This is a genomic window from Companilactobacillus baiquanensis (assembly GCF_003946605.1).
GTDB classification, from domain to species: Bacteria; Bacillota; Bacilli; order Lactobacillales; family Lactobacillaceae; genus Companilactobacillus; species Companilactobacillus baiquanensis.
The window spans coordinates 1-55,722 of record NZ_RHOQ01000010.1 but is presented as its reverse complement, the minus strand read 5'-3'; the positions used below and the strand labels follow the sequence as shown (position 1 = coordinate 55,722).

52 protein-coding genes, 1 tRNA gene and 1 pseudogene are annotated in these 55,722 nt (G+C 34.9%); 8 read left to right on the top strand and 46 right to left on the bottom strand.

The window, feature by feature from the left end; all coding sequences use genetic code 11:
- Positions 1–222: pseudogene (locus EKM77_RS10460) on the top strand (NAD(P)-dependent alcohol dehydrogenase); the annotation flags it as partial.
- A 62-nt stretch (positions 223–284) separates the two neighbouring features.
- Here the strand turns inward: EKM77_RS10460 and EKM77_RS10455 are convergent.
- The 24 genes from EKM77_RS10455 to murB all read right to left on the bottom strand — a co-directional run bounded on the left by EKM77_RS10455 (position 285) and on the right by murB (position 30,235).
- Positions 285–1,628, bottom strand: coding sequence for a Na+/H+ antiporter NhaC family protein (locus EKM77_RS10455; RefSeq protein WP_125594009.1), 1,344 nt, complete (start codon positions 1,626–1,628; stop codon positions 285–287).
- 117 nt (positions 1,629–1,745) lie between these two features.
- Positions 1,746–3,080 carry an APC family permease gene (locus EKM77_RS10450; protein ID WP_125594008.1) on the bottom strand — a complete coding sequence of 445 codons (1,335 nt, stop codon included), beginning with the start codon at positions 3,078–3,080 and terminating at the stop codon, positions 1,746–1,748.
- Between the two features lie 59 nt (positions 3,081–3,139).
- Complete coding sequence (gene tdcB, locus EKM77_RS10445; RefSeq protein WP_125594007.1) at positions 3,140–4,168, bottom strand: bifunctional threonine ammonia-lyase/L-serine ammonia-lyase TdcB; 1,029 nt, start codon at positions 4,166–4,168, stop codon at positions 3,140–3,142.
- Between the two features lie 28 nt (positions 4,169–4,196).
- The gene (gene ald, locus EKM77_RS10440) at positions 4,197–5,315 is read right to left on the bottom strand and encodes an alanine dehydrogenase (protein WP_125594006.1); all 1,119 of its coding nucleotides are present in this window, start codon (positions 5,313–5,315) and stop codon (positions 4,197–4,199) included.
- A 492-nt stretch (positions 5,316–5,807) separates the two neighbouring features.
- Positions 5,808–7,568 (bottom strand): hypothetical protein, encoded by a 1,761-nt coding sequence (locus EKM77_RS10435; protein ID WP_125594005.1) that lies wholly within the window; start codon positions 7,566–7,568, stop codon positions 5,808–5,810.
- 88 nt (positions 7,569–7,656) lie between these two features.
- Positions 7,657–9,333, bottom strand: a complete 1,677-nt coding sequence (locus EKM77_RS10430; RefSeq protein WP_125594004.1) for an oleate hydratase — start codon at positions 9,331–9,333, stop codon at positions 7,657–7,659.
- Positions 9,334–9,515: 182 nt separating this feature from the next.
- On the bottom strand, positions 9,516–10,703 hold the full coding sequence (locus tag EKM77_RS10425; protein ID WP_125594003.1) for an acetate/propionate family kinase: 1,188 nt from the start codon (positions 10,701–10,703) through the stop codon (positions 9,516–9,518).
- A gap of 10 nt (positions 10,704–10,713) precedes the next feature.
- Positions 10,714–11,715, bottom strand: coding sequence for a class I SAM-dependent methyltransferase (locus EKM77_RS10420; RefSeq protein WP_125594002.1), 1,002 nt, complete (start codon positions 11,713–11,715; stop codon positions 10,714–10,716).
- A 251-nt stretch (positions 11,716–11,966) separates the two neighbouring features.
- Positions 11,967–12,407, bottom strand: coding sequence for a ComGF family competence protein (locus EKM77_RS10415; protein ID WP_125594001.1), 441 nt, complete (start codon positions 12,405–12,407; stop codon positions 11,967–11,969).
- Positions 12,397–12,678 carry a hypothetical protein gene (locus tag EKM77_RS10410; RefSeq protein ID WP_125594000.1) on the bottom strand — a complete coding sequence of 94 codons (282 nt, stop codon included), beginning with the start codon at positions 12,676–12,678 and terminating at the stop codon, positions 12,397–12,399. Before EKM77_RS10410 ends, EKM77_RS10415 begins: the two co-directional genes overlap by 11 nt.
- A complete protein-coding gene (locus EKM77_RS10405; protein WP_125593999.1) occupies positions 12,662–13,111 on the bottom strand; it encodes a type II secretion system protein in 450 nt (149 codons plus the stop codon). Before EKM77_RS10405 ends, EKM77_RS10410 begins: the two co-directional genes overlap by 17 nt.
- Complete coding sequence (locus tag EKM77_RS10400; protein ID WP_125593998.1) at positions 13,086–13,370, bottom strand: prepilin-type N-terminal cleavage/methylation domain-containing protein; 285 nt, start codon at positions 13,368–13,370, stop codon at positions 13,086–13,088. The genes EKM77_RS10405 and EKM77_RS10400 overlap by 26 nt, the downstream gene beginning before the upstream one ends.
- Positions 13,370–14,404, bottom strand: a complete 1,035-nt coding sequence (locus tag EKM77_RS10395) for a type II secretion system F family protein (RefSeq protein WP_125593997.1) — start codon at positions 14,402–14,404, stop codon at positions 13,370–13,372. The genes EKM77_RS10400 and EKM77_RS10395 overlap by 1 nt, the downstream gene beginning before the upstream one ends.
- The gene (comGA, locus tag EKM77_RS10390) at positions 14,346–15,314 is read right to left on the bottom strand and encodes a competence type IV pilus ATPase ComGA (protein WP_125593996.1); all 969 of its coding nucleotides are present in this window, start codon (positions 15,312–15,314) and stop codon (positions 14,346–14,348) included. Before comGA ends, EKM77_RS10395 begins: the two co-directional genes overlap by 59 nt.
- 78 nt (positions 15,315–15,392) lie before the next feature.
- Positions 15,393–16,124: a YebC/PmpR family DNA-binding transcriptional regulator gene (locus tag EKM77_RS10385; protein WP_125593995.1), complete on the bottom strand. Its 732-nt coding sequence runs from the start codon at positions 16,122–16,124 to the stop codon at positions 15,393–15,395.
- A 96-nt stretch (positions 16,125–16,220) separates the two neighbouring features.
- A complete protein-coding gene (locus EKM77_RS10380) occupies positions 16,221–19,457 on the bottom strand; it encodes a leucine-rich repeat protein (RefSeq protein WP_164507775.1) in 3,237 nt (1,078 codons plus the stop codon).
- An 81-nt stretch (positions 19,458–19,538) separates the two neighbouring features.
- Complete coding sequence (locus EKM77_RS10375; RefSeq protein ID WP_125594012.1) at positions 19,539–20,063, bottom strand: VanZ family protein; 525 nt, start codon at positions 20,061–20,063, stop codon at positions 19,539–19,541.
- Positions 20,059–21,660, bottom strand: a complete 1,602-nt coding sequence (locus tag EKM77_RS10370) for an APC family permease (RefSeq protein ID WP_125593993.1) — start codon at positions 21,658–21,660, stop codon at positions 20,059–20,061. The genes EKM77_RS10375 and EKM77_RS10370 overlap by 5 nt, the downstream gene beginning before the upstream one ends.
- A 69-nt stretch (positions 21,661–21,729) precedes the next feature.
- Entirely contained in the window at positions 21,730–23,541 is a 1,812-nt protein-coding gene (gene glmS, locus EKM77_RS10365; RefSeq protein WP_125593992.1) for a glutamine--fructose-6-phosphate transaminase (isomerizing), read from the bottom strand.
- 311 nt (positions 23,542–23,852) lie between these two features.
- Positions 23,853–25,205, bottom strand: coding sequence for a phosphoglucosamine mutase (gene glmM, locus EKM77_RS10360; protein ID WP_125593991.1), 1,353 nt, complete (start codon positions 25,203–25,205; stop codon positions 23,853–23,855).
- Positions 25,206–25,223: 18 nt separating this feature from the next.
- Positions 25,224–26,291 (bottom strand): CdaR family protein, encoded by a 1,068-nt coding sequence (locus tag EKM77_RS10355; protein ID WP_125593990.1) that lies wholly within the window; start codon positions 26,289–26,291, stop codon positions 25,224–25,226.
- Entirely contained in the window at positions 26,272–27,129 is an 858-nt protein-coding gene (gene cdaA / locus EKM77_RS10350) for a diadenylate cyclase CdaA (RefSeq protein WP_125593989.1), read from the bottom strand. Before cdaA ends, EKM77_RS10355 begins: the two co-directional genes overlap by 20 nt.
- A gap of 64 nt (positions 27,130–27,193) precedes the next feature.
- Positions 27,194–29,320 carry a cation:proton antiporter gene (locus tag EKM77_RS10345; RefSeq protein WP_225425223.1) on the bottom strand — a complete coding sequence of 709 codons (2,127 nt, stop codon included), beginning with the start codon at positions 29,318–29,320 and terminating at the stop codon, positions 27,194–27,196.
- A 12-nt stretch (positions 29,321–29,332) separates the two neighbouring features.
- The gene (gene murB / locus EKM77_RS10340; protein WP_263852901.1) at positions 29,333–30,235 is read right to left on the bottom strand and encodes a UDP-N-acetylmuramate dehydrogenase; all 903 of its coding nucleotides are present in this window, start codon (positions 30,233–30,235) and stop codon (positions 29,333–29,335) included.
- Positions 30,236–30,347: 112 nt separating this feature from the next.
- Here murB and EKM77_RS10335 point away from each other — a divergent pair, with 112 nt between their 5' ends.
- Together EKM77_RS10335 and EKM77_RS10330 are read left to right on the top strand one after the other, a co-directional pair.
- Positions 30,348–31,106 (top strand): exodeoxyribonuclease III, encoded by a 759-nt coding sequence (locus tag EKM77_RS10335; protein WP_125593987.1) that lies wholly within the window; start codon positions 30,348–30,350, stop codon positions 31,104–31,106.
- A 1-nt stretch (position 31,107) separates the two neighbouring features.
- Positions 31,108–31,641: a 3'-5' exonuclease gene (locus EKM77_RS10330; RefSeq protein WP_125593986.1), complete on the top strand. Its 534-nt coding sequence runs from the start codon at positions 31,108–31,110 to the stop codon at positions 31,639–31,641.
- On the opposite strand, the gene EKM77_RS10325 is transcribed toward EKM77_RS10330, so the two are convergent.
- Genes EKM77_RS10325 through EKM77_RS10310 form a run of 4 tightly spaced genes read right to left on the bottom strand, consistent with a single transcriptional unit; the run spans position 31,638 to position 34,240 of the window.
- Positions 31,638–32,099, bottom strand: a complete 462-nt coding sequence (locus EKM77_RS10325) for a GNAT family N-acetyltransferase (protein ID WP_125593985.1) — start codon at positions 32,097–32,099, stop codon at positions 31,638–31,640. The two genes, EKM77_RS10330 and EKM77_RS10325, sit on opposite strands and share 4 nt — an antisense overlap.
- Positions 32,096–32,557 (bottom strand): tRNA (adenosine(37)-N6)-threonylcarbamoyltransferase complex ATPase subunit type 1 TsaE, encoded by a 462-nt coding sequence (gene tsaE, locus EKM77_RS10320; RefSeq protein ID WP_125593984.1) that lies wholly within the window; start codon positions 32,555–32,557, stop codon positions 32,096–32,098. Before tsaE ends, EKM77_RS10325 begins: the two co-directional genes overlap by 4 nt.
- Positions 32,558–32,576: 19 nt before the next feature.
- Positions 32,577–33,545 carry a phosphate acetyltransferase gene (pta, locus tag EKM77_RS10315; RefSeq protein ID WP_125593983.1) on the bottom strand — a complete coding sequence of 323 codons (969 nt, stop codon included), beginning with the start codon at positions 33,543–33,545 and terminating at the stop codon, positions 32,577–32,579.
- Positions 33,545–34,240, bottom strand: a complete 696-nt coding sequence (locus EKM77_RS10310) for a uracil-DNA glycosylase (RefSeq protein ID WP_125593982.1) — start codon at positions 34,238–34,240, stop codon at positions 33,545–33,547. Before EKM77_RS10310 ends, pta begins: the two co-directional genes overlap by 1 nt.
- 84 nt (positions 34,241–34,324) lie before the next feature.
- On the opposite strand from EKM77_RS10310, the gene EKM77_RS10305 reads away from it, so the two are divergent.
- The gene (locus tag EKM77_RS10305) at positions 34,325–35,194 is read left to right on the top strand and encodes a Cof-type HAD-IIB family hydrolase (RefSeq protein ID WP_125593981.1); all 870 of its coding nucleotides are present in this window, start codon (positions 34,325–34,327) and stop codon (positions 35,192–35,194) included.
- A 13-nt stretch (positions 35,195–35,207) separates the two neighbouring features.
- Complete coding sequence (locus EKM77_RS10300; protein WP_125593980.1) at positions 35,208–35,750, top strand: LURP-one-related/scramblase family protein; 543 nt, start codon at positions 35,208–35,210, stop codon at positions 35,748–35,750.
- 138 nt (positions 35,751–35,888) lie between these two features.
- Here EKM77_RS10300 and EKM77_RS10295 read toward each other — a convergent pair whose 3' ends face one another.
- The 3 genes from EKM77_RS10295 to EKM77_RS10285 form a co-directional block, all read right to left on the bottom strand.
- On the bottom strand, positions 35,889–36,458 hold the full coding sequence (locus EKM77_RS10295) for a GNAT family N-acetyltransferase (protein WP_125593979.1): 570 nt from the start codon (positions 36,456–36,458) through the stop codon (positions 35,889–35,891).
- Between the two features lie 210 nt (positions 36,459–36,668).
- The gene (locus EKM77_RS10290; protein ID WP_164507774.1) at positions 36,669–37,163 is read right to left on the bottom strand and encodes a TetR family transcriptional regulator; all 495 of its coding nucleotides are present in this window, start codon (positions 37,161–37,163) and stop codon (positions 36,669–36,671) included.
- Between the two features lie 64 nt (positions 37,164–37,227).
- Entirely contained in the window at positions 37,228–38,583 is a 1,356-nt protein-coding gene (locus tag EKM77_RS10285) for an FAD-dependent oxidoreductase (RefSeq protein WP_125593977.1), read from the bottom strand.
- Positions 38,584–38,676: 93 nt separating this feature from the next.
- On the opposite strand from EKM77_RS10285, the gene EKM77_RS10280 reads away from it, so the two are divergent.
- A complete protein-coding gene (locus EKM77_RS10280; RefSeq protein ID WP_125593976.1) occupies positions 38,677–39,369 on the top strand; it encodes an EAL domain-containing protein in 693 nt (230 codons plus the stop codon).
- 43 nt (positions 39,370–39,412) lie between these two features.
- Here the strand turns inward: EKM77_RS10280 and EKM77_RS10275 are convergent, their stop codons facing one another.
- The 14 genes from EKM77_RS10275 to EKM77_RS10210 all read right to left on the bottom strand — a co-directional run bounded on the left by EKM77_RS10275 (position 39,413) and on the right by EKM77_RS10210 (position 53,275).
- A complete protein-coding gene (locus EKM77_RS10275; RefSeq protein ID WP_125593975.1) occupies positions 39,413–39,820 on the bottom strand; it encodes a DUF3021 domain-containing protein in 408 nt (135 codons plus the stop codon).
- Positions 39,821–39,830: 10 nt separating this feature from the next.
- Positions 39,831–40,283, bottom strand: coding sequence for a LytTR family DNA-binding domain-containing protein (locus EKM77_RS10270; protein WP_125593974.1), 453 nt, complete (start codon positions 40,281–40,283; stop codon positions 39,831–39,833).
- Between the two features lie 18 nt (positions 40,284–40,301).
- Positions 40,302–41,174 (bottom strand): ABC transporter permease, encoded by an 873-nt coding sequence (locus tag EKM77_RS10265; RefSeq protein ID WP_125593973.1) that lies wholly within the window; start codon positions 41,172–41,174, stop codon positions 40,302–40,304.
- Position 41,175: 1 nt separating this feature from the next.
- Positions 41,176–42,009 carry an ABC transporter ATP-binding protein gene (locus tag EKM77_RS10260; RefSeq protein WP_125593972.1) on the bottom strand — a complete coding sequence of 278 codons (834 nt, stop codon included), beginning with the start codon at positions 42,007–42,009 and terminating at the stop codon, positions 41,176–41,178.
- A 161-nt stretch (positions 42,010–42,170) separates the two neighbouring features.
- The gene (smpB, locus tag EKM77_RS10255; protein WP_125593971.1) at positions 42,171–42,641 is read right to left on the bottom strand and encodes an SsrA-binding protein SmpB; all 471 of its coding nucleotides are present in this window, start codon (positions 42,639–42,641) and stop codon (positions 42,171–42,173) included.
- A 6-nt stretch (positions 42,642–42,647) separates the two neighbouring features.
- The gene (rnr, locus tag EKM77_RS10250; protein ID WP_125593970.1) at positions 42,648–44,963 is read right to left on the bottom strand and encodes a ribonuclease R; all 2,316 of its coding nucleotides are present in this window, start codon (positions 44,961–44,963) and stop codon (positions 42,648–42,650) included.
- A gap of 8 nt (positions 44,964–44,971) precedes the next feature.
- A complete protein-coding gene (locus EKM77_RS10245) occupies positions 44,972–45,706 on the bottom strand; it encodes an alpha/beta hydrolase (protein ID WP_125593969.1) in 735 nt (244 codons plus the stop codon).
- Positions 45,707–45,766: 60 nt separating this feature from the next.
- Positions 45,767–46,003: a preprotein translocase subunit SecG gene (secG, locus tag EKM77_RS10240; protein WP_125593968.1), complete on the bottom strand. Its 237-nt coding sequence runs from the start codon at positions 46,001–46,003 to the stop codon at positions 45,767–45,769.
- A gap of 84 nt (positions 46,004–46,087) precedes the next feature.
- The gene (locus EKM77_RS10235; RefSeq protein WP_125593967.1) at positions 46,088–47,617 is read right to left on the bottom strand and encodes a ClC family H(+)/Cl(-) exchange transporter; all 1,530 of its coding nucleotides are present in this window, start codon (positions 47,615–47,617) and stop codon (positions 46,088–46,090) included.
- Positions 47,618–47,699: 82 nt separating this feature from the next.
- Positions 47,700–49,001, bottom strand: coding sequence for a phosphopyruvate hydratase (gene eno, locus EKM77_RS10230; RefSeq protein ID WP_125593966.1), 1,302 nt, complete (start codon positions 48,999–49,001; stop codon positions 47,700–47,702).
- A gap of 82 nt (positions 49,002–49,083) precedes the next feature.
- Entirely contained in the window at positions 49,084–49,836 is a 753-nt protein-coding gene (gene tpiA, locus EKM77_RS10225) for a triose-phosphate isomerase (protein WP_125593965.1), read from the bottom strand.
- A gap of 19 nt (positions 49,837–49,855) precedes the next feature.
- Positions 49,856–51,070: a phosphoglycerate kinase gene (locus tag EKM77_RS10220; RefSeq protein ID WP_125593964.1), complete on the bottom strand. Its 1,215-nt coding sequence runs from the start codon at positions 51,068–51,070 to the stop codon at positions 49,856–49,858.
- A gap of 106 nt (positions 51,071–51,176) precedes the next feature.
- Complete coding sequence (gap, locus tag EKM77_RS10215) at positions 51,177–52,193, bottom strand: type I glyceraldehyde-3-phosphate dehydrogenase (RefSeq protein WP_125593963.1); 1,017 nt, start codon at positions 52,191–52,193, stop codon at positions 51,177–51,179.
- A gap of 35 nt (positions 52,194–52,228) precedes the next feature.
- Positions 52,229–53,275 carry a sugar-binding transcriptional regulator gene (locus EKM77_RS10210; RefSeq protein WP_125593962.1) on the bottom strand — a complete coding sequence of 349 codons (1,047 nt, stop codon included), beginning with the start codon at positions 53,273–53,275 and terminating at the stop codon, positions 52,229–52,231.
- A gap of 218 nt (positions 53,276–53,493) precedes the next feature.
- Here EKM77_RS10210 and EKM77_RS10205 point away from each other — a divergent pair.
- Together EKM77_RS10205 and EKM77_RS10200 are read left to right on the top strand one after the other, a co-directional pair.
- Positions 53,494–53,565 (top strand) — tRNA-Arg (locus EKM77_RS10205).
- A 117-nt stretch (positions 53,566–53,682) separates the two neighbouring features.
- A complete protein-coding gene (locus EKM77_RS10200) occupies positions 53,683–54,720 on the top strand; it encodes an acyltransferase family protein (RefSeq protein ID WP_125594010.1) in 1,038 nt (345 codons plus the stop codon).
- A 77-nt stretch (positions 54,721–54,797) separates the two neighbouring features.
- Here EKM77_RS10200 and kduD read toward each other — a convergent pair whose 3' ends face one another.
- Positions 54,798–55,613 carry a 2-dehydro-3-deoxy-D-gluconate 5-dehydrogenase KduD gene (gene kduD / locus EKM77_RS10195; protein WP_125593961.1) on the bottom strand — a complete coding sequence of 272 codons (816 nt, stop codon included), beginning with the start codon at positions 55,611–55,613 and terminating at the stop codon, positions 54,798–54,800.
- Between the last annotated feature and the right edge of the window lie 109 nt (positions 55,614–55,722).

Below are 55,722 nucleotides of genomic sequence, written 5' to 3'. Positions count from 1 at the left end.
GTTGATGACAAGAAGATCGTCGGAGTAAACATGGGAGATTCAATTCCTCAAGTTGATATTCCACGTTTGATCGAATTCTTCAAGTTAGGTGTCTTCCCATTTGATTTGACAGAGAAGTTCTATGACTTTGACCAAATCAATGAAGCTGATGCAGATTCAGTTAGTGGTAAGACTATCAAACCTATCTTGATCATTGATAAAGATTACAAACCAGGTGAATAGTATAACCGTTTAAACAAAAATAGCTCAGTAATCCAAATTCGGATTACTGAGCTATTTTTATGCTATTTCACTTCTAATTCAAAATTATCATAACCAGTTTTAGGTGTAACTTTTACCTTTGGAAAACGTAAAAATACAAACAACACACTCATAATGATCATTAAGTAACAATACCAAACCCAAGGAACAATTGATATTGGAGATACCTTTGCCATCCCACCTGCGACTAATAACTGACCAGCATATGGGATCAATCCTTGAACATGTGTAGCAAACATTGATAATAACGTTGAAACTCTTGCTCTAGAGAGCTTAAATTTTCGTCCAATTTCAGTTGCTAGTGGACCAACTGTAACAATGGCGATCGTATTATTAGTTGTAGCGACACACAATAAAGTTACCAAGAGTCCGATCGAGAATTCAGCTCCACGTTTAGACTTAGTTCTTTTGCCAAGAGTATCCATTAACCATTGGATACCACCTAGATATTTCATAACTTCAACTAATCCGCCAACAAAAATAGAAATAATGGCAATATCTTCCATACTATACATCCCATTTTGAACATATTTCATTGACCCGATCAAACTAAAATCACCATTAATAACGCCGATCACAACACCTGAAATAACACCGATCATCATTACTGGCATGACATTAAGACCTACTAAAGATAAAACAATGACCAAAATATATGGTATCAAATTAATAAAATTCCAATCATACGAACCATTCAAAACCACATCTTTTATAGGATATAAAGCTAATAAAATTATATTGATAAGAATTGCTGGAATATAAGTAATAATATTTAATTTAAATTTTTCTCTTTGCTCAACACCTTGTGTCTGTACTGAAGCAATGGCAGTTGCTGAAATGAATGATAAATTATCACCAAACATAGCACTACCAACGACGATTCCTGCCATCATTGCTGGATCAACACCTGTTTTTATAGCCACATCAACTGCTACCGGCATTAAGGCTGTAATAGTTCCCATTGAAGTCCCCATGGCAAAGCTTAAAATACAACCGATCACAAAAATTCCCGGAAGAATCATATTAGAAGGTAAAATACTTAGTCCTAAATTAGTCACTGAAGAGACAGCGTGCATCTTTGAAGCAATACCTTGAAAAGCACCCGCTAAAATAAAAATTACTACCATCATAATAAGTGTTGGTTCTCCACCACCCTTACAAAAGGTCATAAATTTTTCTTCAAAAGACATTTTTTTAGTACCTTCAGGTGGCGACAGACTAAAGGATACTACTGACGCAATTATTATCCCTACCAATAGAGGCATACTGTCAAATTTACCTGAAAAGATCCCCGTTAAAGCATATAAAATCAAAAATATGATCAGCGGCAGTAACCCCTTTAAACTACCTTTTCGTTTATTGTTCATTTAACCCTCCGTTTATTAATAAATAAATCACAACGTAAAAAATATTAAACTAAGAATTCGGAATTAACAAGCCCATAAAAAAAGACCCAAAGTTGTTTTTCAACTTTGAGTCTAATTTTAGTTTTCAAGCTTTTTGTTTTGCTTTTCTTTGTATAGATAGAATGGAAAACCAACGGCTGTTAATGCGATACCTACTAAGGCTAAACCTGTTTGTGTAAATAAGGTATTAACGACGATAAATGTTCCTCCTAAAATAGCGATAATTGGAACGATCGGATAAAGTGGTGTCTTATAAGGACGGTTCATATCCGGTTCTCTCTTCCTTAAAATCATTGTAGCAAGGAAAGTCATTGTATAGAAAATCCAAATTACGAAGATAAGCATATCTGTCAAAGTATTGAATGCGCCTAAGAAAATCATGATACATGCAATTGCAACTTGTAAAATACCACAGTTAACAGGAACACCATTCTTTGATAGTTTCTTTAATTGTTTACTGAAAGGTAATGTATTTTCCAATGCCATAGCATAAGGAATACGCATACCAGTCATTGTATATCCATTGATAGTTCCGAATACGGATATCAAGATACCAATTGTTACTAACTTACCACCTAGTCCACCAAACAAAATGGCTGAAACATCAGATGCGGCATTATCATTTCCAAAGAATTGTCCTATTGGCATACTCTTCAAAAATACATAATTAATCAACATGTAGACGATCATGATACCAGCAAGTCCGAACAAGATTGCCTTTGGCAAATCTTTTCTAGGGTTCTTCATTTCACCGGCGATATTACCAACGTGTAGCCAACCATCATAAGCGAACATCGTAGCAAGCAGTCCATGTCCCAATGCGTTAGCAAAGCCTAAATCTTTACCTGCTGTCACTGGAAGTAAACTAACATTGACATCCGACTTAGAAAACAATCCAAAAATTATGATTAAAATGATAGGGATAAGCTTAAAAAAGGTTGTAAATGATTGAACATGACCACTTACCTTTGACCCTAACAAATTAGTTAAAGTAAGGAATAAAGCAATAGCGACACCTATCGGAATCAAGGTACTAGAACTTAAGCCAAACAAATTGATAACTTGTGTACTGAATATAATTGCTAAGGCAGCTATATTGGCAGGGAAATAAATAATTGTCTGTGCCCATCCTATTAAAAATCCGGGCTTCTTTCCGTATGTATATTCAATATAGCGCATCATACCACCAGTTTCAGGGATTGCGGCAGCTAGTTCAGCAGCAGTTAAACCAGCACAGATGGTTATAACACCGCCTAAGAACCAAGCTAATAGCGATAAGCTTACAGTCCCCGTTGCTTCAGCGACCACAGCAGCTTTAAAGAATACACCTGCACCAATAACCGTACCCATTACGGTGGATAAAGCAGCAACGAATCCAATATTTTTCTTTAGATTAGTTGTCTCTTTCTCCATTTCATACACCTCTGAGCTTTTATTAAGTTTTGAAGGTTCAATTAAAAGATAATTTTATCCTAGCCAATTCCTCCGTCAGCCTTAACTGGTGTGAAGAAATGATCAATAATACTTGATACACGAGCTAAGTCAACGTTACCACCTGATACCATAGCAACTGTCTTCTTACCTTTTAGCCATCTGTCATCGATCTTATGTGCTTCAAGAGCAGCAACTGGTAATGCACCAGCACCTTCAGCAACAACTTTAGTTCTTTGAAGAAGGTCTTTCATAGCAGTAGCAATTTCTTCTTCACTTACTAAAACAATTTCATCAACTAATTCACTAACGATAGGGAATGTAATGTCACCAGGTGTTGCAACATCAGTACCATCAGCCAATGTAAAGTCATCATGATGTCTTTCAATATGTCCAGCTTTGTATGAAGCATACATACCATGAACATTTTCTGATTGAACACCAACAATATGAATTGAAGGGTTAAATGATTTCAAAGCAACAGCCATACCTGAAATTAAACCGCCACCACCGACAGGAATAATAACTGTATCAACATCCCATAGATCATCAAGAATTTCTAGTCCAATTGTACCTTGTCCAGCAATAACATATTTGTCATTGAAAGGATCAACGATTGTCTTTCCTTCTTTTTCAGCTCTTTCATACATCCATTGATGAGCGTCATCAAAAGTTGCACCATGAATATCAACTTCGGCACCATATCCACGAGTAGCATCTCTCTTCATTTGTGGTGCTTCATCTGGCATAACAACAGTTGTATCGATGCCTAATAGATGACCAGTTAAAGCTACACCTTGAGCATGGTTACCAGCTGAGGCTGTGATAACACCACGTTTCTTTTCATCTTCTGTTAGGTGATTGATCTTATTATTAGCACCTCTAAATTTAAATGAACCAGTTAATTGCATATTTTCTAGTTTAAGAAAAATATCTCCACCAACAATGTTACGGCTAAGAAACATTGATTGAACTAATGGTGTCTTACGTGCATATTTTCCAACAATTGCTTTAGCTTCTTGAATATCATGAATATTTACTGCGGTATCAACATCTGTTCCTTTAATCATTTTAGTCACCTCATTATTTTATTAAAATCTAGTTAACTGAATCTGATAATTCTGAATATGGAAGATCAAGTGAATCTGCTAAACCTTTATTTGTAACTTTTCCTTCATAAACATTTACACCTGAAGCAAGTGCATCATCTGTCTTAATTGCTTCATCAATACCCTTATCAGCAATTTCTAGTAAGTAATCAATGTTACCTGCTGCTAATGCCATTGTTGCTGTACGTGGTACGGCACCTGGTTGATTAGGAACAGCATAATGAACAATTCCGTCTTTAATAAAGATTGGATCGTCAATTGTTGTTGGTTTGTCAATTGTTTCAACAGTACCACCTTGATCAATGGCAACATCGACAACAACACTACCTGGTTTCATTGATTTGATCATATATTCTTTAACCAACTTAGGTGGTCTTGATCCAGGAATAAGAATTGTAGAAATGAAGATATCTGCTTCTTTAATTTCTTTAGCCAAGTTTTCTTCATTTGATTTAACAACACGAAGATCTTGTCCTTTAAATTCATTTTCCAATTCTTTGATACGATCATCATTTAATTCAATGATAACTACTGAACAACCCATACCTAATGCAAGTTGAGCAGCATTTCTAGCGGCATTACCACCACCAAAGATAACTACACGTCCGGCATGGATACCAGGAACATTGATACCTGGTAATAGGATTCCTTCACCTTTATGTTGTGCTTCCAAGTAATAAGCACCCATAATTACTGAACGACGACCAGCGATAGCACTCATTGGTGCTAATAATTCAAGCTTGCCATCTTTAACAATTGTTTCTCCACCAATTGCTGTTGTTCCAGCTTTGATCATTGCTTCTACAGTTGGTTTTGAAGATGCAAGATGTTGAAAGCCCCAGATAATTTGACCCTTCTTGAAGTATTTGTATTCTTCTTCATCAGGCTCTTTAACTTTAATGATTAGATCTGCATCCCAGCCATCTTTATGACTTACTAGTTTTCCACCAGCTTCTACATACTCATCGTTAGTAAAACCAGCACCAGCACCGGCATTATTTTCAACAAGGACATCATTTCCAGCTTCAACCATTTTACGGACATTTTCAGGAGTTGCGGCTACACGACCTTCTCCCTCTTTTTGTTCTTTAATAACAGCTATTTGCATTTCAATTCCTCCTATGTGATGTTTTTAACAAATTCATCATATAATTTAAATTTGGTTTTTACAACCCCTCTGGTTCATTTTCTTTGCCTTACAATTCTCAAAAATTGTGAAACACTGATCATGGCGGGGATTGCTTTGATTAACGAATTTTAAACTTTTTTTGTTTTCATAATCTAGTTTCATAAATTTAAATATTTTGTACCAATATTATTAAACACTTATATAACCTTTGGAAACACTGTCATATCAACGTTTTAAATTAATGTTCATTATCATTAAACAGACATCTATTTATAGTTGATACGGTCCTAAATAGTAGACAAGTGTTCAGTAAAATCGAATCAAGTGAATAATTCACATTGTTTACATTAAATGCACAAGTGTTTAGAAACTATATTTTGACTATTATAAATGAACATATGATTACTGATAGAGAACATAAAGACCAAAAAAATAGAGCCTTAAAGGCCCCATTTATATTTTTTTCACTAATTAAATATTTTTATTAAGTATTTCTTTTTCAACCGTCACTGTTTTTCCATCTAAATATCCAGAAAAGCTGACTTCATCGCCATTTTGAATAAACATATTACGAGGATAATCTTTAGTTGAGCTATAAAAGACCTCATCTTTATCATTCATTAGAAATGCTACTTCATTATTATTTACTTTTACTACTCGATTAATGGTCCCACTAAATTTTTGTTTCTTGCCAGAATGTGTTGAACTAGCTGTACCCATACTGGAATTAAACAAATTGCGATACTTTTGTAGAGCTGATTTGGCATCAGTTCCAACAACAACTGTGTTTTGAGTTCCATTGCCGCTTGCTAAAAGATAAACATATGACATGAAAGCTCCATTATCATCGATCATGGATACAACCCAAGTTGGTTTGCCGTCAATTCGATAGAGGAGTGGCATATTAGCCTTCCATTGTGTCTGCTTCATTCTGTTTTCGGCCAGACTATCAGCTCGATTAGGTGTCATTGCATCTGATCCTTCACGATAGTAATAAGTCTTACCCGTTTTGGCATTAACGTACATGTATCCTAAGACTGAAGTTTGTTTTTTATTGTTACTAGTCATTGAAGAGAAATAGTAAATATTATTTTTGTAGGCTATTGGGGTAAATACATCTTCACGGCCCTCTGTTCCGACTTCTTCAACTGACTTCATAACACCAAGTCTTGAACCACCAAAGCCATGAGCATTCCACCAGCCATTTCGTTCAGTAGCGTAGGAATAGATTTTATCACTTGCAATATTTGGATCAAATGTAACATCTATCCATTTGGGTTCTTGACCTTGTTTATAAATATTTACTTTACCAGTAACCGAGTCTAAAACGGCTACATAAATCTTACGATAATTTTTTCTAGTTGAAAGCCCATATTGTTTATATAATGTTTGAACATAATATGGATGACCAGATTCGTTAATTTCTAATTGTGGTGCACTGCCTGAAATAACCAACCCACGACCAGTAATGGCAGAATAGATTCTTCTGGTTGCATCATGACCAAAATATGCAGAAGGTGTGTATCTCATACTCTTTTTGACAAATTTTGGCTTCGCTTTTTTAGAAGTTGCATCTACAATAAAATATCCTGGAACTTTTTTATAGTGATTATATCTAAAAAATGATCCATCAAAATCTAGTGGCGCAATATAAACTAATTTTCCATGATAAAACTGTACTCTAGCATGATTTAATGAATAAACATTTGAATCTGGTACGTTTGACAGTGAATTTTGCATTTGATTGCGTACGGTTTTATAAGAATTAACCACCGGAACTTCTTTACTCTTAGAATTTATCAAAGGCATCGGTGCATTCTTAGTAGTAGCATTCTCAGTGACGTCTGTTATTTTAGCTACCGATTTAGTAGTGGCATAACCTGATGCAATGATTACTAAAATCAATCCACCTAAAATCAATAATGATCCTACCGTCATAAATAGAAAGTTTTTTTCTATTTTCCTTATCTCACGTTTAGATATTGCCAAAATACTTCCATGCAATCCAGAAGCAATGGCCAATGAAATCAAATTGCCTTGTAAAATCATCTTCCAAGTTTGATCAGGACCTGAAAAATATATAATGAACAAACTTATTAAAAATAACGCCAATTGAATCGAAATATGTGTTGAAATCGCATTTTTACTATTATTCTTTATTAAAGCTATTATAAATGGCACAAATGAAAATGCCGTAAACTCAAGAGTAAGTAATAAAAATAATCCTAACATTGTTGTCCCCCTCGTAATAATTTAATAGTCTAAGTGTAACAAAAAGAAGGTGAATCTTTTATCGATCCACCTTCTTTGTTAATTTATATTATCTAAACATAGTTTTAGTTGCTCGAGCCATAACCTTTGGATCCTTCTCATAATGATGCATTTTTGTCATTTCTGATAATGGAATTCCTAAGAATGTATAAACAGCTCTTTGGGCGGCGCGGAACGAATATTGTTCCGTAAAGACCATATCAAATGGCATTTCACAAAATTGACTAATGAATGCCAAGTTTTTACTATGCTTTGGCACAACATCAGGTCTATCGCCGACTGCTCTTTGATTAAATAAAGCACTAGCATATGGTAAATGAACTGGAATTACATTAACAATGCTATCCATAATTTCTTGTTTATGATTTCTGACATTATCTTTGGCTGGATCAACGGCTGCTAAATGACCCAAAAATTCTTCTAGCATTTCTTCTCCAGTCATTTCAATGATTGGTTTTTGAACGTAATCACCATTTCTTCTTGGGTACATGAAGTAACCCCAAAATACTGATTCATTAGGTCTTTGAGCCTTAAAATGAGGTTGATGATGCACAACGATCGACATTAATGGTGTACTTTCGATCCATGTATTTAAAGCATTCCCTGGTTCTTGCTCTGTAATACGACAAATTTCATTTAATAAGAAGTGATTATTTGTCGTAACAGTAAAACTCATCCATTCACTTTGAGTACGATCATTGAAGAACTTATCAGGATTACCTAGTGAATAAAACTTTTCTGCGGCTTTTTTCCATAATGCTGCACTAGGAGCATATTCCATATTTTCTTTAACTGGAGTGTTGAAATCTCCCATTGATGAACTATCAGTAACTGAGCCATTAGTATCAAAGACTAAGTCATTCTCATCTACTTCTATTTCTCCAGATTTGTTCTCATTATCTACTTCTTCATATTTAATACCAGTAACAATTATTTCATCACGTAAAGGAGTATCCTTAAACTCTAAATCAACGACTTTACGATTGTTGATGAAAGTTACTCCTCTATCTTCAAGATATTTTCTCATTGGTAAAATAATACTTTCATATTGATTATATGGCGTTCTAGTAACACCTTCCAAAGTATTGATTCTACTAAATTCAAGAATCATCCGGTTCATATAACGGCGAAGTTCCATTGCCGAACTGGCACGTTTGAATGCAAAAGTTGTTTGCCACATTGACCAAAAATTAGTTGTAAAAAAATGTGGACTGCTAGCAAAATATTCTGCAATGCTGACATTATTGAGTTTTTCCTCATCTTTTTCTGGAGTCAGCATCAATTTAGAAAGTAAGAAACGATCTTTATTATTAAATTGCATATGTTTGTAGTCATTCTTATCACCATGAATCCGTGGTCCATTATGATCAATTAGACGTCCAACATCATGAGTTGGGTGAGCATGATCGAAATTCAAAATATCATCAGTTACGGTTTGTCCGGGATTATCTAATGAAGGAACTGATCTTAAAAGATCCCAAAGATTTTCGTATGTCTCTTCATTCAACATACGTCCACCTTTTGCTAAAAATCCTTTATTGTTAGACAATGCTTGATTACTATATTCATTTTCATAGGCTTTAACAGTATCACCATCATTAGCACCATGTTTTTCAAGGCCCATCATGGTTATTTGCTCGCCCTTAAATCCGCCATCACGTATTAAGTAGATTCCAGCAGCAAGATTACCAATTCCAGTACCGATCATATAAGCTTTTCGTGTCATAATATTGCCCTCCATTTCAAACTTTTACAAACTTAATATATTCCATTTACATAGCCAATGTAAAGGCTTACACTCACTAAATTTTAAAACATAAAAGTTCTAAAATTTAATTATGAAATTTTGACAAAAAACAATTATTAACAAAAAAATCGTACTTGCCTAAGCAAATACGATTTTTTAGTTTATTTTGTTAATCTAACGACATCACGAACGATCATTAATTCTTCATCGGTTGGAATTGCCAAAACAGTAACACTTGAATCATCTGTACTGATCTTACGTAATCCCTTACCATTTTCGTTAGCATCTTTATCAATTTTAATACCCATATATGCAAATTTTTCGGAAATAATTTGTCTGATCCATGGATTAGCAAAGCCCATTCCGGCAGTAAAGATTAGGACATCTGCGCCGCCAAGCAATGCCATATATGAACCGACATATTTAACGATACGATTTACAAAAATATCAATTGCTAATTGTGAACGTTTATTGTCTTCTTTAGTGGCAATTAAATCACGCATATCTGGAGAAACACCAGAAATACCAAGCAATCCAGATTTTTCATTTAAAATATCGATCATATCTTGTGGATTTGAAAGTTTTAATTTTTGCATTAAATAAGCCATTAGAGATGGATCGATATCACCTGAACGAGTACTCATTGTGATACCTGCTAGTGGTGTGAATCCCATTGATGTATCAACAGACTTTCCACCATCAATTGCATCAATTGAAGCTCCACTTCCTAAGTGAAGTGAGATCATCTTCAAGTCCTCAACTGGTTTACCAAGGAATTTAGCAGCGGCACCTGATACATATCTGTGACTTGTACCATGGGCACCGAATTTACGTACGCCATACTTTTCATAATATTCATAAGGAATACTATATAAATAATTTACTGGATCCATTGATTGATGGAATGAAGTATCAAATACTGCAACTTGAGGTACATCAGGCAATATTTTTTCAAATGCTTCCATACCAGCAGCTTGGCCAGGATTGTGCAATGGTGCAAATTCTGCCAATTTTTTAATTTGCTCGATAACTTCAGGAGTTACAACAGTTGAATCCTTGAAAGTAGAACCACCAGCAACAACACGATGTCCTACACCTGTGATCTCACTGTAATCAGAAATGATATTCATTTCGATCAATTTTTTCAACATCTTATTAACAGCAGTTATATGATCAGGAATATCGCCAGTTTCACTAAATTTTTCTCCGTTATATTTCACTTCAAAGACAGAGTCTGATAAACCTAAACGGTCAACCATACCTTTAGCAACAACATTTTCCTCTGGTAAATCATACAGCTTCCACTTCAGGGTTGAACTTCCTGAGTTAACTGCAATTATTTTGGACATATCTTTTCACCTAACCTTTAAAAGTTTTTTTGGCCCAATCCTGAACTTGATTTTTAAAGCCTTCAAATAGCTTTGGATCATTTGTATTCGGAATAGTACCCATTAAAACCTTAGCAGATTGTTGAGCTTTTGTACCATGTTTTTGTAATATTACTACAGCTTTTTGTGCTTCCTTTGAAGCAAATAAATTACCTGGCAAGTCTAGAACCGCCTGTAGATAGACGTTTGAGACCATCCATTGTGATAATTTTTTAGCTTGATCAGTTTGGAAAATTTGTGAAGGTACAACAAAAATTCCGATACCGTTTTCATTTAAATTGTTCATTGTTTGTTCTATTAATAGATGATGAGCATATGAATGCCCTTTATCGGCTCTAGTTTCAAATCTGGAAGCGTTTTCGTCGATTGGGTAATAACCAACTGGAAGATCGGCAATCGCCATGTCAACGTCTGTAAATTCCCATTCTGAAATTGCATCTTGATGATATGCTGATAAATTTAAATTCATAACTTCAGTGAATGCCTTGGCAAGTCCTAAAGAAATATCATCATTATCAATTCCAGCTAGATTGATTTTAAAATCGCCAGCCATTTTGAGTTGTTCTACAAATTCGATCAATAAATTACCAGTTCCAATTGTTGGGTCAACTAAATTGAATTCCTTTTTATTTTGAACATTCAAAATTTCATAAGCAATTAAACTAGTAATTAACCCAATCGTATCTGGTGTAACTAGTTTATTAACCTCTGTTTTATCCAACTTTTGTGCGCTAATTATATTGACAGTGATGGCCTGTTTCATTTCTGTCTGTGATAAATTGATTTCTTTCAATTCATCATAAATTTTTTTTAACTTATCCACTGTGTCTGGATCAGGGGCATCGTTCTCTACGTAAACTTCCCCATTAGCCAAATCAGTTAAAGCTTCGGCCAATGCATCCGTATAGCTTGTCTTTAAAGCTTTTTGCAATAACATAACTGCTTGACTTAATTTATCATAATAATTTTGCATTTTACTCTCCAGTTCTTTTACAAATAACACTAATATTTTAATGTTGAATAAATATTTATTCAACCGTGGTATATTCCAAGAACCTTATTGTATCTGTTTTATCAATTCTTTGCACAATCTTTTGTTTGTAGAAGTTGTCTAATTGTTGATAATTACTAATTTGACCTCTGAAATAACTATTACTAAAGCTAATTGTTAAAATTGCTACGCTTAAAACTAATAATGCAGTTATTAGGACTGTGCCTGGTCTATTATTTCTCAAAGCTTTGATGATCATTAGTCACATACATCTCCGATATTTGATTTTTCTTATTGACTATTCTTATAACAATTACATCACCGTCAACTTTAAAAGAACCACTTTTAAGTCCAGTTATTAGTGGAACATGCCCGCCTTCTTCAGATCTAACTCGTAACATATTTTGATAAAACTCTAAAATATGCGCTCCACCGATTTTATTTTTATCATCAAATATCAATTTTTTTGACTTCTTATCCTTTAAAAATTCACCTTGAAATTGATTTTGGATGTATTCATTCGTCATATGCCATCTAATCTGATTTGCATTTAAATTATCAGGGACATTCTTAACTATTTTTAAGGATTGCTGCAAAATTCCTAGTATCAAGGTCGTAACTAATAAGGCAATTATTGTTTCAGCCAGCATCATGCCTGATCTTTTACCATTCAACTTGATATACCTCACGACCGGATTTTACTTTCAATGAATTTTTATCATTGTAAAAGAAATAGTCTTCACCTTTCATAGTTTGTTTAGAAATATTTTTCTCGCTATCCAGATTTATCAGCATCAACTTGTGTGCTGTGATCCTTTGTTCATAAGTTTTAATTTGCTTATATTGTGCACCAAGACATGTTGTTAAAGTGACTGCGACTAACAAAGTGATAAAGAGTGAGACTACTGATTCAGCTAAGACAAAACCACTACGTATTTTTTTCAATGATCTCGCCCCAATTCATTTGAATAACGTAAATATAATTGTGATTGGTCAAATTAGAATAGAATTTAATGGTCTGTGGACGTATTAACCCTGTACGCCTAACTTGAATGGTCGATTCATTTTTAAAATATTTTATAGTATTTGGAAATTTGAGCCTGGCAAAAAAGACATTATTTTCATTTGATTTAAAGACTACGGAATTAGAATCACTAGAAATCACAATGTTATAATCTTTCCCTGATAAAAAAGCTTCATTCAAAGTATTCTTAAAAAGATTTTTGAATTGTTGCATGGACTGTCTTTCTGCAATTTTTGACTGATAATCTTTTACTCCTAAATTAGTAGCTAAGATCAGTATGCAAAAAATAGCTAGAACAATTACTGATTCAGCCAAAGTAAAACCGAATCTACGGCTTTTTAACAACTTTACCATCTTCAATTATGTAACCTTCAGCTTTTTCAGCTTGTTCCCCCTTAAGGTGTAAACCCTTTAGATCAGTAATGGATGGATCTGCCATATCAACTTGTGTCTGTAAGGTAGTTACAAAAGCTTCATCAGTTTTTTTGACAGCATTATTTTTTTGGGTTCCTAAATTAGGAATAATTAAAACTAATAACAATGAGATGATAAACAACACGATCACCATTTCAATCAATGTAAAAGCTTCTCTAGTTCGCTTGAATTTTTTCATTAAGACATCCCTTTCATCATCCCATAGACTGGTAGTAAAACTATTAAATATGTTGCAATAATGATTAAAGCAATAATTCCAAACATGATGGGCTGAACTAAATTCAAAATTTTCTTCAGAGATTTTTGAGTCTCTTCAAATTTTAATTCAGACATTAAAATTAGATCTTGAGCTAATTCGGATTTTCCTCCACCTAATTGAAAAATAGATTTGAGTTCATTAGGTAAAAATTTTTCTTTTCTAATTATCTTATTAAGAGACGAACCTTTTCTTAACTCCGATTCAATCTTTTTTGCCATCATCTCTTGTAAGGATCCACTGGCAAAATTCAAATTTATTGAACAGATCTCTCTTAAATTAAGGCCACTAGCAACTTGGAGACCCAATCCTTGTAAAATAATAAATTGATAAAAATTAAGATAGATTTTCCCTAAAATTGGTAACTTGATCAACTGATTAGCTGATTTATATTCGGGAATAGTCTGCAAATATTTTACATAAATCATTAAAGTTAGACTTCCAAAGAAAATTAAACCGAAAAATACTTGCAAAAACAGGTCAATATATTTAGTTTCACTACCCATTCCTAGTTGCGGAATAACGTACAATTTCATTCCCATAAGCATCACGAACAAGAATCCGATGATAAAGAGAGGATATGCAAGTAATTCCTTAAGTTTATTTTTTTGTTTAGCTTTAGTTTGTAGTATCAAGCCACTTTGCATCAGAATTTTCTGCAGACTGCCGTGAGTTTGCGCAATTATCAATTGATTATAAATTGCTTTAGGAAGATCCAAATGACGTAGTGAAAATGAAATCGTTTTACCTTGCTGCAGGTCCTTATATATCTTTCTAAAGACTTCGTCATTACTTATTAATCTCAAACAATTTACTGACTGTTTGAGTGAAAAACCATTTTTAATTAATTTTCCAAGTAATAATAAATATTCTGCTTGTTTATGATCGTTTATTTTTTTATCCGTAAAGATATTCCTGACAAACTTCTTGCGTAATATATCCACTTCTGTAAGCATGTTTTATTTGTCGACTCCAAATATTGTCATTTTTACGTTCCTTTAAAAACAATTCTATTTCTCGGTCATTTATAGTATCAGTAAATAATTGGATATTCTCGATGGTTGGAATTAATCTCTGATAGGAAATTAAATTGACCGCATTCAAGATATCTTCATCCTCAATTCCAAACTGTTTTAATCTTTGAATAACTGAAAATTTTGATTTTCCATGGATCGTCGTCATAACTGTATATCCGCAAAGTGCTGCTTGGATAGCTTGCTTAGCGGTTATCGAATCACGAATTTCTCCAATTATCAAAACCTCTGGGCGATGTCTCAAACTAGTTTTAATCAATTCTTCATACGTTAGTCCCACTTGTTCGTTAACCTGCAGCTGCAAAAAATCTTCCTCAACAATTTCGATAGGATCTTCAATACTCATAACTTTTTTACTCACGCTTAGATTTTTACAAAGACCGTACATTAGAGAAGTTTTTCCAGAACCCATTGGCCCAGAAAAGATCATCATCCCTTTTTTTCTAGCGATTGGATATAATTGTTCGATAAGATGCTCATTAATTTGGTAATTAAAATTCTGTGGATAAATTAATCTAACAACTAATGATTCACGATCTAAAAAATCCCCAACTGATGAAATTCTGGTATGAATTATTCGTTGCTGATAGTTAAAACTAAAAGCTCCTTTTTGCGACCTTCTTCGTTCAGAGACGTCCAAACCACCATTAAACTTTAAATAATTCATTATCATCATCGTCTCTTCATTAGTCATTTCAACTATTACAGAGTCACAAGTATCACTTCTCGTTTCAATTAGATATTCATCTCTTCGTGGAAAGATATAAATATCTGTAGCATTCATACTGCAAGCTTCATTCAACAAATCTTGTACCATGCTTTCAGCTGTCATTATCTAACCTCCTTTCTAAAAATTACGCAAAAAAAAGAAGGCTGCGATAAAGTCGCATCCTTCTTTTAAGATAATTATTTATTCGTCGTCATCAGCCGCTGCTGTATAAACTTCTGAAACGTCGTCATCATCTTCTAATTGATCGATCATACGTTCAAATTGTTCTTTCTTATCTTCTGGTACTGGAGTTGTATTTTGTGGGATCATTGTTAATTCTGAATTAGCAATTTCATAACCCTTTTCAATTAAACCATCACGAACTCCAGCGAAATCTTTAGCATCTGTATAGATTTCAAAAGCGTCATCTGATGTTTGTAAATCGTCAGCACCAAGATCCATGATATCAAGTAATACTTCATCTTCATCTTGTGTATTCTTTGAACGATCTAAAACAAGGTAACCTTTACGATCAAACATATAGGCAACTGAGCCACTTGAACCCATGCTACCTCCGTTACGAGTAAACGCAACACGTACTGAAGAAGCTGTTCTATTCTTGTTATCTGTCAATGCTTCAACCAAAACTGCAACTCCACCTGGAGCGTAGCCTTCATACGTTACTTCGTCGTAGTGTTCTTCACTACCACCTTCGGCTTTATCTAAGGCACGTTTGATGTTGTCCTTAGGCATATTAGCTGCACGAGCTTTATCTACTATTAAACGAAGAGCAGCATTACTGTCTGGATCGGCACCACCCGCTTTTGCCGCCATGAATAATTCACGTGATAATTTTTGAAAAATCTTTCCACGCTTAGAATCTTGGGCATTTTTTCTACCCTGGATGTTATGCCATTTTGAATGTCCTGACATTTCTGCTTCCTTCTTCCACTTTTATTGTAAACCAGATAACATAATATCAAACTATGCCTATCATTTCAATATTAACTGGTAAGTTATAAAGTGAAATTAACGATTATTCTTACGATGCTTAAGATCAATTCCTATTAATGAGAGTGATCCTAGCAAAATACCGCTTAGCATTGCCATTAATCCAGTTTTATCTCCAGTTTGAGGAAGTTTTCCTCTAGAAGATACTGGGAATGGATTATCTAATTTTGAAGTAGCACTATTTGGAGTGCTTACGGGCGTAATTAGCCCCTTATTGGAAACATTTGTTTCTTCAGAATCAGTCTTTGATCCTTCTGTTATTATTTCATCTTGTATTTTTGGTGTATTTGTAGTGAATGAACCTTTATTATTTATCGAATCTTCTGAGTAACTAGGATCTGTTGATGCCTGTGTTGTTATTGAACCTTCTGAATTATCTGAATCAATCGAGTTATCAGGTTCTTGAGGTTCGTCTACTTCCGTTGATCCATCTGATTCATTTGTATCTGTTGGATTATCTGGTCCTGTAGGATCTTCTGGATCTTCTGGATCAGTCGGTTCGTCTGGGTCACTTGGATCAATTGGATTGGTTGGATTTTCCGGTTCGTCTGGATTGGATGGTTCATCCGGTTCATCTGGATCAGTTGGTCCAACACTGTCATCTTCACCTGTTACATGCAACACAACTTGCTTAGTCATACCGTCGGCTGTACTTAAAGTTACTGTATAATCACCATTTTTAGTCAAATCAGCTCCATTTAAGTTTAAGGAAATATCACTGACTGGACCGTTTACATCGTACGCAATGGCTTGAAAATCAGAAACTGTCGGTGCTGGATCTCCGACATTCATAGTGTAATCAGTCCCATCAATACCGGTGATTGTAAAAGTTCCTGCATTTACAGTAATTTCATAATTAGGATTCGATTCACTTGTATAAGTTACAGTTATAGGATAAGTCCCAACTGACTCTCCTGGGGCACGAGAAACCGTATATACTGCATCCGTTACACCATTAGAGACTTGTCCAGTTAAAATAGGATCACTTGTTCCAGCTTCTTTTGAAGCATTATTAGCAGTTATTGTTATTGGAAGTTTTTCTATTAAATAATTGGCATCATCTGTTCCTAATTCCCAATTATATAAATCACTGCCCTGAAGTTGATTAATTGCTGCTAACCCTTGAGCACTCAATTGAACTTGATAGGTACCGGCATTTATAGCTGGTGAAGAAACAAATTCAACATCACCTGGTTTAGTAGTATAGGTAACTCCATTGGACAATGTGACTTGATAACTTCCGTTAATTGTTTGAGGTTCGCCATTATAAACACTGGAATTAGTTCCCGTTAAATCATAGGTGCCGGCATTTTTTTGAACATTAACATCTACGGTCGTACTGTATGTACCATAGCTATAAGTAACTTGATAATCTCCTGGCGTCTGCGTATCAACTGTAGAAACAGCGTTTCCATTAGGATCTTTGATCGAAATCGTCATGCTTGATAGTGGCACGACTGTCCCATCAGAAAGTGTACATCCGATGAAATTATCGTCCGGTGACCAATCCGATCCAATAACAACAATAGAATCAATGGCTTTAATAACTGGATTATTTAACACTACATTATATTGACCATTATATTCAGAGCCAATACTCCAATTAAATGAAAAACTAGTTGTACCAGTTGGTATATCAAAAACTCCGTTAGAGTATGTAACCCCGTTGGTAAGTCCAAATACACCTAGATATTGTTCTCCATAACCATCAACATCCAGATTGAAAAAGTCAGAAATATTATTCTTTGTCGGATCAGTAAAAATAGTGTCTACTTGATATCCACCAATTCCAGATCCAAAATTACCAAAAATACTTATATTTGGTGCAGTAATATTTACAATACGATTATATTTAAATGTCTCATTTCCTAACGTAAGACTATTTCCAGAATAATTTATTCCTGTCAATTGATTACTTAGAAATGCTTGATCACCAATTGAAGTTACACTGGCTGGAAAAGTCAAATCGCCTGAAACTTTGTCATATTCAAAAGCACCTGCACCGATCGTTTGCAAGCTTGTATCGTTAGTTAGATCAAGATCAGTCAAATTATTATCGTAAATAAAACTCTGATAACCAATTGAAACTAATGATTTATCTGCGATTACACTTTGAAGATTTCTATTTGAGGCAAACGCTTGATCGCCGATCGTCTGCAAACTAGCTGGCAAAGTTAAAGTAGTCAGCGAATCATTATAGGCAAAGGCTGTTGTTCCAATAGAAATCACCGAATCCGGTAATACTAATGATTCAATTGGAGCTGATGTAAATGCATTATCACCAATCGTTTGTAGTGTCGAATTTTTGGAGAAATCTACCGTCGCTAATTTTGCATCATATGCGAATGCCCCTTCTCCAATACTTTCAAGTCCGTTATTAAAAATTACACTAGTCAAATTCTCATTACTATAAAACGCTTCTTTACCAATACTAGTGAGTCCATCATTAAACGTTATTGAAGTTAAATTATTATTGAATTGAAAAGCATTATCGCCAACTGCGGTGACATTGTATGTAACACCATTTATTGTAACTGTTGGAGGCAAATTAATAGACGTAACGGCTGAAGCACCTTGAGCTAAACCAGTTACAGTTGCAGTTCCATTGGTAGAATCAGTCGTCCAAGTAAAACTATCAGATGGTGTATATTGATCAACATCAGCCGGGGTAGACGTATCTGAAGTATTACTCGTTGCCGGTGCCGTTTGATCCGTAGTTGAATCTGAACCACTTGAATTACTTGTTTGAGTAGTTGAATTTGGTGATGCAGCAGTATTCGCATCGGTTGTTGGTGGCGTCGTTTGCTCTGAACCTGTTGCATTTGAACTAGTTGCAGTATTTGTAGTCGTTATTCCTGAATTTGTTGGATTTGAACTGGTTGCAGCATTTACATCGGTTGTATTTGAATTTGTTGGATTTGTACTTGTCGCTGCATTTGTAGCCGTCGTACCTGAACTTACTGAATTATCTGATATAGCAGTATTTGGTGACGTCTGCGAGGTAGACGTACTTGTTGCATTGGAACTAGTCGTTGGAGTCGTTGTTATTGTCGGAGTATTCGTACTAGAGTTTAGGACGACAGTACCCAGAGTCGTACCTGTTGACGTTGTACTGGTTTCGGTAGTATTGACCGTATCCGCATGAATTAATGCTTGATGCGTCAAGGAAGTATAAATACCCAAACTCATTGCTGCACTGGCCGCAATGACAATTTCTTTACCATCTTTAACTAATACATTCTTCTTAATTTTCATTATGAACATCCCACACTTCTGTTTAAACAAATTTTGATTATATTATATAAAGTTTCAGTATGAAGACAAAGAAAAAAGACCTCAACTGAGGTCTTTTTTCTGACGATAACTTAAAATATATAGGATCAAAATTAAAACCAAACTGGCAATTAATGCACCAAAACTATCCAAGATAACATCATCAACCGATGGCGTTCTACCGCCAGTTAAGCCCTGATGAAATTCATCAAAAGCAGCTAAACCAGTTGCCATCATCCAAGGTACAAAAACACTTAAAATTTTAAAATTATTAAAATAGTTATATAAAGCTAGTGTTAAAAATAATCCCAGTAAGAAGTAAATTCCAAAATGAGCTCCTTTACGAATAAAAAACTCTACAAAGTGAAAATATCCATCATTTTGAATAGATTGGATCTTACCTCCATAATTGAAATTTATACCATTTAACAAGTGATAAAAGGGCTTATTACTTGATCCAAGATGTCTTTCTAAAAAAGGTACAGAGGTTTGCTGTTTATAAGTCATAGATGAGCTATAAAACAATATTAATTCAATTAAAACAACTATCCACCAGTACCATTTTTCATGTTTCTTAATTCGATTAATCACTATCCGTCTCCATTTTAACTTTAAGATTCAATTTTTTGGCATCTTCAAAGTAATCTGTATGATATGAAGATTGAACTGCCCAATAATAAATAGCTGTCGAGAAAAGTAATATTAAAACAAAATCAAAAGGATACTTAATTATATTCAATCCACCAAAATTAACGCTACCTAGCCAAGATATCATTGATAATCCAGCCAGATGGACAATAAACCAGAGGCTTGCGTACATCTTAGGTTTAAACTCATTAAATCCGCGCTTGAAGTCATAATAAATATAAATCGGTAATCCAACAATGATAATAATTATAACTTCCACGGTTGTCGGGAACATCGACCAATATATCGCTAAACTTATTAAGTCAAAGACGATTGGTGCCAATACTTTCATACCTTTGATTTTTGAAGGTCGTTTAAAATCTGGACCCATTTTTCTTAAGCTGCCCGCAACTACCGGACCAGTTAACAAAGATATTAAAGTCGATGCTGCCACAACTCTTGATAACAACGACCAATTTTTAAACAACGTTATTAAAATTATACTTACAATTAAATTAACTATTAAAGCAACTCTTGGTGATCCAAAACGATTATCATTTTTTCCCAGGATCTTAGGTAGATGTCTATTTTTAGGCATCGAAGAAAGTGACTTACTTGCAGATGCTGAAAAGGCGATCCCACTACCTAAAGGTGAAATAAATGCCGTAAAGTAAATCAAAGTTGATAACCAATAAATATTTAATAAAATTGCTAAATCAGCATATGGAGAATTGAAATTTAAACTAGACCAGCCTTTTGCCATAACACTCTGTGGTAATGATCCCACAAAAACAATTTGCAGTGTTATATATATCAAAGCACTAATTAACAAAGATAGAATTATTCCACGACGAATGTTTCGTTCCGGTTTAACAATGTCATTTCCTAAATTAATTACAGTCTGAAAGGCCACGTACGAATAAATTATTCCGGCACTACCGATTGCTACAAATATGGATGCCGTTCCATTAGGCATAAATTGCTGTACATTATGTCCCATATTGTTTACATCAAAATGTGCTGTGATCAAAACTAGCATCGTTATTATCGGAACTATTAATTTGAAGACGGCAATTAAATTATTGAATTTTGCCATGATCGTCACTGACCAATAATTTATAAATGTAAAAACAAATAGTAATAATGTCGCCATCAACATCCCACTTGTAGACAATTGACCGTTATCCATAAATCCATGGGTGAAACTAGCCCACTTCCAAGGCCAAGTACTCATATATTGAGTTGAAGCAACGGCTTCTATTGGTAATATCGCTAATAATGATAGCCAATTTGCCCAAGAGGCAATATGTCCTAAAAATGAACCATGAGTGTACATCGTAAAACGACTCATCGCACCGTCTTCAGGAAACATCGTTCCAATTTCAACATAAACCATGGCAATCATTGCCACTAATATGGCTCCAATGATCCAACTAATAATTGCTGCAGGTCCAGCAATTTTTGCAGCCTGACTTGATCCAAACATCCAGCCTGAACCAATAATTGCACTTAATCCAAACATTGTAGTCGAAAATAAATTTAATTTTTTACCATTCATCAAAACCCACCAATTCGATTAAAAAAAAGCCTCTAAAATTAGAGACTTTAATTTACTTGATAACTTATATTACTCTACGGTAACACTCTTAGCAAGGTTTCTAGGTTGGTCAACGTTGTTACCACGGGCCAAACTTGCATAATATGCGATTAGTTGAGCAGGTACAACACTAACAATTGGTGAGATCATTTCATCAATTTCAGGTACTACGACTTGATCGCCTTTTTCAGCATATTTCTTATTAGAAATAACAAGAACATGAGCACCACGAGCTACAACTTCTTGAATATTTCCACGAGTATGAGCAGCTCCAACACCGTCATTAATATATGCAAAGACTGGAGTATCTTTTTCGATCAATGAAATTGTACCGTGCTTTAATTCACCGGCAGCAAATCCTTCAGAATGAATATATGAAATTTCCTTCAATTTCAAAGCTGCTTCTAGTGAAAGGGCATAATCGATACCACGTCCAATATAGAAGGCATCTTTTTTACCAGTCAAGTAATCGTCGGCGATTTCTTTAAATTTACCTTTTTCATCAACGATTGTTTGAATTGCATTGGCAGCAAGAGCTAATTGTTCTTGTAGATCTAACTCTTGGGCAGCTTTAACACCCTTAAATTCGCCAACAGCTTTAGCAAGAACAGCTTCAACAGCAATATTGGCCGTGTATGCCTTAGTTGAAGCAACAGCGATTTCTGGTCCAGCAAGTAATTCCATTGTGTAAGTAGCTTCACGTGAAAGAGTTGAGTTAGCAACATTTGTCATCGTTAAACTGTGATATCCAAGTTCGTTAACTTTAACAAGAACTTGTCTACTATCAGCTGTCTCACCACTTTGTGACAGGAAGATAAAGAATGGTTTCTTTGAAAGTTTTGGCATATGATAACCAAATTCACTGGCAAGTTCAACGTCAACGGGAACATCTGCCAAGTTTTCAAAGATATCCTTACCAACTAATGCAGCGTGATAACTTGTACCAGCAGCAACGATATATAGACGATCAGCACTAGCAACATCTTCTAGCATCTTTTGATCAACATTGATCTTTTTACCATCGAAGTAATGTGATGAGATCTTTCTCATAACAGCTGGTTGTTCATCGATTTCTTTCAACATGAAAGTATCGTATGTACCCTTTGAAATATCACTAGCATCAAGTTTAACAGTATATGGATCTCTTTGAACTGACTTGCCATCTAATGTACTGATCTCAACGCTGTCTTTCTTCAAGATAACAACTTCACCATCATGGATTTCAACAAATTTATGTGTACTTTCCAACATAGCCATAGCATCTGAACAAATAACGTTAAATCCATCACCTAAACCAATAAGTAGCGGACTCTTATTCTTTGCAACAAAGATACGGTCAGGGTTTTCTTTATCAACCATAGCAAAGGCATATGAACCTTCGATCAATGATAGAGCTTTTCTGAAAGCAGATTCAGTATCCATATTTTCTTTAACAGCAAAATAATCGATCAATTGAACGGCTACTTCAGTATCAGTTTGACTCTTGAATTCTACATCACTTAAATACTTTTCTTTTAGTTCAGCATAGTTAGTTAAAACACCATTGTGAACTAAGTAGAAACGATTATCAGCTGAGAAATGGGGATGAGCATTAGCAACAGTTGGTTCACCATGAGTTGCCCAACGAGTATGTCCAATTCCGATCAATCCTTGTACATCATCAGAAACTTCACTTTCAAGATCACTGATCTTACCAACTTCCTTTACAAGAAAGTCTTTGCCATTTTCATTATTTACGTAGATACCGGCTGAATCATATCCACGATATTCAAGTTTTTCAAGTCCATTTAATAAAATTTTAGTAGTATTTTCATTACCTACAACGCCAACAATTCCACACATTGTTTAAAACCTCTCTAAATCGGTATAGTTTTTATTTTTTAAATTGGTCTAGCCATTTTCTTTGTCCAGACCTTTTAGATAACAAAGCCTAGAATACTAATTCACACGAAATATGTCAACTATTTTCATCAATTTATATGTATTTTTAACAAATGGTATACATAATAACGTCTAAAATTGGTATTGGTATAAACCGATTACATTTTCTAATTGTGATTTTATTTACTTGAAAGTTATATTTTGTAATTAAGTAATTAGTTTTCAAAAAAAAAATCAGACCCCATTAAGGTCTGATTTTTTAAAATTGATTACTAACTTAATTCATTTTTAACAACATCTACGATTTGATCGCAATAGTTATTAACTTTCTCTTCAGTAGAAGCTTCACACATAACTCTTAATAGTGCTTGTGTTCCACTAGGACGAACTAATACTCTTCCATCCCCGTTCATTTCATCTTCTACTGTTTTTATGATATCTACAATTGGTTGATGTTGTTTCCAAGAGTTTTTATCTTTAACTGGAATATTAACAAGTTTTTGTGGATAAACTTTCACTGGTGCTGCCAATTCTGACAAACTCTTTCCAGTTTCTTTCATAACATGCAATAGATGGATACCTGTTAGCATACCATCACCTGTATTCATATATTCATATAACACAACATGTCCTGATTGTTCGCCACCAATGTTATATCCATTTTCACGGATCTCCTCGACCACGTGACGGTCTCCAACGGCCGTTTGCACGTACTTCATGTCATTAGCCTCAATTGCTTTATAAAGGCCTAGGTTGCTCATTACAGTGGTTACAATGGTATCCTTCTTCAAACGACCACCATCGTGCAAATATTTACCTAAAATAAACATGATCCTATCACCGTCAACGATATTACCTTCTTCGTCAACCGCAATACAACGATCTCCATCACCATCAAAAGCTAATCCAGCCACAGCATCAGAGTCCTTAACTTTTTGTGCTAAAGCTTCTGGATGTGTTGAACCAACACCCTTATTAATATTGATACCATCTGGATGTGAAGCCATGATGTCAAAATCAACTTCTAAATCAGCAAATAAAGTGCTTGCTAAACGGCTAGTTGATCCATTAGCTGTATCTAAAACAATCTTCATACCGCCAAGATCGTCTGATAATGTTTGTTTCAAGAATTGAAGATACTTTTGTGCACCTTCTGGATAGTCAGATACACTACCAAGTCCTTCGGCTGATGGTCTTGGTAAAGTGTCTTCTTTGGCGTCTAATAGTTCTTCAATTTCATCTTCAACCTCATCAGCTAATTTATAACCGTCTGAACCAAAGAATTTAATTCCGTTATCTTCAGCTGGATTATGTGAAGCTGAGATCATAATACCCGCGTCGGCTGAAACAGCTCGTACAAGATATGCCACAGCTGGAGTTGTAATTACATCCAGATTCAAAACTTCAATGCCGACAGAAAGTAATCCTGAAATTAAACTTTCTTGAAGCATTTGTCCTGAAATACGTGTATCTCTTGCTACTAAAACACGTGGATGTCCATCTTCATTTTCAGAATGTTGTGTCAAAACATATCCACCACATCTACCTAATTTAAAGGCTAGTTCTGGACTTAGTTCTTTATTCGCAATTCCTCTAACTCCATCTGTCCCAAAATATTTTGTCATTATTGTTACCCCCAACGTTTAATTTCCATCGTTGTTATTATTTGTTGTTGAACTATCGTTGCTGTTAGTGCTTGATGTATCCGTATTAGTTGTACTTGTCGATGTATTATTACTGCTATTAGAACTAGATGTACTCTTAACGCTTATTTGCACATCGATCGTATCAGGATCAGTCGATGAAACTTTACTTCCCAATGCATCAGCTAAATTAATCGTCTTCTTAGTATCACTATTAACATCCGAAACATCGATCGGTATATCGATCGAATCTCCAATATCATCTAACTGACTTTGTGATCCATAAATTTTGATCGACTTAGTACCAGAGTCAAAAGTATAACTATTATTCGAGCTGGTATTCTTCCCTTTAAGATTTATGGAAACGGTCTTACTAGGGATACTAATTGGAATTTTAACATGAACCGTCTGCGGATCCAAAGTCACACTTAAAGTTTTACCATTTTTATCCAATGCTTGCACTAAAACTTCTTGATCAAATGTTGATTTAATTCCTTTTGGTAAAACCGCCTCAACAATTACTCGATCGATTTTCTTAACTTCTGAAGCTGCACCAGTTGCAGTAACAGTGTTTGGAGAAATTGAAGCTGTACCAGCTTGATATCCTTCAGCTAAAAAGCTTTTATTAAATTCAGCATTAACGGTAAATGTTTTAGTCTTACGTTTTTGAATATTTACCGTGACGTATTTTGGCTTGACCGTATAAGTCAATTCATTATTTAATCCACTGACCTTAACTTGGACCCGGTGTTGCCCAGTCTCATAACCTTTTAAGTCTAAATACACATTAAAATTTTGAGTGTTTTTAGTAGCTGTAATTAAAGCAGATGGTCCTTCAAGCGTTATTTTTACACTCTCGGGATAACCTGTGATGTAATAATCATTCGTATTAGCTTGAACTTGTAAAGGTACTGTCATCGTAGCCTTAGTATTAGCTGTCGAAGTACTGGATTGATTAGAATCTCTAGTTGATCCGACTCCAGGGCTGCTAACTGCTACAAATAGCCAGATGGCACAGCAAAGTGAAATAAAAGCATAAAAATAATTACTATTTATTATCTTTTTCATTTTGCTTCCCCCTTCCACGATGAATTGAGAAAACATCGAATAATGAACGACTACTTTCATTACTTGAATCAGCTAATTGTGCATGAAGATATTTCAAATATTCTTCACGGGTAAGATCAAGCATCATATGACCATTTCTTGTGATCATTACACCACCAGTCTCTTCAGATACAACAATCGTGATGGCATCTGTAACTTCACTAATACCGACCGCAGCACGATGTCTAGTTCCCAATTCTTTTGGAATCGTATTACTTTCTGATAAAGGCAAGTATGCCGCAGCAACAGAGATCCTATTCTTCCTGACAATAACCGCCCCATCATGAAGCGGGGTATTCGGAATGAAAATATTGATCAATAAAGCACCGGTTACTTCTGCATCAAGATCAATTCCGGTTTCGACATACTCTTCCAAACCGGTGTTCATCTCTAAGGTTATCAGAGCTCCGATTCTTCTCTTACTCATATATTGAATCGCCTGATCCAAACTTTCGATCAGATGGTTTTTAGTTTTTCCTTCTTCATTACTAGTCGAACTAAATAACGGCAACCGTCCCAAATGTTCAAGACCACGCCTGATTTCGGGTTGGAAAATTATTACGATGACAATAATTCCCCAGTTTATCAGTTGATCCATTAAAAACGAGACTGTATGCAGGTTCAATACCCAGCTGATAAGTTTAATTAAGAAGATGACAATGATACCTTTCAGCAGTTGAACTGCTTTAGTACCGCGTATCATTGAAAGCACTTTATATAGAACATACCAGACTACCAAAATATCAACTAAATTGGCTAGATTCTGCCATGTAAAAAGATTGCTTGGTATAAAATTCATTATTTTTACCCCTTATTAGCTGAATTAATTATAACAAACAATAAAAATTATAGAATTACAATTTCTATTGAATGTCGACATTAATTACCTCCTCACTGTAATTAATATTTTGACGTAATTCATTAGCAGTAGATTTACTGATTCTACCACGTTCTAACAAGTCTTGAACAAAAGCTCGCTGATAACTCAAAGCCTTAATTTCTAGACCTGCTCTCTCACTATTAAATTCTGGAGTACGATGTTTATTCTTACCTTGTAGTAAATCCAGTCTTTCTTCATAGTGACGTTGAAATACGTAAATCAAATTATCAGCAATTTTATCGTAATCTGATAAGTCCAATTCGTATAATTTATCTAACGCCTTTTGCGCTCCAGCAATTGAAATTTTCAAAGCATCTCTATTAAACTGCACGACTTCTTCATGTTTTTTAAATGGTAAATGAATAATTCGTTTTAAACCTAAAATAGTTCTTCTAAAATATGCTATAAAAAATTCAATTGTTGGATTATAACGATGTTTAACAATTTCTTTCTTATATTTTGCTATTTTTTTAACTGCTATATCATAAGCATCTTGGGATATTTCATGATTAGCATACAATTCTTCAATGGCCTCTAATTCACAGTTAAAGCAGATATCCCATAGTTCAGCATCCTTTTTACCTTTAACCCTCTTCTTACTTATTTGGGCCGGGTTATCGGCTTGAACGTTTAAGTTATGAATGTTATATAAATATTCTGCAATGATCGTAGAATAAATTACATCATTATCTTTAACATTTTCTTCTTTTAACTTCTTGATCGTTCTTTCAAGAACAACTTTATTAGCCTGATATTGATTTAACTGAGGACTAATTGGCTCATTTTCTTCATCATCATCATCGTCATCTTCATCATCATCATTCAAACTATTACCACGATACGTAACTGGTTCAGAGTTTTTAGTCAATATTGGAATCAATAAGGTAGCGCCCAATAAACTAAAGATAATTACTGTACTGGCAATAAATAACAACAATGTTCTAGAAGGAAATGCATCCCCGCCTTTGATCGTCATTGGTATTGATAAAACAGCGACCATAGTAACTGCACCACGAACGCCAGAAATACCTGACATCAAACAATAATCAAAACGTTCCCGTGAAAAGATAACGATTTTCCCATCATTATTTTGAGCAACTGTTGTATATAAGTAGCTCCAGATAAATCTAATGACCACTAGCATGATCCAAATGACAAATGACAAACTAATTGCCATGAAAGTATTTATGTTATCGTTATGGACTAATTCTTCCATTGCAAATGGAATTTCAATTCCTAATAACACAAAGACGATCCCATTTAAGATATAAATGACCATATCCCAGGTTCTTGAAGTAACAAGTCTTATTTCTGGAGAAAAATCATTAACTCTTCGGTTAGAAGAAATATTCATGATTCCTGCAACAACAACGGCTACTACACCGGAAACGTGCAAAACATCTTCAGCAATATAGTAGATCACAAAGGGAATAGTAATTTGAATAATAGTGTGTAAAATCGAATCATCCACACCTTGGTTTATCAAATACAAACGTAAACCATTAAAGACCCATATAGCTATGGCACCAAAGAAGGCACCTACAAAAGCAATATATAAGAAATCAACCGTTGCATCTTGTAGAGAAAAAACGCCGGTAACGGTTGCGGCGACTCCATATTTGAAGCAAATCAAACCAGAAGCATCGTTTATCAAACTTTCACCACTAAGTAAATGCATTAATTTACCAGGGATCCTAGCTTTTTTAGCAATAGATTGAACCGCAATTGGATCAGTTGGTGAAAGAACAGCCACTAAAGTAAAGGCGGTTGCCCAAGGTAAAGACGGTATTAACATCTTTACGATAACCCCTCCAACAACAGTTGAAATTATTACCAAAAAAATAGCATTCCCGATAATTGGACCTTTTAAATTCCAAAGCTCTCGTTTCGGAAAGCGATTCCCATCATTAAAAAGAATTGGCGCAATAAACGCCAACATAAACCATTCAGTATCAACGGAAATTTTGACATGCATAAATAACGCCGCAATGACCCCCGCCGAAATTTGAATCAAACTTGGTGGAACTGATACAAAATAGTGACTAATAATATTTGCCACAATTAGTAACGAAACGATCAAAATGACTGATTCGAGTACCGCCACAGACATCCCCTACCTTTTCTATATTTTCTTATCTTCTCCGATTATTCTTACTTCAGTATGAAGTTCGACATCGAATTTTTCTTTTATCGTTCTTTGAATCAAATGAATCAAATCCATGTAATCAGTGGCAGTAGCATGATCGATATTAACAATAAATCCGGCATGTTTCTTTGAAACTTGTGCTCCACCAATTATTTTTCCTTGCAAGCCAGCTTTGATAATTAAAGGACCTGTAAAGTGATTGGGCGGTCTTCTAAATACACTACCGCATGAAGGATATTCCAAAGGTTGTTTAGAACGACGCAATTCATTTACTCGATCCATTTCTTTTTGGATAGCATCTTTATTGCCTGGTTTTAATTTGAAAGTTCCACTGATGACAATACCTTCATTTTCTTGAATAATACTATGACGATAATAAAAATCCATTTCATCATAACTAAAATTCTTAATTTCCCCATTAGGTAGGAGAACTTCAGCTGAATCAAAAACATCTTTAATTTCACCACCATATGCACCGGCGTTCATAAAGACTGCACCACCAACACTTCCGGGTATACCAGCTGCAAATTCGATACCAGTTAATCCAGCTTTTTGAGCTTCAATAGTGGTATTTATGATAGTTGCCCCAGCCTCTGCTGTAACTTCATTATTTTGAACAGAAATCTTGTGGAAATTAGGTAAAATTATAACAATTCCCCTTATACCACCATCTTTAATAATCAAATTACTAGCATTACCAATGACAGTTATCTCAATATCATTTTCACGTGCTGTATTAACAATTTCAACAAGCTCTTCGCGAGTTTTAGGGAAAGCTAAGACATCGGCATTACCACCTGTTTTAGTAAAAGTATACTTACTAAGTGGTTCATCCATTTTAAATTCAATATTAGGCAATTTTTCAACTGGAAACTTCAATATTCATCATCCTTTAATCTTACATAAACTACACTTAATTTTATCACATACTGCAATTCTTAACGAACTAACTAGCACTGGGACAATGTTATAATTATCATGAGGTGATATTTTGAAACTTATATCGTGGAATGTAAATGGCCTACGTGCTGTTGTAAAAAAAGATTTTATCGAAACCTTTAATAATCTTGATGCCGATATTTTTAGTGTCCAAGAAACTAAATTGCATCAAGATCAAATTGATTTAGATTTACCTGGCTATCATCAATATTTCTTCGATGCAATCCGTAAGGGATATTCTGGGACTGCCGTATTTACTAAAGAAGAACCGATCAATATTACCAGAGGATTAGGAGTTGAAGAATTGGATACTGAAGGTCGTACTTTAACCTTAGAATTTCCAAAATTCTATCTGATCAATAGTTACTCACCAAATTCTCAACAAGAACTAAAAAGATTAGACTTTAAACTTGCATACAACGACGCTTTGCATGATTATATGAAAAAGCTCTCTGAAAAAAAGCCAGTTATTTTGTGCGGAGACTTAAATGTCGCCCACAAAGAGATTGATTTAAAAAATGATAAAACAAATCATCATAATCCTGGTTTTTCAGATGAAGAACGTCAAAAATTTACCGAATTACTAGATGACGGCTTTATTGACAGTTTCCGTTATCTTCACCCTGATGACATCAAATACTCATGGTGGAGCTATCGTTTTAACGCTCGTAAAAACAATTCAGGTTGGCGGATCGATTATTTTGTTGTTTCTGACAATGGAAAAAACATGATCAAAAAAGCTGAAATTTTAAACGATATCTACGGATCAGACCACTGTCCAATTGAATTAGATTTAAATTTGGAGGAATAACATGAATTTTGTTGCAATGGATTTTGAAACTGCTAACGGACATCGAACTAGTGCCTGCTCGTTGGCATTAGTCTTAGTCCGCAATAGTCAAATTGTAGATAGCTTCTACACCTTAATAAATCCACTAGAAAACTTTAGCCCGAGAAATATTCAAATTCACCACATTAGACCACAAGATGTTCAAGACGCTCCTACATTTGATAAAGTTTGGCCGCATATTCAAACTTTATTTGATACTTCGCATTTAGTGGCAGCGCACAACGCTAGTTTTGATAACAGTGTATTAAAAAATACTTTGACGAATTATGGAATTTTTCCGCCAAAGTATTTAACAATCGATACTGTTAAAACTAGTCGTAAATTTTATCCTGATCTGCCTAATCATAAATTAGACACTGTCTCAAGAAATTTACAAATTGACCTAGAACATCATCACAATGCTTTAGATGATAGTATCGCATGTGCCAAGATCCTTTTAAAAACTGAACAGGAATTTGGTACAGAACAAATAAAAAGAATGGCAAAATTAACTTAAGCCATTCTTTTCATAATTAATGTTTTATCTTTTTCTAACTCTGTTTTGAATCCAAACTTTTCATAAAGGTGGATCGCAACAGGGTTATTTTTGTATACTTCTAATTTAATTTTAGTAAACGGTGCATGACGAGCCCAATCAAGTGCCTCTTCTGTTAAGTAAGAAGCTATGTTGTTGTTCCAAAAATCTTTTTCAACAACGACGCCGTATTCTGACTCATCTTCAGAAACCTTTTCTAAACGGCAAAAACCAACAATTGCATCATCAAAAACCGCAACAAAGATTTCATCGAATCCAGATTCAGAAATAAGATCTAGTGAGGTTTCTTCATCAGTTAAACTGACATTTTCCAAATCATATTCAATAAAATCACTTTGTTTACCGACTCGTTTTAAAAATTCTAACAATAATTTTGCGTCGCCTTTAACAGCTTCTCTGATTATCAATTGTTCACTCATATCAAGTCTCCAAAATCACGATTCTCATATTTTTGTCCACGAAGTTTTATTTCAATTTTACGATCATCATCTGATACACGGTAGATGTTGATCGACATATGGTCTTCTGGGACTTCGTCTTTAATAAATTGTGGCCACTCCACGATCGTTATCCCATCACCATTAAAATACTCGTCAAAGCCTAGATCTTCATCCGGACTGCTTTCTAGTCGATAGGCATCCATATGATACAGTGGGATCCTTCCATCTTGATATTCACGAATCAAAGTGAAAGTAGGACTTTTGACATTCTTTTTAATATCTAGTCCTCTAGCTAATCCACGTGTCAAAGTTGTTTTGCCTACACCTAAATCGCCGTTCATTAAAATTACATCACCGGCTTTTAAGTATTTGCTTAATTTTTGTCCTAAAGCTTCTGTTTCTTCATAAGAATGTGTCTCTATTTGATATTCGTTCATGTTTTACCTCAATATTTTTTTATAAGGCAAGTGCTGCTGTCAAAATAGCTGTCTTATAAACATCTTCTTCGTTACATCCACGAGAAAGATCAGAGATTGGTTTGTTCAAACCTTGCAAGATAGGTCCAATAGCTTCAAAGCCACCAAATCTTTGAGCAATCTTGTAGCCAATATTACCAGATTGTAATTCTGGGAAGATAAAGACATTTGCGTGACCAGCTACTTTTGAGCCTGGAGCCTTTTGAGCACCAACACTTGGTACAAATGAAGCATCAAATTGTAATTCACCATCTAGTTCGATTTCTGGAGCTAGTTTGTGAGCAATTTCTGTGGCTTCAGCGACTTTAGTAACTTCATCACTCTTAGCACTACCCTTAGTTGAGAAACTAAGCATAGCAACTTTAGGATCAATGTCAAATAATTTAGCCGTCTTAGCAGTTTGTACGGCAATTTCAGCCAATTCTTGAGCATTAGGGTTAATGTTGATGGCACAGTCACCAAACATGTATCTTTCGTCACCTTTTTGCATGATGAATGATCCACTAATACGTGATGAACCTGGGGCTGTTTTAACAATTTGTAGAGCTGGACGAACTGTATCACCAGTTGAGTGAACAGAACCTGATACCATACCATCAGCCTTGCCCATGTAAACTAACATAGTACCGAAGTAATTATTATCTTTAAGCATCTTTTCAGCTTGTTCTTTAGTATTCTTACCCTTACGACGTTCAACAAATGATTCAACCATAGCATCAAAATCAGCATATGTTTCTGGATCGATAATTGTAATATCTTTAAGATCTGCAGAATATTCAGTAGCTACTTTAGCAATTTCGTCTTTGTTACCAATAAGAATTGGTTTTAAAACGCTTTCATTGTGGAGACGCAAAGCGGCTCTTAGAATTCTAGGTTCATTTCCCTCAGGGAAGACAATTGTAAAGTTTTTCCCATCAATTTTGTTCTTTAGACTATCAAATAAATCCATTATTTCTCCTCCATTTCATTGACAACCTCTGGTAATTGCCAATTGATTACCCTTTCATTATAGTGTAAAAGCGCTTCATTTGCTTTAGAAAATGGTCGAGAACCAAAAAAACCATAATTTGCCGAGAAAGGACTGGGATGTGTAGACGAAATAATTGTGTTTTTTTCTTGGTCGATCAAAGGTATTTTGCTCTTCGCAGCATTACCCCATAGTATAAAAACAACCCCTCCACGTTTTGATAAAGCTTGAATAGCATAGTCAGTTAATTTCTCCCAACCTTTACCTTTATGTGAATTAGCCTGGCCTCTTCTAACGGTCAAAACAGAATTCAATAATAAAACTCCTTGTTGAGCCCAGGATTTCAAATAACCGTGATTTACAGGCTTATAGCCTAGGTCACTTTCCAATTCTTTATAAATATTGCGTAGTGATGGCGGGATCGTCACACCTGGTGCAACAGAAAAACTACAGCCGATTGCCTGATTTGGTTCATGATAAGGATCTTGACCCAAAATAACTACTTTTGTATCAGAAAAGGAAGTCCATTTGAAAGCCTGATAAATATTATTCATATTGGGATAAATCGTCTGTGTAGAATATTCTTCTTTTAAAAAATTATGTAACTGATGATAATACGGCTCATTAAATTGCTCGTTCAAAACTTTTTGCCAGTCGTCATTAATAAAATTTCTCAACTTTACACCTGCTATCTAAATAATATATTTTTACAAAATATGGTAATATGCACATATAAGTACAACAATTTTGGAGGGAATCATATGATTAAGCTAATTGCATCGGATATGGATGGAACCTTGCTAGATGACAAGATGGAAGTTTCTGATCGTAATCTCAAAGCCATAAAAGATGCACAAGAAAATGGCATAGAATTTTTAATTGCCACTGGTAGAGGAATCAGTGAAGCAAAGCCTTTTCTAAGAGGAAAAATCACTCCTGGGTACATTACCCTTAACGGAGCAGAAGTATTTGACAGCAAAGAAAATTTAGTTTCAAGTAATCCTTTATCCATTGACTCTAAGAATAAGATCGTCAATATTTTACGTACTCATAATATCTATTTTGAATTAATAACTAACAAAGGGATCTTTTCCGAAAATATCGACCTCCGTGTATCTAGTTTAGCCGACTTGCTACTAAAATTAAATCCCGGAACCACCAGAGAAGACGCACTGAAGCAAACAAAAGAAAAAATCAAAAATGTCCCAATGAACTATGTTGATAGTTTTGATAATATTCTTGCAGACAATAGTTACGAAATAATGAAGATGATTGCTTATGATCCTGAAGAAGCAAAAACGCTTGGACCAGTAATGGATAAAATAAGCAAATTATCTGACGTTGTGGTAACATCATCTGCACCAAATGACTTAGAAATAAACAGTGTTGATGCTCAAAAAGGAATCGCACTTTTAGAATATGCCAAAAAACGTGGTATTAAGCGGTCAGAAACCATGGCTATCGGAGATAATCTAAATGATGCTTCGATGATAAAATCGGCTGGAGTTGGTGTTGCTATGAAGAATGCCATTCAAAGTATCACCGACATGGCTGACGAATATACCGACACTAATGTAAATGATGGAGTAGCACAAGCAATTGAGAAGGTAATTGCTGATAATAAAAAATAATAGGACAAATCTAATGAAATTATTTATTCGCAAAGCAGATTTAATGGATGGAAACGTCCTAGTAATCGCAAATCAAAATAAAGAGACCATCTTTATTGCTTCGCGCGATAAGGAAAATCCTTTGTTGATCCAACTATTTAATCGTTTAAATACCAAAATTGGTGAAATAAAACTAAAAAACAATTTTCTCAAAATTTATTCCATAGAATTTGATGGCGAGGAAGTTGCTACAATAAATGCTGTCCCTGTGATCGATATGAAATACGTCCACATCGGCAAGATCAACTGGAATATAACCGGTAATATAATAATGTCCAACTACCACATTACTAAAGGAAGCAGAGAGATCATGCAAGTCTCGCCTACTATCTTAAGTCTTGGCCATCCCGGATTAGAACTTAATATAAGTGAGATCGACCATGCTCCAATCTGTACTTTGATTGCAATTTTTTTGGACAAATACGTTCGAATTCCAAATTTCAAACTTGATAAATCTTTAGGGTTGAATTTTAAATCAAAGATAAAATTTAGTAATTTTAAAAAACTAGAACATTAATGTATCTCAAAAAAGCAAATGCCCTTAATTGGACATCTGCTTTTTATTTATTGAAACGCGTGAAATAAGGCAGAGACCTCCGCTTATCTACGAATATGCTCAGTCTCTAACCGCCTTATTTCACGCTCTGTTTACGACCTACTTAGAAGTTAAATCATATTGCATATGATCATACAAATGACTTCCGATATATAATTGACCTACTTTTTTAAAGCCAACTTTTTTATATACGTGTTGTGCCGGAGCATTGTCCACATCAACATTTAGACTGAGGATCTTTTCTCCACGTTTTCTAATAACTTCGATAAATTCAATCAAAGTTTTCGTTCCAATTCCTTGATTTTGGAATTTAGGTGCCACAGCAAAAGAGTCCAAATACCATTCACCTGGCCAAGCCTCTTTATCTGTGAATAACGAAGTTTCTTTAATCCCATGCTTTTCCATAATTTTATGCAGTGGTACATCAATTGTATCTTCTAGTTTTTCAGGGTAGCCAATTGCAATCGCAGCAGCTTCTCCATCGATCTCATTAACTAAAATGTGGTTTAAACCATAGCGATAATCCGGTAAGAAAAATCCTTCACGAATGATGTCTTCCATTGTCTTATTTCCGTACTCTTTAAAAATATCCATTTCCATTTCATCAAATATTTGAAAAAGTGTCGGTAATATCTGATCAACATCTTCTTTTTTTGCATATCTAAACATTATTTCACCTCATTAAATATCATACATTATCTAGTTAGATCCCGCAAAAAAGCATTAACCTGGTAAACTGGGGGCCAAGTTAATGCTCGAAAAATCGTTCATATTATTTTTTATGAGCCTTGCTCAATTAATATATTATCTTTATTTTCATGTAAGTGATATGTACACTTTCTGAAAAATGTCAGTTTTATTGACAATACGCCAACCGCTTTACACTTTATCCCTGACACTAACGAATTCGATATAATTCAATAATTTTTTTAAAATTACTTGTTCAGATTCTCTTAAATCATTATCAAACCATTCGATTAAGATAAATAAAAATCCCCCAACTAAGTATGAACCCTGCTCTTTATTACACAGGTCATATTGTTGAAAGGATCTATTTAATACTTCTAGAAAATAAGCACGCCGCTTTTGAGTCTTAACTAATCTATACAAATTAAGACATAGTATTCTTTTTGACGAAATAAAATTGATCAATTCTTTCACTTGATCATCAACTGATCCTACATTGATTCGATCAGTGATCAGTGTTTCAAGATACACGTCAAATACATCATTTAAATCTTCAAAATGATAATAAATTGTACCACGTTTAACTCCTGAAGAACGGATAAGATCCGTCATTGTATACTTAGATATTAACTTTTGCGACAATTGATCTTCTAAAACTTCTAATAAGTATTTTACAGTTTTCTTCAAGAGAATACCTCATGACTTCTTTTTAGTAATATCTTACCAAATCAATAGGTATTTTCATATAGTTTTATGTACGCAAATATCCATGTTCCTGTTCAACGGCTTTTTGAGCTGCTAAATTTAAATAGTCGAAAGTATTATTGAAGTTTGGTGAAAATAACATATCTAATAAAGCTAATTGATCTATTGTTCCTTCATTTTGGATCAAAGCAGAAATAGTATTAGCCGACTGAGATATATCATGCTCACTCATCAATTGCGCTCCTAATATCTTTCGATTGTTTCGATCATAAATTAAAATAACCGTTACAAAGTGTGCATCTGGCATAAAATCTGGTCGATATGGACCGTTATAAGTGACACTGGCAGCATTAAAATTAGCTGATTTAGCTTCTTTTAATGTCAAACCTGTGGTGGCTATCGTTTGATTAAAAATCATCATGCCTGTAGTAGATTGGGTTCCAATTGACCTAACTAGTCGTTTAAAAACATTAATTCCAGCTAAAGTACCTTGACGCACTGCGTGAGATGCCAATGGTGAATATCCAAGCGACAGGGTTGGATTATAATGAACAACAGCATCATCCCCTGCAGCCAAAATATCTGGATTTGAAGTATGCATATATTCATCAACTATAATCGCACCGTTTTCTTTCATATCCACTTGTCCCTGGAGTAAATCGGTTTGTGGAATGATACCAGCACTCATAGCGGACATATCAACTTCATATTCCTCATCATCAGTCGATACTAATAGATCCCCATCTTTAGTATCAGAAAATGATCGAACTTTAGAGTTCGTAATAACTTTTACACCATTTTCAATTAATTTTTGTTTAACGGCCTCAGAGATCGACGGCTCGACGTACTTGTCTAATAAATATGGTGATTGCTGGAATAACAATACTTCATGACCGGATCTAATGTATCCTTCAGCCAATTCAACTCCCACATATCCGCCACCAATGACCGCAATTCGATGTTTATCTAACGTCGTTTGACATAAATCGCGTGCTTGATCATAAGTCTTACAAAGTAATACTTTGGGATTTTCAATTCCACTGATAGTGGGAATGGCCGTAATTGACCCCGTTGCTACGATCAATTTATCATAACTGATCGTTTCCATCTCTCTAGTATTTAAATCCTGAACCAGCATAGAGTGATCCTTAGCATTTAGACGAATAACATCATGATTCATTTCCATTTCAACGCCCTGTTGTTTAAATTCCTCAGGATCAGCATACAAAGCGTCAGAAAGTGTCTTTACAGTCCCCTCAATATGTAAATACGTAGCGCATGATAAATAAGAAATACTGCTTTGACGTTCATATACAGTTATTTTTGTGTCAGGATAATTGTTCAAAATTTGTTTTACAGCTGCTATACCAGCATGAGTACATCCAATGACAACAACTTTCATAAATTTACCCTTTCTTTCTGTTAAATGGTATCATAGTATATTATAGTATTATATTTAAAAATTTACATATTTATATTTTGGAGGAAACATTTATTGGAATCAATTTATCGTTATTTTGTTCAACCGCAAGTAGACACTAACACGGATACAATCATAGGATACGAACTATTAATGAAAGAACACACACCAGAAGGCTGGCGCTTGCCAAAGTCGTTCTCAGCAATAGATCCAGAAATTACGGCTGATCTTCTTATTAAAACTACTAAAGTATTATCAGATAAGGTACGTCGTTTATCCGTAAATGTCAGTCGCGAACAATTAATGACCACATCGATTTCAAAAGCAATCATAGAAAGTCAAAATTTGATCTATCCTACTAAATTAGTAGTTGAATTAACTGAAGATGAAAGTCCTAAACAATATTCAGTTAAAGAAGTTCAATCAAAATTAAAATACTTTTTAGACCAAGGAATTCAAATATCCATTGATGACGTTGGTACTGGAATAAATCTTTTCCACAATATAATAGATCTATTACCATTTGCTTCTGAATTAAAATTTGCTTTACAAAATTTTAGTAAAAAATTCATTGATAAAAGTATGCAACAAAAAATTCACTTCTGGCACGCTATGAGTCGTGAATATGGATTACGCTTGATCGTCGAAGGTATCGAGGATAAAGAAGATCACAAACTTAGTGATAAAATGGGTGTAAATCTTAAACAAGGTTACTATTACAGTAAACCTCAATTATTAAAGCTTCCACACGATTGCTATTTATATTAATAATCCAAAAAGAATGTGACTCTCGTCGCATTCTTTTTTTGTACTATTTTGCTTTTCTCTTCTGTATTACATCATTAATTTTTTTGGTATTAGTAACATCTGCCAAATATAGCATTATCCAAACAACAATATAAATTAAAGCAAAGGTAATTCCAAACGATGGAATATGCTCCACCACAATAAGATTCCACCATCCTGCAAAATACATCATTAAACAAACTATCACAATTGTAACTAAAAGATGTATTAATAACCTGATTGGAAAATTAAACCATTCAGTTTTAAATATCATGGATACCAACCCAATTAATCCACTGAATAAAAATAACGATAAAACTGATTTGGATTCAACTAACATACCATCACTAAATAATAATATTAAAAGAAAACTAAATGATCCTAGTAAGACCCCTATCACAAAATACTTAACGGCTTTTATAATTTTCGTCATAATTTCCACCTCACATTCCTAATTGCTTTTTTAAACCAGACAAATATTTTCGACTAACACTAAATTTTAAATCATCAGTTAAAAATGCTGTCATATTACCAGAAAAAGCCGCCTCTAAGGAATTCAAATGATTCAAATTAATAACCGTGTTTTTTGAGATCTGAACAAAGTCACCGTCATTTATTTTTTCGATCATCTTTTTGAGTTGCCCGCGTAATTGATAATTTTCTTCATGTGTATAAATAGTCAATTCATTTTCAAATACTTCAATAGCAATAATTTGTTTGACCTGAACCATAACGACACGATCTTTTATTGACAATGGTATAGCTGAAAATTTAACACTCAATTCTTCCAGTTTTCGCATTAATTCTTGAACTTCATCAGAAAAATTTGCCGCCTTGACCGTGACATCAATTTCATTTTTTGGAATTTTATCATCTTGATTGAAATTTATTTTCATCTAGTAATCCCCTTAAAATCACACTTTACTTATAATTACTCGGCGACTGATCTTAGAAATCAAAATTATCAACACCGCTATAACAATTGCAAAAACTACGATAGTTAATATATCTTGTTGAATCGTTAAAATCTGATGGTTCCACTTAACATTGATTCCCATTACCTCTTTAAACTTGTTCTCTACTGAATTGGGTAAATTTTTAAATGACTGTCGTAACTGGGATTGCATCAATACATCACGATACATCGCCGTATCGTATAAGGCGGGTGTATATTTCATAATTTTTTGAACGGTTGCAGGCAGCACTCCAATTGGCATGTAAACACCTGCAAAAAATCCAGAAGCCGTTCCAACGATAGTGGCTATTTTGCCCAAAGTATCAACTTTCTTAGCAAAAGATAATAGTAATAAGTTAAAAATAGTCCAAATAAAACTACTCAAGATAACAATACCTAAAATCTGTGGAAAAATCTGCAGATCCATACTACTTTTATCCACAATCATAAAATAAATTCCCATTATGAAATACATTACTAACTGCATAATGATCCCAACGATCATAGCTGTTATCAAATAAGAAAATTGAATTCCTAGAAACCCAATATCAGTCAAGCTAATATCAGCCAGAACATGTCTCTCACGATCTTGAACCATCAAACTCAAGCTACTCAAGGTGGTCGTGATTGCCGTAATTGTCATAGTGCCGCCAATTAACCAAGGATCTAACAGTAACTTTGTATCCGGAACATTACTCCAATTGCTGATCATATTCTGACTTAAAAATATTAAATACAATACAAAAGAGATCATTGCACCCATTAAAGAAAAGAAAATTCCACTTTTGTCGCTAAAATATATTTTGAGATTACGATAAATTAGTCCACTCATATTAACGAATCTTCCTTCCAGTTAAGTTCATAAAAACATCATCCATCGTACCGGGTCGGTATTCAAAATCACTAATAGCTGATTTTTTATCCGTTAATATTTGAATTGCTTCGTTTTTATTATCAAGTTCCATTTTTTGTGTCTTGCCAGTTTTATAAACCACTTTCAAAATATTTTTCGTATACTTCTTTTGTAATTCCAATACGGTATCATCAGCAATCAGTTTTCCTTGATCAATAATATAAATAAAATCAGCATTTTGTGACTCTTCTAAGTAGTGCGTTGTAAAGATAATTGTTAATCCTGTCTCTTTTCGCAATCCATCCAGTATTTCCCAAATTTTAGTTCTTGTTTGAATATCTAATCCTGTCGATGGTTCATCTAAAAATAGTAGTTTAGGATCACTAATTAAAGCTCGAGCTATATCGACACGTCGTTTTTGACCACCGGAAAGACTGCCATATTTTTGTTTCCAAATACTACTTAATTCAAATTTATTTATCAAACTTTGTACATTAATATGCTTAAAATACATTTTGACACGCAACATAATATTGTCCGCAACTGTCAAATTACTATCTAAAACACTACTTTGAAAGACAACTCCAATCTTGGAACGATAAGCACGAATATCAGTAGTTTCTTCACCAAAAATTATCTGGCCGCTAGTCGGCTGAATCATACCGATCAGCATATTTATTGTGGTTGACTTGCCTGCTCCGTTAGGGCCCAATAAAGCTATCATTTCACCTTGATCAATTGTTAAGGAAATATTATCAACAGCTATTTTATTACCAAATTTCTTTACTAAGTTTTTTGTCTGTAATATTTTCATCAAATTAGCCCCTTTTTATTTATGCTCATTATTTTAAACAAAAAAGACTATTTGTATTCAAATTTTTGACAAGTGGTAAATATTGGCTATTTAGTGGTAATTTTGACCATACAAAAAAGATGCGACAAAAGTCACACCTTTGGATTGGTATTATTTAGGAATCAATATGCATTCTTCATTACACGTTGAATTTCTCTTTCTTGGTCACGTCTCTTAATTGTTTCACGCTTATCATATTGTTTCTTACCTTCTGCAACACCTATCAGAACTTTAGCAAATCCATGTTTCAAGTAGACTTTCAAAGGTACAACTGTGATACCTTTTTCTTGAATCGTACTGCTTATTTTTCTGATTTCTTTACGATGCAAAAGCAACTTACGATTTCTTAAGGGATCGTGATTAAACTGATTTCCTTGATCGTAAATACTGATATTAACATTCTCTAACCATAATTCACCATTTCTAGCTTGAACAAATCCATCACGAATATTGATTTTGCTAGCACGAACAGATTTAATTTCTGTTCCGGTCAAACTAATTCCAGCTTCATAAGTTTCCAGAATATTATAATCATGACGAGCTTTACGGTTGTTTGCTACTTCATTAGCAGCTTTTGTATGATGTTTTTTCATCAGTTATCACCGTCTTTCGTATTTGCCGCGTCTTTTACCGTGTCCTTTACCATTATTATCACTATGGTTATTGTGGTTTCTACGTCCACGATTTGAGTTAGAGCGACGCTTTTTAAATTCTGCTTCTCGCTTCTCAACTTGCTCTTGTTCTTCTTTATTTAGAACTCTTTCAAAGTCGATCTGTCTATGTTCAACGTCAGCCCTAATAAGTTTTACTTTAATTGCTTGTCCAACTTTGAAGGTTTTTCCTGTTCCACGGCCATGCATAGACATACTCTTCTCATCATACTCATAGAAGTCATCTTTCATATTTGAAATATGAATCAAACCTTCAACGGTATTATCAAGTTGAATAAACATCCCAAAACTAGTAACTGAACTAACAACGGCATCAAATTCTTGTCCAACTTGATCTGCCATATATTCAGTCTTCTTCAAGTCATCAACTGCACGTTCAGCATCGATCGATTTTCTTTCACGACCAGATGAATGTTCAGCTATTTCACTCAGCTTGCTAGACCATTTAGCTTGCTCGTCATCTGTAAAGCCGTTTTCGGCATAACTATGGATCATACGATGAACGATCAAATCAGGATAACGACGAATTGGTGAAGTAAAGTGAGTATAGTATTTAGCTGCCAAGCCAAAGTGTCCTAATGGATTATCGGAATATCTAGCTTGTTGCATACTTCTCAATAACATAATAGTTACAACTGCTTCTTCAGGTGTACCAATAACTTTAGCTAACACGCCTTGGAACATCTTAGGAGTGATCTCTTTTAAGTTACCTTTAACATCTACACCCATAGCTGCAACAAATTCAAAGAAGTTTTTAACTTTTTCATCGTCTGGCTTTTCATGGACACGATACAAGAAAGGTACATGTTTCAAACTATAATGTTCTGCAACGGTTTCATTAGCTGCTAACATAAACGATTCGATCATTCGTTCAGAAGTACCACGTTCTCTTAGCTTAATATCAATCGGCTTACCATTTTCATCAACAATGATTTGTGCTTCTGTTTCCTCAAAATCGATAGCACCACGAAGATGACGTTTGTTAAAGAGGATCTTATGCAACTCTGCCATTTCAGTAATTGTTGGTGCTAATTCCTTATATTCAGCTAATAATTCAGGGTCGCCATCTAAAATACTATTAACATTGTTATATGTCATACGATACTTAGATTGAATAATACTAGGATATATCTCATGCTTTACGACATTACCTTGTGGATCAATTTCCATATCACAGGTTAGTGCCAATCTATCTTCACCTGGATTCAGTGAACATATTCCATTAGATAATCTAAATGGCAACATTGGGATAACACGATCAACCAGATAGGTACTTGTTCCACGTTCGTAAGCTTCATTATCAAGAGCTGATCCTTCAGTAACATAGTGAGTTACATCAGCAATGTGGACTTCAAGATGATAATTACCATTGGCAAGTTTTTCAACACCAACGGCATCATCAAAATCTTTGGAGTCATCCCCATCAATTGTAATAACCATATTATCAGTTAAATCTTTTCTACCGACACGATCACTTTCTAAGACGTGGTCTGGAACTGATTCAGCTTGCTTTAAAACATCATCAGGAAATTCCGGATTAATATCGTTATCAACAACGATAGACATAATGTCAACTCCAGGATCGTTCTTATTACCAAGAATTTCGAGTGCAGTTCCTTCCATACTTTGTGGATGTTTATCATTTGGATATTCATCGATAGATACTTGAACCATATCTCCCATTTGGGGATGTAGTCCTTTATTAGAGATAAAAATCATGTATGAAGCGATCTTCTTTTCATGACTTTTTACGTATCCAAAATGACCGGATTTTTCCACTTGTGCATCACTATATGGATAAAATTCGCCAACTACTTTAGTAAGTGAACGTTCTATAATTTTTATAACTTCGCCTTCAGGTCCCTTATCGATCCATGGATTTGAAGGTTTAGTGATTTTGACTTCCACAGTATCACCGTTAACGGCATGTAGAGTATTATCACGAGTAACAAAGGCATCAGGTTCAACTTCATCGTAGCGAACAAAACCAAATCCCTTATCATTACCCTTAAAAGTTCCTTCGAGAACTTTATCTTGTTGTGTCATTTTAAACTCATCTTTGTTGGTTAAAGTGATTTTGCCTTCACCTTCAAGTACAGCCAATGATTTAACAACACGTTTAAAAGCTGAAGAGCCATGTAATCTCAAAGCATCTTCAATTTTTTCAGATGTATAGCGTCTATCAGGATTACTTCTGAAAAACTCTAAAATATCTGCTATTAATTTTTCTTCTTTATCAGGCATTTCTATCCTCAATTATTTTCTAAAAATTTTAATAAATCACTTTCAAGTTGCTTATGTGCATGATTTATTGTTAAGACATGTCCAGCCTCATACCAATGTAATTCTGACTTCTTCACATCTTTAGCTACTAATTCAGCTTTATCTGGATCAACCATCTCATCAGTGGTCCCTTGACCAATAAAATAAGGTTTTGCTAGTTTTGGTAGCTCGCTAGCAACAGTATCAGCCGTTTTATTAATATTTGTCAACATTAAATCTATTTTTGAATCAACTAAACGCATTTTTTGAGCTATTTCTATTTCGTCTAATTCATGTATCTCATAGACTTTTCTTGAATATGTTAAGAAAGCTTTTCTAACGTTTGCATACGTGTCAGCATACAAAGGTGAACCAAAAACGCCGCCTAACTTAATTTCAGGACAATTCTCCAAACCCTTAGTAGCAAAAATAGCTCCTAAAGATAAACCAAATATATAAAATTCTTCTTTACCTTCTTGTTTTAAGAACTCGATCGCATCAAGAACTTGTTGCCACCAAATATCAGGATGACCTTTTTCCAAAATATCCAATGGTTCACTCGTACCATGTCCAGCAAACATCGGTGCGTAAACCGAATAATCATTACGTTCAAAGGTTCTTCCAATCAAACGCATATCATTAGGTGTCCCACTAAAGGAATGTAGCAAAATGATTGCTTTTTTCCCTTTATTAAAGAAAAAAGGTTTTGGTTGTAATATCTTCATAACATTCTTCCCTTCCTGATAATAAAAAACCTCCTGAGATTCATCAGGAGGATACGTTTTTTAATGAGATGACAAGTATACCAATACTAATGAAAATACAAAAAATAGCACTAGTAAAACATAGGTAACCTTAACCATTACGGCTTCAAATCCACGTTTCTTTTGCTTAGTGAATAAATCACCACCACCACCAGATAATGCATTCAAAGCATCTTGTTGCTTACTAGGTTGCATTAATACCGCGATGATTATAAGTATAGAAACGACAATTAAGGCTATTTCAATAACGTTATACACCTTATAAAAACCTCCGTTCATGGTGTTTAAAGCTGAAATCACTTCTAAAACAATAACATAATTGCAGTCAAATTTCTAGTCAATTCAATTAATCAGCTCTTCAAGAATCCTCTTTATCTTAGCACGTTTAGCAGCGTTAACCATAGTAACTAACCTATCGCCAGCCTTTATCACAGTATCACCACGAGGTATTATCTGACTTTCTCCACGATAAATAGCCACGATCAAAATATCTTTGGGGAATGGAATATCTCGAATATATTCACCTTCAATAGGACTTCCTTCAAAAACAGAAATTTCTAAACGATCATTAAACTTGCTAGCTTTGTTCAAGAATTTCTCATTGATATTCAAACGTTCTTTTAGTGCTTCATAAATTGGTGCACCATTTAATAAATCAACTACCAAATAAGCAATTAAAGAAATAACTGCCAAAGGCATGAGATGCTTTAATGAACCAACCATTTCTGTAACTAAAATAATAGCTGTAAAAGGTGCTTTACCAATACAAGCAAAATAACCAGCCATCGCAAAGATGATCAAATTACTTTCAAATGCCAACGGTAATAATCCTAAATTGTGCATAGAAACCGCATAAACGGCTCCAATGATTGCCCCTAAGTTCAAGATCGGTAAGAAAATACCACCGGGCAACCCTGATCCGTACGAAATCATCGAAAAAATAAATCGTAATAAAAACAAACCAATTAAAAGAGTCAAACTAGTTCCTAAGTTAGTAAGACTAATAATTATGCCATTACCACCACCGATAAACATCGGAAAACTCATACCTACGGGAACAATCAAAATCAAGGGGATCAATCCTTGTAAATTTCTAGGTATTCTAGTTATCGCATATAACTTTGGCATTGATAGCAAGACGACTTGATACAGCCTCCCTAACAGCCCTAAAATTATTCCTAATATAATTAGATGCCAATAATCTCCAATTGGCATACTGAACTTATATGGGACATCTAAAACAGGCTTAAGTCCAAAGACGTATAACGCAATTAAATTGGAGCTTACTGCGCTTGCTAAAGATGTTACCCAAACTAATGGTGAAAAATTATGATAAACCTCTTCCAAAACAAACATTGATCCTGCAATTGGTGCATTAAAAGCTGCCGCCAAACCACCAGTAGCTCCACTAGCGATCAATACTCTGCGAAAAGCTCCACTTTCATGGGTTATTTCACTATAACCTTGTCCAATTGCCGCACCAAGTTGGATCGATGGTCCTTCACGACCAAGAAAAAGTCCTGGACCAATACTTACGATTCCACCAACAAACTTTTTCCACAAAATCGACCACCAACTCAATTCCATTTCTCCAGCCAACTGGGCCTCAACTTGTGGAATACCTGAACCTGAAATATTAGGTTCACTTTTTAAAAGTTTACTAACAAATATACCCACAGCAACTAATAAAACCAATAATGCCAAGATAAGAATTAAATTGGATCTGGCGGCTTTATATGCACCTTGAAAAATAGTCAACAAATTTGCTATTGACCAGCGAAAGGCACTAACCGTGATACCGGTAAATATCCCTACAATTATCCCGCCTAAGGTCAATTTAACTTTATCGTTGTCTGCTACTAAGATTTTCATAAATTTCACCCCGTGATTAAAATTATAACCCAAAATTTACGAAAAAAAAAAGACCGTCCAAAGACGGTCTTTATTGAATCAATTATTTGTTCAAGTTGTAGAAACTCTTGATACCTTTATATTCAGCTTGATCACCAAGTTGATCTTCGATTCTCATCAATTGGTTGTATTTAGCAATACGGTCTGTACGGCTCATTGAACCAGTCTTGATTTGACCTGCGTTTGTAGCAACAACAAGGTCAGCAATTGTTGTATCTTCTGTTTCACCTGAACGGTGTGATACAACAGCTGTGAATCCAGCTTCTTTGGCCATTTCGATAGCTTCAAATGTTTCTGTAAGTGTACCAATTTGGTTAAGTTTGATAAGGATTGAGTTTGAAACTCCCATTTCAATACCCTTCTTCAAGTAGTCAGTGTTTGTAACGAACAAGTCGTCACCAACTAATTGAACCTTGTCACCAAGAGCCTTTGTAACTTTTTGCCAATCTTCCCAGTTGTCTTCGTCAATTGGGTCTTCGATTGTAATAACTGGGTACTTGTCAACGATTCCACCTAATAGTTCGATAAATTCGTCAGTTGAAAGAACGGCACCATTGTCGCCTTCACCCTTCAATTCGTACTTACCAGTTTCTTTGTTATAGAATTCTGATGAAGCACAGTCAAAACCAATAGCAACGTCGTCGCCAGGCTTGTAACCAGCTTTTTCAATAGCTTCAACCAAAATCTTGAAAGGAGCTTCGTTGTTCTCAAGGTCAGGAGCAAATCCACCTTCATCACCAACAGCAGTGTTTAGACCACGGTCTTTAAGCAATGATTTAAGTGCTTGGAAAGTTTCTGAACCCATACGTACGGCTTCATGAACTGATTTTGCACCAACAGGTACGATCATGAATTCTTGGAAGTCAACGTTGTTATCAGCATGCTTACCACCATTGATAACGTTCATCATTGGTGTTGGCAATACGTGAGCATTAGGACCACCAAGATATTCGTACAATGGAAGACCAATTTCGTCAGCAGCAGCACGTGCAGCAGCCAATGAAACACCTAAGATAGCATTTGCACCAAGGTTACCCTTGTTTTCTGTACCATCTAATTCGATCATAGCTTGATCAATAGCTCTTTGGTCAGTAACATCCATACCAACGATCTTTTTAGCAATCTTGTCGTTAACGTTAGCAACAGCTTTAAGAACACCCTTGCCACCAAAACGTGATTTGTCGCCGTCACGTAATTCAACAGCTTCGTGTTCACCAGTAGAAGCACCTGATGGAACGATTCCGCGGCCAAAGCCACCTAATTCAGTATATAGTTCAACTTCAACAGTTGGGTTACCACGTGAGTCAAGAACTTCGCGACCTAAAATATCAGTAATTACAGACATATTTTAAAAATCTCCTTTATGATTTTAAATACAGGCTAATTTTAACCTTTTTATGAATCAAAATAAATATCTTATTTAGTTATTATTTTTGAAAATTAACTAATGCTAAGAATGATTCAGGATCCATTGATGCACCACCAACAAGTCCACCATCAATATCTTCTTTAGACATTAATTCTTTAACATTTGCAGGTTTAACTGAACCACCGTAAAGAATACGTACTTTATCAGCAGTGTCAGCATCATACAAACTAGCAATCTTTTCACGGATCACATGAACCATTTCTTGTGCTTGATCAGCAGTAGCAGTCTTACCAGTACCGATAGCCCAGATTGGTTCGTAAGCAATAACTGATTTAGCTAAATCGTCAGCTGAAATGCCTTTAACAGCATTTTCAATTTGACCAGTTACCCATTCTTCAGCTTTGCCGGCTTCACGTTGTTCTAGAGTTTCACCACAGCAGATGATTGGTAGCATGTTATTTTTAAGAATAGCATGTGCCTTCTTGTTAATATCTTCGTCAGTCTCACCGAAGTATTGACGTCTTTCTGAGTGACCAATAATTACATAGTCAAGACCCATATCTGAAAGAGCCTTTGGTGAAGTTTCACCAGTAAATGCACCGGCATCTTCAAAGTAGCAGTTTTCAGCAGCTGTCTTCAATGGTTCATCTTTTGAGAACCATGTAAGAGCGTTTAAGTCAATAGCAGGAGCACCAATAATAGCTTCTACGCCAGATTCTGGCAACTTGCCTTTGATAGCTTCTAGAAATTCTTGGGTTTCTTGAGGATTTTTATTCATCTTCCAGTTACCCGCAATAATAGGTGTACGCATAAATTAAATTCTCCTTAAATTATTTGTCAGAAATTGAATCAATACCAGGTAATACTTTACCTTCTAGATATTCAAGTGAAGCACCACCACCAGTTGAGATGTGTGTTAGTTTATCAGCAATACCAAGACTCTTAGCAGCAGCAGTTGAATCACCACCACCAACAATTGTAGTAGCATCTGATAATTCACCAAGTGCACGTCCAACTTCTAGTGTACCTTCAGCAAACTTGCTCATTTCGAATGCACCCATAGGTCCATTCCATACAACAGTCTTAGCACCCTTCAAAGTATCTTTGAACAATGCAATTGACTTAGGTCCAATATCAAGTGCCATTTGGTCATCAGGAATATCTACACCATCAGTAGTTGTAGCATCAGCATCATTTGAGAATTCTTTTGCAACGATGTGGTCTACTGGAAGAACGATCTTGTCGCCTGCTTTTTGAAGGAGGTCTTTAGCAAGTTCAACTTTGTCTTCTTCGAACAATGACTTACCAATCTTGTGGCCTTGAGCGGCTAAGAATGTGTATGCCATACCACCACCGATAATGATGTGATCTGATTTTGGAATCAAGTGTTCGATAACACCGATTTTATCTGAAACCTTTGCACCACCAAGAATTGTTACGAATGGGTGTACAGGATTATCAACGGCATTACCTAAGAATTTGATTTCTTTTTCCATTAAGTAACCAGCAGCAACTGGTTTGCCAGCAGCTTTCATAGCTGTTGAGATACCAACGTTTGAGGCATGGCTTCTGTGAGCTGTACCAAAAGCATCGTTGATAAATACATCACCAAGTGATGCCCAGTATTCACCAAGTTTTGGATCATTTTTACTTTCACGTTTACCAAAGTCATTATCGATATCTTGGAAACGAGTGTTTTCCATCAAAAGAATGTCACCATCATTTAGTTCGTTGATAGCATCCTCAAGTTCTTTACCTTCGTTAGTTGGTACGAACTTAACTGATAGTCCACTTAATTCTTGTAACTTTTCAGCAACTGGCTTCAATGACAAAGCCTTTTTATCTTCGTCACTCTTAATTCTACCCAAGTGAGAAAGTAAGATAACCTTACCACCTTGTTCAGCTACATATTTGATTGTTGGAATTGCGGCAACGATACGGTTTGTATCTCCGACAACACCATCTTTGATTGGAACATTGAAATCTACACGCATTAAGACCTTTTTGTCTTTTACATCAACGTCAGAAACAATAAGTTTGGCCATTATAAATCCTCCAAATAATTATCTTAAAAAAATAGCGGAAGGAGTTTACCTCCCTCCGCCAATTTAAATCACTAAATTAGTCTGTTTGTTTGCTAAAACTAAATAATTAATTTAATGTAGCAAATTTTTCAAGTGTACGAACCATTTGTGCAGTAAATCCTGATTCGTTGTCATACCAAGCAACAGTCTTTACAACTTGGGCGTCACCTGAACCAACGATTTGTGTTTGTGTTGGGTCAAATACTGAACCGAATGAAGTACCGATAATATCTGATGAAACAATTTCATCATCGTTGTAACCGAATGAAGGGTTGTTGTCAGTATACTTCTTAACAGCAGCATTAACTTGGTCAACTGTAACTTCTTTGTCAAGAGTTGCAACTAATTCTGTAACTGAACCTGTGATAACTGGAACACGTTGTGCATGTCCATCAAGCTTACCTTTAAGTTCAGGAACAACAAGACCAAGAGCCTTAGCAGCACCAGTTGAATGAGGAATGATGTTTGCAGCAGCAGCACGTGCAGCACGAACATTACCTTTACGTTCTGGACCATCTTGAAGTTTTTGTGTAGCTGTGTATGCGTGAATTGTTGTCATTGTACCAGCTTTGATACCGAATTCTTTGTTAACGGCATTAGCTAATGGTGCAAGACAGTTAGTTGTACATGAACCAGCTGAAGCGATCTTAACGTCATTTGTAAGAATATCATCGTTAACACCATAAACAACTGTAGGCATGTCACCTGATGGAGCTGAGATCAATACACGTTTTGCACCAGCATCGATATGAGCTTGTGCCTTTTCTGATGATGTGTAGAAACCAGTACATTCAAGAACGATGTCAACACCGTCATTTGCAACCCATTTAAGGTCTGCAGCGTTCATTTCAGCATAAACAGGGATTGTCTTACCATCAACGATGATAGCATTTTCTGTAGCACTGATTGAATCAGCCTTAAAGTTACCATGGGCTGTATCATATTTTAATAGGTGTGCAAGCATTGCAGGTGATGTCAAATCGTTGATTGCAACAACTTCCAAATCTGTGTCGATTGCAGCAATACGACGGAATGCCAAACGACCAATACGTCCAAATCCATTAATACCAACTTTTGTAGTCATACAAAAATTCCTCCTTCAGGAAATTAAAACTAATATTATTTTAAAGGGTTATCCCTTAAAATCAACTCTGAGGCACCCTCATCTGTTATTAATACAGTATGAGTTGGTGCATTGTTCATATATGATTTAATCGCATCAGCCTTTTTTTGACCGCCCGCAATCGCTATCACATATTTTATTTTATCAAGGTCCCGGACATGAAGTCCAATCCTAGGTACCTTATAGACAAGTCTTCCTCTTTGATCAAAGAAATCACCGAATGCCTCTGATACAGCATTACTGTCTAAAACATTCATCTTCTCCTCAGGAGATAAATTTCTTCGATCAGCCATAATACTTGCCGTGCCAATGCTGTGAATAACAACATTGCTCTTATATATTAAATCAAGAACCGACTTAATTGAAGACTCTTTTTGCAATGATTCAAAACTTTCAGCACTGATATCTTCTGGAAGATAAAGTGCTCGATACTGACCATGAGTTTTTAATGCCATTTCGGCACAAACACTATTTGCCTGAATCATCACTGACTCACCCAAACCGCCACGTGCTGGTAAAAACAGCAACTTACGATTTTTTGATAAATTAGATGATAGATTTTGAGCAACTCGTGCCATGGTAGTACCACCTGTTACGGAAACAATACTTTTTCCTTCAGGTAAAATCGAACCAAGCAATTGGTTAAGTCTTCTTCCAAACGAATCGATTACTCCATGTTGCTTATCAGCATTACCTGGTAAAACAATGCAACGTGCGATTCCAAGTTTTTGACTTAACTTCTTTTCTATTAATGCAGTTCCTTGATAACCCGCCAGAACTTTTCCAAGTTCACTTGCAACGTGTCTTCCCTTTTCGGTTAAGGACATACCTGATTTAGAGGAAACGATCAATCCTTGATTCCTTAATAAATCGGTTTCTGTTCTCAAACTTCGTTCGGTCACATCTAGGTCATCGGCTAAAACTCTACGCCCAACAGGTTCCATTAATGAAATACTCTGAAGAATTTTAAATCGCTTTTCCAGAGTCTTAATGAAGTCTGGAGCAATTAGATCAAGCAATTCTAAATCTTCATTATTAGTCATTTGATATACTCCATGGGACTTTTTCTGTCCCTGTATGTCTATTTACGACCCATGTACTTAAAAAATAAAAGCCCGGATGACTAAAGTCATCTCTTAAGCACACTGATTATTATATACGGTATTATAATTTTTTCAAGAGTTAAGCTCCAAAAAAATCCAATGATTACGCTTTCTTTGCAATTTACTTTTTTATGATTAATGAGATAATATTATAGTATGCGCTGTTAGTGTAATGGATAGCACATAGGATTCCGGTTCCTGGGATGCGGGTTCGACTCCCGCATGGCGCATAAGGTACCTTATAGTAGTAGAAACAAGGTCAAAACTTTAATTAAGTTTTGGCTTTTTATTATTTTTTTAAGTAGGTGTTGCTTTTGAAAGAAACAAAAACTGATATCGGAGACTTTATGAAGGTCTTTGCCTGTACCGCGGTCATGATGCAAACGGTTCTTAGTTTTGCTCTAAAAACCGATCCTAGTCAAAATTATCAGATCATAATTGGACTCTTATACAATCTAGTGAAGTTTACTGCTCCTGTATTTATTTTCGGAATACTATACTCAACTACTAGAAATACTGATAGAGTTTATCTACCTTATTTGAAAAGGCAATGGTCCAGTCTGTTTGTTCCCACTATTTTGTGGACATTGATCTATCTATTGGTTTTTCCTAGACTGCAGCAAGTAAACTCCTACCATAATATAGGAAGTTTTATTTGGCAATTTATTAATGGTAATGCTGCACCACATCTCTGGTATAACACAATGATGCTACAATTTATTTTCCTCATGCCCTTGTTTTGGTTTCTAGCAAAATTCATTGAACAACATAGAAATTACACATTCTTAATACTCGCACTTACTTTTGTAGGTTATTTTCTTTGGATTTATTTTTATGATTTAAATGTCTTTCATGGCGTTCATGAACAAGATTGGTATTTGTTCGACCGAATTTTTATCAGTTTTATAATTTATGGAATATTTGGCACCCTAGCCTGGGTAAAACGTACTAAACTAGAACTTATCATGAAGCGAGTTTGGCCATTTTTAATTCTTAGCTTTATTGCTATCTTTACTTGGACAAATCGAGAATTATTTGCTTATGGATTCCCGATTAAATTAACCAATGCACCATACTACAAACCATCAATGACCCTTTATTCCTTGATCGTAATTGGATTAATAATGGCTTTTGCTATTAAGCAGATAAATGATCCTTCAAAATATCTACCACTGGTTCATTTCTTATCAACTTATGCATACAGAGCGTATCTTTCAAATGTTTTTTGGTTACAAGTAATTTGGATGTTTGGCGGAAGAAATATTATTTTTGTCAATCCTTTGTTGGGAATAATAACCTGCTACTTAATAACTTGGATATTATCATTTAGTTCTGCCTATTTTTTCCATATTATTTGGAACAAAATCAAAAAGAGTGGTGCCTAAGGCATCACTCTTTTTTGTATTTTTGGATGATATTTTTGAAGCTTTTAAAGAATCCGCATATCTTTAAAAGGATTTAATTAACGAACTAAGTAACCACCATCAACTGCTAAGATGTGACCACTTACGTAGTTTGAAGCTTTACTTGCTAAGAATACTGCAACGCCCATCAATTCTGATGGTTCTGCCCAGTGTCCAGCAGGAATTCTATCAAGAATTTCTTGGTTACGAGCTTTGTCAGCACGAATAGGTGCTGTATTAGCTGTCTTAATGTAACCTGGTGCAATAGCGTTAACTTGGATATTGTATGCGCCTAATTCACTAGCAAATGACTTTGTTAGACCTGCAACACCGTGTTTTGATGCTGTATATGAAGGAATGAATTTTCCACCTTGGAATGACAACATTGAACCGATATTAATGATCTTACCTGATTTTTGCTTTGCCATTTCTTTAGCAGCAGCCATTGACATATGGTATACAGCATTCAAGTTGATATTGATAACTTGATCCCAATCTGAATCTTTTGATTCAAGTAATGGGTTACGACGGATCATACCAGCATTATTGATCAAAATATCAATGTGTCCAAATGTATCGATAACCTTTTGAACAACTTCTTCAGGAACGCCTTCTTTTGTTAAATCAACATCAGCAAATTCAACTTTGCGTCCACGTTTTTCGATCATGCTACGTGTTTCGTCCCATTCTGCTGTACCGAATGTAGGGATAAAGATGTCAGCTCCAGCTTCAGCTAAAGCAACAGCATATCCTTGTCCTAAACCTGTGTTACCACCTGTGATAACAGCAACTTTTCCTGTTAAGTCAAAAAAGTTCATTTTGAATTGATCTAAAGCTTCTTCATTTTTCTTAATTTCTTCTGGTGATTGTGCCATTGTTATTGCCCCTCTTTTTATAAGTTTTTTTATTATCTTAATTCGTCCATTGCAACTGCATCCATATCATCATATGTTTGGTTCTCACCACACATAGCCCAGATAAATG

Bases quoted from the DNA above. Each gene is read 5' to 3' on its own strand.
- cdaA (WP_125593989.1), bottom strand. From the start codon at position 27,129: ATGAATTTTATACCAAGCAATCTTTTTACATGGCAGAATCTAGCCAAT.
- EKM77_RS10425 (WP_125594003.1), bottom strand. From the start codon at position 10,703: ATGTCCAAAATAATTGCAGTTAACTCAGGAAGTTCAACCCTGAAGTGG.
- EKM77_RS10450 (WP_125594008.1), bottom strand. From the start codon at position 3,080: ATGGAGAAAGAGACAACTAATCTAAAGAAAAATATTGGATTCGTTGCT.
- kduD (WP_125593961.1), bottom strand. From the start codon at position 55,613: ATGGCACAATCACCAGAAGAAATTAAGAAAAATGAAGAAGCTTTAGAT.
- EKM77_RS10325 (WP_125593985.1), bottom strand. From the start codon at position 32,099: ATGAGTGAACAATTGATAATCAGAGAAGCTGTTAAAGGCGACGCAAAA.
- EKM77_RS10200 (WP_125594010.1), top strand. From the start codon at position 53,683: ATGAAGGTCTTTGCCTGTACCGCGGTCATGATGCAAACGGTTCTTAGT.
- EKM77_RS10370 (WP_125593993.1), bottom strand. From the start codon at position 21,660: ATGAATGGTAAAAAATTAAATTTATTTTCGACTACAATGTTTGGATTA.
- comGA (WP_125593996.1), bottom strand. From the start codon at position 15,314: ATGACAGCTGAAAGCATGGTACAAGATTTGTTGAATGAAGCTTGCAGT.
- EKM77_RS10380 (WP_164507775.1), bottom strand. From the start codon at position 19,457: ATGAAAATTAAGAAGAATGTATTAGTTAAAGATGGTAAAGAAATTGTC.
- glmM (WP_125593991.1), bottom strand. From the start codon at position 25,205: ATGACAAAATATTTTGGGACAGATGGAGTTAGAGGAATTGCGAATAAA.
- EKM77_RS10330 (WP_125593986.1), top strand. From the start codon at position 31,108: ATGAATTTTGTTGCAATGGATTTTGAAACTGCTAACGGACATCGAACT.
- smpB (WP_125593971.1), bottom strand. From the start codon at position 42,641: ATGAAAAAACATCATACAAAAGCTGCTAATGAAGTAGCAAACAACCGT.
- EKM77_RS10245 (WP_125593969.1), bottom strand. From the start codon at position 45,706: ATGAAGATATTACAACCAAAACCTTTTTTCTTTAATAAAGGGAAAAAA.
- EKM77_RS10235 (WP_125593967.1), bottom strand. From the start codon at position 47,617: ATGAAAATCTTAGTAGCAGACAACGATAAAGTTAAATTGACCTTAGGC.
- EKM77_RS10275 (WP_125593975.1), bottom strand. From the start codon at position 39,820: ATGACGAAAATTATAAAAGCCGTTAAGTATTTTGTGATAGGGGTCTTA.
- EKM77_RS10355 (WP_125593990.1), bottom strand. From the start codon at position 26,291: ATGAAAAAGATAATAAATAGTAATTATTTTTATGCTTTTATTTCACTT.
- EKM77_RS10435 (WP_125594005.1), bottom strand. From the start codon at position 7,568: ATGTTAGGATTATTTTTATTACTTACTCTTGAGTTTACGGCATTTTCA.
- pta (WP_125593983.1), bottom strand. From the start codon at position 33,545: ATGGATTTATTTGATAGTCTAAAGAACAAAATTGATGGGAAAAACTTT.
- EKM77_RS10300 (WP_125593980.1), top strand. From the start codon at position 35,208: ATGAAATTATTTATTCGCAAAGCAGATTTAATGGATGGAAACGTCCTA.
- EKM77_RS10405 (WP_125593999.1), bottom strand. From the start codon at position 13,111: ATGGTAAAGTTGTTAAAAAGCCGTAGATTCGGTTTTACTTTGGCTGAA.
- EKM77_RS10455 (WP_125594009.1), bottom strand. From the start codon at position 1,628: ATGAACAATAAACGAAAAGGTAGTTTAAAGGGGTTACTGCCGCTGATC.
- EKM77_RS10220 (WP_125593964.1), bottom strand. From the start codon at position 51,070: ATGGCCAAACTTATTGTTTCTGACGTTGATGTAAAAGACAAAAAGGTC.
- gap (WP_125593963.1), bottom strand. From the start codon at position 52,193: ATGACTACAAAAGTTGGTATTAATGGATTTGGACGTATTGGTCGTTTG.
- EKM77_RS10430 (WP_125594004.1), bottom strand. From the start codon at position 9,333: ATGACACGAAAAGCTTATATGATCGGTACTGGAATTGGTAATCTTGCT.
- EKM77_RS10295 (WP_125593979.1), bottom strand. From the start codon at position 36,458: ATGTTTAGATATGCAAAAAAAGAAGATGTTGATCAGATATTACCGACA.
- EKM77_RS10265 (WP_125593973.1), bottom strand. From the start codon at position 41,174: ATGAGTGGACTAATTTATCGTAATCTCAAAATATATTTTAGCGACAAA.
- tpiA (WP_125593965.1), bottom strand. From the start codon at position 49,836: ATGCGTACACCTATTATTGCGGGTAACTGGAAGATGAATAAAAATCCT.
- EKM77_RS10345 (WP_225425223.1), bottom strand. From the start codon at position 29,320: ATGTCTGTGGCGGTACTCGAATCAGTCATTTTGATCGTTTCGTTACTA.
- EKM77_RS10210 (WP_125593962.1), bottom strand. From the start codon at position 53,275: ATGACTAATAATGAAGATTTAGAATTGCTTGATCTAATTGCTCCAGAC.
- EKM77_RS10260 (WP_125593972.1), bottom strand. From the start codon at position 42,009: ATGAAAATATTACAGACAAAAAACTTAGTAAAGAAATTTGGTAATAAA.
- EKM77_RS10385 (WP_125593995.1), bottom strand. From the start codon at position 16,124: ATGTCAGGACATTCAAAATGGCATAACATCCAGGGTAGAAAAAATGCC.
- tsaE (WP_125593984.1), bottom strand. From the start codon at position 32,557: ATGAACGAATATCAAATAGAGACACATTCTTATGAAGAAACAGAAGCT.
- EKM77_RS10270 (WP_125593974.1), bottom strand. From the start codon at position 40,283: ATGAAAATAAATTTCAATCAAGATGATAAAATTCCAAAAAATGAAATT.
- glmS (WP_125593992.1), bottom strand. From the start codon at position 23,541: ATGTGTGGAATTGTTGGCGTTGTAGGTAATGAAAATACTACTAAAATT.
- EKM77_RS10285 (WP_125593977.1), bottom strand. From the start codon at position 38,583: ATGAAAGTTGTTGTCATTGGATGTACTCATGCTGGTATAGCAGCTGTA.
- EKM77_RS10420 (WP_125594002.1), bottom strand. From the start codon at position 11,715: ATGCAAAATTATTATGATAAATTAAGTCAAGCAGTTATGTTATTGCAA.
- eno (WP_125593966.1), bottom strand. From the start codon at position 49,001: ATGTCTGTAATTACTGATATTTTAGGTCGCGAAGTTCTTGACTCACGT.
- rnr (WP_125593970.1), bottom strand. From the start codon at position 44,963: ATGCCTGATAAAGAAGAAAAATTAATAGCAGATATTTTAGAGTTTTTC.
- EKM77_RS10400 (WP_125593998.1), bottom strand. From the start codon at position 13,370: ATGAAAAAATTCAAGCGAACTAGAGAAGCTTTTACATTGATTGAAATG.
- EKM77_RS10305 (WP_125593981.1), top strand. From the start codon at position 34,325: ATGATTAAGCTAATTGCATCGGATATGGATGGAACCTTGCTAGATGAC.
- tdcB (WP_125594007.1), bottom strand. From the start codon at position 4,168: ATGATTAAAGGAACAGATGTTGATACCGCAGTAAATATTCATGATATT.
- ald (WP_125594006.1), bottom strand. From the start codon at position 5,315: ATGCAAATAGCTGTTATTAAAGAACAAAAAGAGGGAGAAGGTCGTGTA.
- EKM77_RS10395 (WP_125593997.1), bottom strand. From the start codon at position 14,404: ATGCTTACAGAAGTGGATATATTACGCAAGAAGTTTGTCAGGAATATC.